This is a genomic window from Brevundimonas sp. (assembly GCF_041911375.1).
In the GTDB taxonomy this organism is placed as follows: Bacteria; Pseudomonadota; Alphaproteobacteria; order Caulobacterales; family Caulobacteraceae; genus Brevundimonas.
The window spans coordinates 1-55,619 of record NZ_JAYRPA010000065.1 but is presented as its reverse complement, the minus strand read 5'-3'; the positions used below and the strand labels follow the sequence as shown (position 1 = coordinate 55,619).

50 protein-coding genes and 1 pseudogene (1 of these 51 running past the window's edge) are annotated in these 55,619 nt (G+C 69.6%); 25 read left to right on the top strand and 26 right to left on the bottom strand.

Going from position 1 to position 55,619, the window contains the following annotated elements; translation table 11 throughout:
- Both ACE3PU_RS11335 and ACE3PU_RS11330 read left to right on the top strand, forming a co-directional pair.
- Positions 1-611: the 3' portion of a lysophospholipid acyltransferase family protein gene (locus tag ACE3PU_RS11335; protein ID WP_374389790.1), read on the top strand. 127 nt of this gene lie to the left of the window's left edge; 611 of the gene's 738 nt are visible here — the last part of the coding sequence; its start codon lies beyond the left edge, outside the window; the stop codon is at positions 609-611.
- Positions 612-653: 42 nt separating this feature from the next.
- A complete protein-coding gene (locus ACE3PU_RS11330) occupies positions 654-1,436 on the top strand; it encodes a MipA/OmpV family protein (RefSeq protein WP_374389788.1) in 783 nt (260 codons plus the stop codon).
- Between the two features lie 57 nt (positions 1,437-1,493).
- Here ACE3PU_RS11330 and mdh read toward each other — a convergent pair whose 3' ends face one another.
- Entirely contained in the window at positions 1,494-2,456 is a 963-nt protein-coding gene (gene mdh / locus ACE3PU_RS11325) for a malate dehydrogenase (RefSeq protein WP_374389786.1), read from the bottom strand.
- Positions 2,457-2,591: 135 nt separating this feature from the next.
- Here mdh and ACE3PU_RS11320 point away from each other — a divergent pair, with 135 nt between their 5' ends.
- The 4 genes from ACE3PU_RS11320 to ACE3PU_RS11305 are packed head-to-tail and all read left to right on the top strand — an operon-like array spanning position 2,592 to position 5,569.
- Positions 2,592-3,491: an SIMPL domain-containing protein gene (locus tag ACE3PU_RS11320; RefSeq protein ID WP_374389784.1), complete on the top strand. Its 900-nt coding sequence runs from the start codon at positions 2,592-2,594 to the stop codon at positions 3,489-3,491.
- A complete protein-coding gene (locus tag ACE3PU_RS11315; RefSeq protein WP_374389782.1) occupies positions 3,488-3,907 on the top strand; it encodes an HIT domain-containing protein in 420 nt (139 codons plus the stop codon). Before ACE3PU_RS11320 ends, ACE3PU_RS11315 begins: the two co-directional genes overlap by 4 nt.
- Positions 3,908-3,946: 39 nt before the next feature.
- On the top strand, positions 3,947-4,603 hold the full coding sequence (locus tag ACE3PU_RS11310; protein ID WP_374389780.1) for a hypothetical protein: 657 nt from the start codon (positions 3,947-3,949) through the stop codon (positions 4,601-4,603).
- A gap of 9 nt (positions 4,604-4,612) precedes the next feature.
- Positions 4,613-5,569, top strand: coding sequence for a cation diffusion facilitator family transporter (locus ACE3PU_RS11305; RefSeq protein ID WP_374389778.1), 957 nt, complete (start codon positions 4,613-4,615; stop codon positions 5,567-5,569).
- Here the strand turns inward: ACE3PU_RS11305 and ACE3PU_RS11300 are convergent.
- The gene (locus ACE3PU_RS11300; RefSeq protein WP_374389776.1) at positions 5,566-6,423 is read right to left on the bottom strand and encodes a glutamate racemase; all 858 of its coding nucleotides are present in this window, start codon (positions 6,421-6,423) and stop codon (positions 5,566-5,568) included. The two genes, ACE3PU_RS11305 and ACE3PU_RS11300, sit on opposite strands and share 4 nt — an antisense overlap.
- Positions 6,424-6,575: 152 nt before the next feature.
- On the opposite strand from ACE3PU_RS11300, the gene ACE3PU_RS11295 reads away from it, so the two are divergent.
- Both ACE3PU_RS11295 and ACE3PU_RS11290 read left to right on the top strand, forming a co-directional pair.
- Complete coding sequence (locus ACE3PU_RS11295) at positions 6,576-8,744, top strand: M3 family metallopeptidase (protein WP_374389774.1); 2,169 nt, start codon at positions 6,576-6,578, stop codon at positions 8,742-8,744.
- Between the two features lie 132 nt (positions 8,745-8,876).
- Positions 8,877-9,842, top strand: a complete 966-nt coding sequence (locus ACE3PU_RS11290) for a magnesium and cobalt transport protein CorA (RefSeq protein WP_374389772.1) — start codon at positions 8,877-8,879, stop codon at positions 9,840-9,842.
- Here ACE3PU_RS11290 and ppc read toward each other — a convergent pair whose 3' ends face one another.
- Positions 9,843-12,539 carry a phosphoenolpyruvate carboxylase gene (gene ppc, locus ACE3PU_RS11285; RefSeq protein WP_374389770.1) on the bottom strand — a complete coding sequence of 899 codons (2,697 nt, stop codon included), beginning with the start codon at positions 12,537-12,539 and terminating at the stop codon, positions 9,843-9,845.
- Positions 12,540-12,725: 186 nt separating this feature from the next.
- On the opposite strand from ppc, the gene ACE3PU_RS11280 reads away from it, so the two are divergent.
- Together ACE3PU_RS11280 and ACE3PU_RS11275 are read left to right on the top strand one after the other, a co-directional pair.
- Positions 12,726-13,922 (top strand): divergent polysaccharide deacetylase family protein, encoded by a 1,197-nt coding sequence (locus tag ACE3PU_RS11280; protein ID WP_374389768.1) that lies wholly within the window; start codon positions 12,726-12,728, stop codon positions 13,920-13,922.
- Complete coding sequence (locus ACE3PU_RS11275; protein WP_374389766.1) at positions 13,922-14,398, top strand: RNA pyrophosphohydrolase; 477 nt, start codon at positions 13,922-13,924, stop codon at positions 14,396-14,398. Before ACE3PU_RS11280 ends, ACE3PU_RS11275 begins: the two co-directional genes overlap by 1 nt.
- 4 nt (positions 14,399-14,402) lie before the next feature.
- Here ACE3PU_RS11275 and hisC read toward each other — a convergent pair whose 3' ends face one another.
- From hisC to ACE3PU_RS11255, 4 genes are all read right to left on the bottom strand, one after another.
- Positions 14,403-15,503 carry a histidinol-phosphate transaminase gene (gene hisC / locus ACE3PU_RS11270; RefSeq protein ID WP_374389764.1) on the bottom strand — a complete coding sequence of 367 codons (1,101 nt, stop codon included), beginning with the start codon at positions 15,501-15,503 and terminating at the stop codon, positions 14,403-14,405.
- Positions 15,504-15,519: 16 nt separating this feature from the next.
- A complete protein-coding gene (locus tag ACE3PU_RS11265) occupies positions 15,520-16,197 on the bottom strand; it encodes a hypothetical protein (RefSeq protein WP_374389762.1) in 678 nt (225 codons plus the stop codon).
- Entirely contained in the window at positions 16,197-17,252 is a 1,056-nt protein-coding gene (locus ACE3PU_RS11260) for a DUF2125 domain-containing protein (RefSeq protein WP_374389760.1), read from the bottom strand. The genes ACE3PU_RS11265 and ACE3PU_RS11260 overlap by 1 nt, the downstream gene beginning before the upstream one ends.
- Before the next feature lie 126 nt (positions 17,253-17,378).
- Positions 17,379-20,219 (bottom strand): ATP-dependent DNA helicase, encoded by a 2,841-nt coding sequence (locus ACE3PU_RS11255; RefSeq protein ID WP_374389758.1) that lies wholly within the window; start codon positions 20,217-20,219, stop codon positions 17,379-17,381.
- Between the two features lie 58 nt (positions 20,220-20,277).
- On the opposite strand from ACE3PU_RS11255, the gene ACE3PU_RS11250 reads away from it, so the two are divergent.
- Entirely contained in the window at positions 20,278-22,812 is a 2,535-nt protein-coding gene (locus tag ACE3PU_RS11250) for a ligase-associated DNA damage response DEXH box helicase (RefSeq protein WP_374389756.1), read from the top strand.
- Complete coding sequence (gene pdeM / locus ACE3PU_RS11245) at positions 22,809-23,555, top strand: ligase-associated DNA damage response endonuclease PdeM (RefSeq protein WP_374389754.1); 747 nt, start codon at positions 22,809-22,811, stop codon at positions 23,553-23,555. The genes ACE3PU_RS11250 and pdeM overlap by 4 nt, the downstream gene beginning before the upstream one ends.
- A gap of 191 nt (positions 23,556-23,746) precedes the next feature.
- Here the strand turns inward: pdeM and ACE3PU_RS11240 are convergent, their stop codons facing one another.
- From ACE3PU_RS11240 to ACE3PU_RS11225, 4 genes are all read right to left on the bottom strand, one after another.
- On the bottom strand, positions 23,747-24,205 hold the full coding sequence (locus tag ACE3PU_RS11240) for a hypothetical protein (protein WP_374389752.1): 459 nt from the start codon (positions 24,203-24,205) through the stop codon (positions 23,747-23,749).
- Positions 24,206-24,244: 39 nt separating this feature from the next.
- Positions 24,245-24,598: a hypothetical protein gene (locus tag ACE3PU_RS11235; RefSeq protein ID WP_374389750.1), complete on the bottom strand. Its 354-nt coding sequence runs from the start codon at positions 24,596-24,598 to the stop codon at positions 24,245-24,247.
- A gap of 47 nt (positions 24,599-24,645) precedes the next feature.
- Complete coding sequence (locus tag ACE3PU_RS11230; protein ID WP_374389748.1) at positions 24,646-25,350, bottom strand: response regulator transcription factor; 705 nt, start codon at positions 25,348-25,350, stop codon at positions 24,646-24,648.
- Between the two features lie 121 nt (positions 25,351-25,471).
- Positions 25,472-26,815 carry an Hsp70 family protein gene (locus ACE3PU_RS11225; protein ID WP_374389746.1) on the bottom strand — a complete coding sequence of 448 codons (1,344 nt, stop codon included), beginning with the start codon at positions 26,813-26,815 and terminating at the stop codon, positions 25,472-25,474.
- Between the two features lie 87 nt (positions 26,816-26,902).
- On the opposite strand from ACE3PU_RS11225, the pseudogene ACE3PU_RS11220 reads away from it, so the two are divergent.
- Positions 26,903-27,804 (top strand): annotated as a pseudogene (locus tag ACE3PU_RS11220) (glycoside hydrolase family 97 N-terminal domain-containing protein); the annotation flags it as partial.
- Between the two features lie 120 nt (positions 27,805-27,924).
- Entirely contained in the window at positions 27,925-29,082 is a 1,158-nt protein-coding gene (locus tag ACE3PU_RS11215; protein ID WP_374389798.1) for a glycoside hydrolase family 97 catalytic domain-containing protein, read from the top strand.
- Here ACE3PU_RS11215 and ACE3PU_RS11210 read toward each other — a convergent pair.
- Both ACE3PU_RS11210 and ACE3PU_RS11205 read right to left on the bottom strand, forming a co-directional pair.
- Complete coding sequence (locus tag ACE3PU_RS11210; protein ID WP_374389744.1) at positions 29,079-30,818, bottom strand: glycosyl hydrolase family 28-related protein; 1,740 nt, start codon at positions 30,816-30,818, stop codon at positions 29,079-29,081. The two genes, ACE3PU_RS11215 and ACE3PU_RS11210, sit on opposite strands and share 4 nt — an antisense overlap.
- Entirely contained in the window at positions 30,815-31,801 is a 987-nt protein-coding gene (locus ACE3PU_RS11205) for a cupin-like domain-containing protein (RefSeq protein WP_374389742.1), read from the bottom strand. Before ACE3PU_RS11205 ends, ACE3PU_RS11210 begins: the two co-directional genes overlap by 4 nt.
- 445 nt (positions 31,802-32,246) lie before the next feature.
- Here ACE3PU_RS11205 and ACE3PU_RS11200 point away from each other — a divergent pair, with 445 nt between their 5' ends.
- The 4 genes from ACE3PU_RS11200 (at position 32,247) to ACE3PU_RS11185 (ending at position 40,063) form a co-directional block, all read left to right on the top strand.
- Positions 32,247-35,498, top strand: a complete 3,252-nt coding sequence (locus ACE3PU_RS11200) for a TonB-dependent receptor (RefSeq protein WP_374389740.1) — start codon at positions 32,247-32,249, stop codon at positions 35,496-35,498.
- 70 nt (positions 35,499-35,568) lie between these two features.
- Positions 35,569-37,095: a tryptophan halogenase family protein gene (locus ACE3PU_RS11195; RefSeq protein ID WP_374389738.1), complete on the top strand. Its 1,527-nt coding sequence runs from the start codon at positions 35,569-35,571 to the stop codon at positions 37,093-37,095.
- Positions 37,092-38,564 carry a tryptophan 7-halogenase gene (locus ACE3PU_RS11190; RefSeq protein ID WP_374389736.1) on the top strand — a complete coding sequence of 491 codons (1,473 nt, stop codon included), beginning with the start codon at positions 37,092-37,094 and terminating at the stop codon, positions 38,562-38,564. Before ACE3PU_RS11195 ends, ACE3PU_RS11190 begins: the two co-directional genes overlap by 4 nt.
- Positions 38,561-40,063 carry a tryptophan halogenase family protein gene (locus ACE3PU_RS11185; protein WP_374389734.1) on the top strand — a complete coding sequence of 501 codons (1,503 nt, stop codon included), beginning with the start codon at positions 38,561-38,563 and terminating at the stop codon, positions 40,061-40,063. Before ACE3PU_RS11190 ends, ACE3PU_RS11185 begins: the two co-directional genes overlap by 4 nt.
- A gap of 101 nt (positions 40,064-40,164) precedes the next feature.
- Here the strand turns inward: ACE3PU_RS11185 and ACE3PU_RS11180 are convergent, their stop codons facing one another.
- Positions 40,165-42,561: an alpha-amylase family glycosyl hydrolase gene (locus tag ACE3PU_RS11180; RefSeq protein ID WP_374389732.1), complete on the bottom strand. Its 2,397-nt coding sequence runs from the start codon at positions 42,559-42,561 to the stop codon at positions 40,165-40,167.
- A gap of 386 nt (positions 42,562-42,947) precedes the next feature.
- Here ACE3PU_RS11180 and ACE3PU_RS11175 point away from each other — a divergent pair, with 386 nt between their 5' ends.
- The 3 genes from ACE3PU_RS11175 to ACE3PU_RS11165 all read left to right on the top strand — a co-directional run bounded on the left by ACE3PU_RS11175 (position 42,948) and on the right by ACE3PU_RS11165 (position 44,787).
- Entirely contained in the window at positions 42,948-43,514 is a 567-nt protein-coding gene (locus tag ACE3PU_RS11175; RefSeq protein ID WP_374389730.1) for a DNA-3-methyladenine glycosylase, read from the top strand.
- Positions 43,511-44,491, top strand: coding sequence for an ATP-dependent DNA ligase (locus ACE3PU_RS11170; RefSeq protein ID WP_374389728.1), 981 nt, complete (start codon positions 43,511-43,513; stop codon positions 44,489-44,491). The genes ACE3PU_RS11175 and ACE3PU_RS11170 overlap by 4 nt, the downstream gene beginning before the upstream one ends.
- 101 nt (positions 44,492-44,592) lie before the next feature.
- Entirely contained in the window at positions 44,593-44,787 is a 195-nt protein-coding gene (locus ACE3PU_RS11165) for a hypothetical protein (RefSeq protein ID WP_374389726.1), read from the top strand.
- A gap of 21 nt (positions 44,788-44,808) precedes the next feature.
- On the opposite strand, the gene ACE3PU_RS11160 is transcribed toward ACE3PU_RS11165, so the two are convergent.
- The gene (locus ACE3PU_RS11160; RefSeq protein ID WP_374389724.1) at positions 44,809-46,086 is read right to left on the bottom strand and encodes a glycosyltransferase; all 1,278 of its coding nucleotides are present in this window, start codon (positions 46,084-46,086) and stop codon (positions 44,809-44,811) included.
- 248 nt (positions 46,087-46,334) lie between these two features.
- Here ACE3PU_RS11160 and ACE3PU_RS11155 point away from each other — a divergent pair, with 248 nt between their 5' ends.
- Positions 46,335-46,472: a hypothetical protein gene (locus tag ACE3PU_RS11155; RefSeq protein WP_374389722.1), complete on the top strand. Its 138-nt coding sequence runs from the start codon at positions 46,335-46,337 to the stop codon at positions 46,470-46,472.
- Positions 46,473-46,562: 90 nt separating this feature from the next.
- Here ACE3PU_RS11155 and ACE3PU_RS11150 read toward each other — a convergent pair whose 3' ends face one another.
- From ACE3PU_RS11150 to ACE3PU_RS11130, 5 genes are all read right to left on the bottom strand, one after another.
- The gene (locus tag ACE3PU_RS11150) at positions 46,563-46,766 is read right to left on the bottom strand and encodes a hypothetical protein (RefSeq protein ID WP_374389720.1); all 204 of its coding nucleotides are present in this window, start codon (positions 46,764-46,766) and stop codon (positions 46,563-46,565) included.
- Between the two features lie 3 nt (positions 46,767-46,769).
- Positions 46,770-46,943: a hypothetical protein gene (locus ACE3PU_RS11145; protein ID WP_374389718.1), complete on the bottom strand. Its 174-nt coding sequence runs from the start codon at positions 46,941-46,943 to the stop codon at positions 46,770-46,772.
- 157 nt (positions 46,944-47,100) lie between these two features.
- Positions 47,101-47,247 carry a hypothetical protein gene (locus ACE3PU_RS11140; protein WP_374389716.1) on the bottom strand — a complete coding sequence of 49 codons (147 nt, stop codon included), beginning with the start codon at positions 47,245-47,247 and terminating at the stop codon, positions 47,101-47,103.
- An 11-nt stretch (positions 47,248-47,258) separates the two neighbouring features.
- Positions 47,259-47,543 carry a hypothetical protein gene (locus tag ACE3PU_RS11135; protein ID WP_374389714.1) on the bottom strand — a complete coding sequence of 95 codons (285 nt, stop codon included), beginning with the start codon at positions 47,541-47,543 and terminating at the stop codon, positions 47,259-47,261.
- 340 nt (positions 47,544-47,883) lie between these two features.
- The gene (locus ACE3PU_RS11130; RefSeq protein ID WP_374389712.1) at positions 47,884-49,161 is read right to left on the bottom strand and encodes a cation:proton antiporter; all 1,278 of its coding nucleotides are present in this window, start codon (positions 49,159-49,161) and stop codon (positions 47,884-47,886) included.
- 219 nt (positions 49,162-49,380) lie between these two features.
- Here ACE3PU_RS11130 and ACE3PU_RS11125 point away from each other — a divergent pair, with 219 nt between their 5' ends.
- Positions 49,381-49,626, top strand: a complete 246-nt coding sequence (locus ACE3PU_RS11125; protein WP_374389710.1) for a hypothetical protein — start codon at positions 49,381-49,383, stop codon at positions 49,624-49,626.
- A gap of 89 nt (positions 49,627-49,715) precedes the next feature.
- On the opposite strand, the gene ACE3PU_RS11120 is transcribed toward ACE3PU_RS11125, so the two are convergent.
- The 3 genes from ACE3PU_RS11120 to ACE3PU_RS11110 all read right to left on the bottom strand — a co-directional run bounded on the left by ACE3PU_RS11120 (position 49,716) and on the right by ACE3PU_RS11110 (position 51,711).
- Positions 49,716-50,276, bottom strand: coding sequence for an HNH endonuclease (locus ACE3PU_RS11120; RefSeq protein ID WP_374389708.1), 561 nt, complete (start codon positions 50,274-50,276; stop codon positions 49,716-49,718).
- Between the two features lie 131 nt (positions 50,277-50,407).
- Positions 50,408-51,007: a trimeric intracellular cation channel family protein gene (locus ACE3PU_RS11115; protein WP_374389796.1), complete on the bottom strand. Its 600-nt coding sequence runs from the start codon at positions 51,005-51,007 to the stop codon at positions 50,408-50,410.
- Between the two features lie 47 nt (positions 51,008-51,054).
- Entirely contained in the window at positions 51,055-51,711 is a 657-nt protein-coding gene (locus ACE3PU_RS11110) for a DNA-3-methyladenine glycosylase (RefSeq protein ID WP_374389706.1), read from the bottom strand.
- 77 nt (positions 51,712-51,788) lie between these two features.
- On the opposite strand from ACE3PU_RS11110, the gene gluQRS reads away from it, so the two are divergent.
- Both gluQRS and ACE3PU_RS11100 read left to right on the top strand, forming a co-directional pair.
- Entirely contained in the window at positions 51,789-52,643 is an 855-nt protein-coding gene (gene gluQRS / locus ACE3PU_RS11105) for a tRNA glutamyl-Q(34) synthetase GluQRS (protein WP_374389704.1), read from the top strand.
- A 66-nt stretch (positions 52,644-52,709) separates the two neighbouring features.
- Positions 52,710-52,886, top strand: a complete 177-nt coding sequence (locus tag ACE3PU_RS11100; protein WP_374389702.1) for a hypothetical protein — start codon at positions 52,710-52,712, stop codon at positions 52,884-52,886.
- Positions 52,887-52,919: 33 nt separating this feature from the next.
- Here ACE3PU_RS11100 and ACE3PU_RS11095 read toward each other — a convergent pair whose 3' ends face one another.
- The 3 genes from ACE3PU_RS11095 to ACE3PU_RS11085 all read right to left on the bottom strand — a co-directional run.
- Entirely contained in the window at positions 52,920-53,744 is an 825-nt protein-coding gene (locus ACE3PU_RS11095; protein WP_374389700.1) for a TIGR02186 family protein, read from the bottom strand.
- Positions 53,744-54,667, bottom strand: a complete 924-nt coding sequence (locus ACE3PU_RS11090) for a sulfite exporter TauE/SafE family protein (protein ID WP_374389698.1) — start codon at positions 54,665-54,667, stop codon at positions 53,744-53,746. The genes ACE3PU_RS11095 and ACE3PU_RS11090 overlap by 1 nt, the downstream gene beginning before the upstream one ends.
- A gap of 101 nt (positions 54,668-54,768) precedes the next feature.
- A partial coding sequence (locus ACE3PU_RS11085; RefSeq protein WP_374389696.1) for a tetratricopeptide repeat protein occupies positions 54,769-55,619 on the bottom strand: 851 nt, incomplete at its 5' end.

Genomic DNA, 55,619 nt, shown 5'->3' with positions numbered 1-55,619 from the left:
CCAGGACGGTGCTGTTCGGCCTGCGCTGGATCGCCGGCGTGAAGGTGGAGTTCCGCGGCCTGGAGCACGCCCCCTCCGGCGCCGCCCTGGTCGCCTCCAAACACCAGGGCATGCTCGACATCGTCGCCCTGCTGGCTGTGCTGCCCGACGCCTGTTTCGTTATGAAGAAGGAGCTGATGCCGCTGCCCTTCTTCGGGTGGTTCGCCTGGAAGACGAAGATGATCGCGGTGGACCGGGCTGGCCACGCCAAGGCTTTGAAGGACATGACGCGCCAGGCGCGCGCCCGGCTGGACGAAGGCCGCCAGATCGTCATCTTCCCGGAAGGCACCCGTAACGCGCCGGGCGTCCCCGGCGACTACAAGCCGGGCGTCGCCGCCATCTACCGCGATCTGGCGGGGCCCTGCTGGCCCGTCGCCACCAACTCCGGCGTCTGCTGGCCCGCCCACGGTTTCCGCCGATATCCGGGCGTGGTCGTGTTCGAATTCCTGGAGCCCATCCCGGCCCAGTTGAAGCGCGGCCCCATGATGGCGTTGCTGGAAGATCGCGTCGAGAGCGCCTCGGCCGATCTGTTGGAGCCAAAGGCGGCGCTTGCGCATTCTGGTCCGGCCTGAGCCTCCCCGGCCGGGCGCACCCTGATCGCCCAAGGCCGTTTCATGTCGCTTCGCACGCTTCTCCTGTCCGCCGCCTTCGCCGCCTTCGCCGGTTCCGCCCTGGCGCAATCGCAGCCCTACGAACAGGTCGAGGCGCCCAGGGCCTGGCGGGTCGACGTCGGCGGGGGCGTCACGCACGGCTTCAGCGCCACGGGGAACACCGGCGACGACGTCAACTTCACCGCCTGGGGCTCGGCCAACTATCGCGACATCGTCTACGCCAACGGCCTGGACGGCCTGGGCTGGAACGCGCTCAAGACGGATGACTTCCGCGCCGGGGTCCAGTTGCGCCCGCGCTTCGCCGCCGGCGACATCGAGGGCTCCAGCCTGGAGCGGCCCGAGTTCGGCGCCGACGCGGCGCTCTACGCCTACAAGCGGCTGGGCGGCGTCGTCATCGGCGGCCGCATCGCCCAGGACGTGTCCGGCGATGACGCGGGCATGCAGTATTTCGCCTCGGTCGGCCATCAACGCATCACGCCCGTGGGCCTGCTGCGGGTGTCGGGCTATGTCACCGGCGGCGACGACGACCGTATCCAGCGCTACTTCGGGGTCACGCCAGAGCAGGCGCCCGGCAGCGGCTACGCGCCTTACGAAGCTTCGGGCGGGCTGTCCGGCGCCGGTGCCGTGGCCTTCCTGGCCGTCCCGATCGGCGATCGGTTCGGCGTCGGCGGCTTCCTCAACTACGAGCAGCGCCTGGGCGACACGAAGGACAGCCCGCTGGTCGACGACGAAGGCGTCTGGCGCGCGGGTCTGATCGGCGTGATGCGCTTTTCAAGCGGGAGCTGACAGACGAAGGGCCGCGGATCGCTCCGCGGCCCTTGTTCTTCTCGTATCGGGCCGACGTCAGGCCAGCGAGGAGTCGATGTCCTTGCAGGCCTGCAGCAGGCCCTGGACCGAGGCGACGGACTTTTCGAACATCGCCTTCTCTTCGTCGTTGGTCGCGAACTCGACCACCTTCTCGACGCCGCCGGCGCCGATCAGGGCCGGCACGCCGACGTAGAGGTCCGACAGGCCGTATTCGCCCGACAGCCAGACGGCGCAGGGCAGGACGCGCTTCTGGTCCAGCAGATAGGACTTGGCCATGGCGATGGCCGATTCCGCCGGGGCGTAGAAGGCCGAGCCGGTCTTCAGCAGGGCCACGATCTCGCCGCCGCCCTTGCGGGTGCGGTCGACGATGGCGTCCAGCTCGTCCTGCGACAGGAAGCCGGCCTTGACCGCGTCCGGCAGGGGCAGGCCGCCGACCGTCGAGTGGCGCACCATCGGCACCATGTCGTCGCCGTGGCCGCCCAGGGTCCAGGCGTGGATGTCCTGCACCGACACGCCGGTCTTTTCGGCCAGGAAGTAGGCGAAGCGCGCCGAGTCGAGCACGCCGGCCATGCCGACGACCTTCTCCTTGGGCAGGCCCGAGAACTTCTGCAGCGCCCACACCATGGCGTCGAGCGGGTTGGTGATGCAGATGACAAAGGCGTTCGGAGCGTGGGCCTTGATGCCCTCGCCGACGGCCTTCATGACCTTCAGGTTGATGCCGATCAGGTCGTCGCGGCTCATGCCCGGCTTGCGCGGCACGCCGGCGGTGACGATGCAGACGTCGGCGCCGGCGATGTCGGCGTAGTCGTTCGCGCCCTTCAGGGCCACGTCCTGGCCGAAGACGGCTGAGGCCTCGGCGATGTCCAGCGCCTTGCCCTGGGGGGTGCCTTCGGCGATGTCGAACAGGATGACGTCGCCCAGCGCTTCCCGCGCGGCCACGTGGGCCAGGGTGCCGCCGATCATGCCGGCGCCGATGAGGGCGATCTTCGCGCGAGCCATGGATGTCTCCGGTTGTTGCGTGTGCGAAAGGATGAATCGTGGCGGCGGTCTAGACCCCTGCGGCGACTGTCGCAAGAACCTCGCTTTACGGGCCGCGCGCGGACTGCGAAGGTCGGTCCAAACGGAGGAATGCTCATGCGTCGCGCGCTGCTGCTGGCCCTGATCCCCATCTTCGCGGTTCCCGCCGCGCCGGTCCTGGCCCAGACGCCGCCGGCGACGATCGGCGACCGCTATGTGCCGGCGCCCTGGTGGATGCGCGAACCGGTGATCGCCTCCATCGGTCAGGTCCGCGTCGAGCTGCAGGCCAACCGCGCCTCGGTGTCCGCCAACTTCCAGGCCGTCGACCGCAGCGTGGCCGACGCCTCGCGCGCCGCCGCCGATCAGGTGCGGGCGCTCAGCCGGGCTCTCGCGGGCTATGGCCCCGACAAGGTGCGGGTCGAGACCTCGGTCACGACGCGACCGCTCTACGACCAGTACCGCGACGAGAACGGCGTGTTGCGCGACAACACGCGCGCCGACCGCATCGCCCGCTACCAGGCCGACGCCTCGGTCAATGTGACGATCCGCGACGTGGCGCTGGTCGAACGTGTCTACGCCACCCTGGTCGCCTCCAGGCCCAGCTCCATCAGCCGGGTCGGCTTCGGCCTGGAGCCGGAGAACAGCTGGAAGGCCAATCTGGCCGCCGAGGCGATGAAGGACGCCCGCCGCCGCGCCCAGGCGGCGGCCGAGAACGCCGGCGCGACCCTGGGTCGGGTGCGGGTGATCGATCCGACCGGTCGCGTGTGCCAGACCGACGTCCTGGCCGGCTGGCCGTCGTACGCCTCGGGCGGCGGGCAGGAGACGACCGTCGATGAAGTGGTGGTGACCGGCTCGCGCGTTCAGCGCTCGGCGTTTGCGCCCCCGCCCCCGCCGCCTCCCCCGCCGCCCGGCGCCCCTGCGCCGACCGAAGCTGAGATCGAGGCCGCGCGCCTTGCGCTTCAGCCGCCGCTGCAGACCCTGACCGACAGCGCCTGCGTCATCTACGGCCTGGAATGACGGACCGGGCCTTCGCCGTCGATCCCGCCTTCGCGGCCGGATCCGTCCCGGCCGCCGAATGGCCGCTGTGCCATGTGCGGCTTCAGGACGACGCCCGCTTTCCCTGGCTGATCCTTATCCCACGGCTGCCCGGCGCGACCGAGCTTGACCATCTGCCCCCCGACCAGCGGGCGGCGCTGATGGAGGAGTCCGTGCGCGCCGGGGCGCTGGCGCGGCGTCTGGGCGAGCTCGCAGGTCGTCCCCTCGACAAGCTGAACGTCGCCGCCATCGGCAATGTGACCGCCCAGTTGCACGTCCATGTCGTCGGCCGGCGGCGCGACGACGCGCTGTGGCCGGACCCGGTCTGGGGGCGCGGCGCCGCCGTCCGGCACGCGCCCGAGGCTCTGGCGGCGGCGCTGAAGATCGTCGGCGAGTGACCCCTCGACTGTTATAAAATAACAAGCTATAGGCGGCCCATGGTTCCCCCCGCCGAACAGTCCGTCATGCTGTCCCTGCTGGGCGGCGGCTTCGTGGCGGCCTTCCTGCATGCAGCCCTGCCGACGCATTGGCTGCCGTTCGTCCTTGTCGGGCGCGCCCAGCGCTGGGCGGCGCCGCGCACTCTTCTGGCCGTGATCGCCGCCGGCCTGGCGCACATCACGACCACGGCGGTGGTCGGCGGCCTGATCGTGGCGGCGGGTCTGGCGCTGGATCAATGGGTCGAAGGCCTGCTGCCGCACCTGTCCGCCGTGCTGCTGTTCCTGTTCGGCGCCTTCTACCTGACCCGCGCCACCCTGAGGCGCCCCGCGCCGGCCGGAGGCCCGGCCCTGACAGAGGCCGAACCGGCCGTTTCGGATCGGGCGGCCTTCCTAGGCCTGGTGGCGATGATGGCCGTGTCGCCGGGCGAGGTGCTGCTGCCGATCTATCTTTCGGCGTCGTCCGAGGGCGTGGCCGCCCTGGCGCTTCTGACTCTGACCTTCGCGGTCGGGACCGTTCTGGGCATGGCGGTCTTCACCGCCCTAGCCAGCGCCGGCGCGTCGATCCTGAGGCTGGAACGCTGGGCGCGCTATGAAGGGGCGGTCCTGGGACTGGCGCTGATCGCACTGGGGCTTCTCGTGGCGACCCACCAGCACTAGGGTCCAGGCATGGTCCACTCCCACGCCCACCACGACCACAGTCACGCTCATGACCACGGCCACGGCCATCATCATCACGGGCATGGGCACGTCCACCGTCCTGTCGACACCGGCGACTGGCGCTACGCCGTCGGCTTGGTCGTCAATCTGGCCTTCGTCATCTGCGAGTTCACCGCCGGGGTGATCGCGGATTCCACCGCCTTGATGGCCGACGCGGGACACAATCTTTCCGATGTGCTGGGCCTGGCCATGGCCGGCGGGGCGGCCTGGCTGGCGCGGCGCGGCGCGCACGGGATCGCGGGCGGCAGGCGCACCTACGGCTATGGCAAGGCCACGGTGCTGGCGGCGCTGGGCAACGCCCTGCTGCTGATCTTCGCCTGCGGGGCGATCGCGTTCGAGGCCGTCCGCCGCTTCGCCGAGCCCGCGCCGGTCGGATCGACGACCATCATGGCGGTGGCCGGGATAGGCTTCGCCATCAACCTGGGCACGGCGCTGCTGTTCATGAAGTCCCAGCACGACCTGAACGCGCGCGGCGCCTATCTGCACATGATGGCCGACGCCGGCGTGTCGCTGGGCGTGGTTCTAGCGGGCGCGGCGATCCTGTGGACCGGCTGGGCCCTGATCGACCCGCTGGTCAGCCTGGACATCGTGGCGGTCATCCTGATCTCGACGTGGGGCCTGCTGAAGGATTCGGTCAACCTGGCCATGGACGGGGCGCCCAGCGGCGTCGATGTCCGGGGCCTGGAGCAGGCCCTGGCCGGCCTGCCCGGCGTCGGGGCCGTTCACGACCTGCACGTCTGGGGCCTGTCCACCACCGAGGCGGCGCTGACCGTGCATCTGGTGCACGAGCGCGTGGACGCCGACGCCCTGCTGATCGAGGCCCAGGCGGTGGCGCGCCGGTTCTCGATCGGTCACACGACCGTTCAGCTGGAGACCGCGCCCCTGCCGGACTGTCCCGGCTGCTAGGCCTGCGCGAACGTCAGCGGCGCGCCCCAGAACTGGGCGACCAGATCGGACTGCGGCCCCGCCTGACCGGTGGTCAGGAAGTCGCGCCGGGCGTCCTGGCCCAGGTCGTATTCGGGATGGCGCGCGAAATAGCGGTCCAGGGCGTCCGCGACGGCGGTCGGCTGATGGATCAGTCCCGTGCCCGGCGGCAGGGCGGCGGCGAACAGGGGCGCCACGATCTCGTAGTGGGTGCAGCCGAGGATGGCCTTGTCGGGATAACGCCCGATCCGGCGACGCAGGGCGTCGACATGGCCGTCGACCACCAGCTTCAACTCGTCCTCCGGCGCCCCCAGTTCGATCAGCCCCGCCAGGCCTGGACAGGCCTCGGAGAAGACCGCCAGATCCTCGCGCCGCTTGTCGATCTCGATCTCGTAGACGCGGCTCATCGCCGTGGCGGCGGTGCAGAAGACGCCGGTGATGTCGATGGCGGCGACCTTCTCGCCCTCCTGCGGCCGCTCGGCCTCGAACGACCAGGGCAGGCCGGTGGCCGCTTCGATGGTCGGGACGATGATGCCCAGAATATTGACGGGCCGTCCGAGCCGCTGCGTCAGCGACGGGACCCAGGTCTGCTGGAGGCGGCGCAGGGCGATGGCGCTGGCCGTGTTGCAGGCCAGGACGATCACCGAGGCGCCCGCCTCGAACAGGCGTTCGCAGCCGGCGCGGGTCAGGTCCACGATCTCCTCGCCGCCTCGGCCGCCGTAGGGCGCGTTGGCCTGATCGGCCAGATAGACGAAATCCCGCGTCGGGAAACGTCGCGTCAGTTCGCGATGAACGGTCAGCCCGCCCACGCCGGAGTCGAATACGCCGATGGCCATCAGGCGGCTTTAGACCGGGCGGCGGGCGCCCTCAATGGCCGTCGGCCGGAAAGCGCGACGAAAGCGCGACGATTAATTACAGGCCTGTCATGTGACGGACCGTCCCCAGGGGTCTAGGGTCCGCGCAACATGATCCCAGCAAGGAACATTCGATGCTTAGACGACACCTTCTCCTTGGCGGCGCAGGCCTGATGATGGTCGCGGGCTGCGCCAGCGCGGGCATGGGCGGCATGGGCGGAACGAGCCCCGCCGGCCTGGCCGAGGAAGCGGCGGCCGCCCGTGCGGTCCTGCCTGCGCAGACCCCGCGCGCCGAGCTGCTGCAGGCGTGGACCGGCCCCTATGGCGGCGTTCCGCCCTGGGACAAGGTCACCCCCGCCAAGCTTCGCGAGGCCATCCTGGAAGGCATCGAACTGCAGCGCGCCGAGATCGCCGCCATCGCCGACAACCCGGACGCGCCGACCTTCGCCAACACCTCTGTGGCGATGATGATGGCGGGCGAGCCGCTGGACCGCGCCCTGACCCTGTTCGGCGTCATGACGTCCAACATCGGCGGCGACGAATGGGATGCGCTGGAGACCGAAGTCTCGCCCGTCCTGTCGGCCGCAGGCGACGAAATCACCTTCAACGACAAGCTGTTCCAGCGCATCAAGGCCGTCGCTGACGGCGCGCGCGCTGCCGGGCTGAACGCCCAGCAGACGCGCATCGCGACGCGCGCCCGCGACGCCTACGTTCGCAACGGCGCCGCGCTGGACGCCGCCGGCAAGGCTGAACTGGGCCGCATCAACACCGCCCTGACCAACGCCTTCACGGGCTTCGGCCAGAAGGTGGTCGCCGACGAGAACAGCTGGACCCTGATCCCCAACGAGGCGGGCGTCGCGGGCCTGCCGGCGTCGAACAAGACGGCGGCCGCGGCCGCCGCGCGCAGCCGCAACCTGCAGGGCTGGGCGATCCTGAACACCCGATCCAGCGTCGATCCCTTCCTGACCTTCGGCGACGACCGGGCCCTGCGCGAGCAGGTGTGGAAAAAGTTCGTCAACCGCGGCGACAATGGCGACGCCAACGACACCAACGCCACCATCGCCGAGATCGTGCGCTTGCGCGACCAGCGCGCCAAGCTGCTGGGCTTCAGGAACCACGCCGAATGGCGGATGCAGGACACCATGGCCAAGACCCCGGCCGCGGCGAACGACCTGATGATGCGCGTCTGGGCGCCGGCCAAGGCCCGCGTCGCGGAAGAGGTGGCCGACATGCGCGCCATCGCCGGCCACGACATCGAGCCGTGGGACTATCTGTACTTCGCCGAAAAGGTGCGGAAGCAAAAGTACGACCTGGATCAGAACCAGCTGAAGCCGTACTTCGAGCTGCACAATGTGCGCGCCGGCTCCTTCTACATGGCCGAGCGCTTGTACGGCTTCACCTTCGAGCGCCTGGCGCCCGGAACCGTGCCGGTCTTCCACGAGGACGTCGTGGTCTATGCGGTCAAGGACCACGGAGAGCCGGTCGGCCTGTTCTACGCCGACGACTACGCCCGGCCGGGCAAGCGTTCCGGCGCCTGGATGAACACCTATCGCGCCCATTCGACCTATGACGGCGCCGAGAACGTGCTGGGCTCCAACAACAACAACTTCGTCAAGGCGCCCGACGGCGATCCGGTGCTGATCTCGCTGGACGACGCCGAGACCCTGTTCCACGAGTTCGGCCACGCCCTGCACTATTTCGCGTCGCAGGTCGTCTATCCGTCGCTGGGCAACACCCCGCGCGACTTCGTCGAGTATCCGTCGCAGGTGCACGAGCACTGGGTGCTGAGCCGCCCGGTCCTGGACGGCTATCTGAAGCACGTCGAGACCGGCCAGCCGATGCCGCAGGAACTGGTCGCCAAGATCGAGGCGTCCAACACCTTCAACCAGGGCTATGCGACCGTCAGCTACCTGTCTTCGGCCATCGTCGACATGGACCTGCACACCCAGGCCACGCCGCCGACCGACATCGACGCCTTCGAGAAGGCCAGCCTGGCGCGCATCGGCATGCCCAAGGAGATCGTGATGCGGCACCGCCTGCCGCAGTTCAATCACCTGTTCACGTCCGACGCCTACTCGGCCGGCTACTACAGCTATCTGTGGTCGGAAGTGATGGACGCCGACACCTGGGCCTATTTCGAGGAGTCGGGCGACGTGTTCAATCCGGACATCGCCGGCCGCTTCAAGTCGATCATGCTGGCGCCGGGCAACACCACAGACCGCGCCGAGGCCTATCGTCAGTTCCGCGGTCGCGACCCGGACGTTGCGGCCCTGCTGCGCGTGCGCGGCTTCCCGACTTCCTAGGGCCTGACGTCCATCGGGCGACTTAGGCCTGGTTGAACGGGTCAGCATTTCGGCCGGCGGAGCGATCCGCCGGCCGTTTTGTTTTAACCTTGGCGCGCCTAAGTCGGAGGATCGATCCCGCGAGGCCCCGCCATGACCGTCATCGCCTCCTACGTCTATAAGGACGGCCGTCGCGTTCGCGAGGCGCCGCTGACGCCGGAAGGCCTGGCCCTGGGGCCCGACGAGTTCGTTTGGGCCGGCCTCTACGATCCGACCGACCAGGAACTGGCGGTTCTGGTGGAGCGGTTCCAGCTCCACCCCCTGGCGGTCGAGGACGCCCTTTCGGCCCACCAGATGCCCAAGGTCGAGGTCTATGGCCACGAACTCTTCGTGGTCGCCCGAACCGCCGAGAAGGTCGAAGACCATATCGAATACGGCGAGACGCACATCTTCGTCGGCGACGACCACGTCATCACCATCCGCCACGGCTCGGCGCGGACCCACACGGCGCTGCGCAGCCTGCTGGAGGCCTCGCCGAGGCAGCTTCGCGCCGGGCCAGACTATGTGCTGCACGGGGTGCTGGATTTCGTCGTGGACGCCTATGTCCCGATCGTCGACGCTTCCGAGGACAGCGTCCTGGCCCTGGAGCAGAAGACGCTGGACGCCTTCCTCAGCCGGCACGAGATCCGACGGCTGTTCACCCTGCGCCGCGAACTGCTGAAGTTTCGACGCATCCTGGGCCCGATGGAGGAGGTGGCCGGCAAGCTGCAGTCGCTGGATCTGCCCTGCATCGACCCGGACGTCCGACCCTACTTCCGCGACGTCTCCGACCACGTGCGGCGAGTGAACAGCCGGCTCAACGGGCTGAACGACATCCTGTCCTCGGTGTTCGAGGTCGCCAACCTGCTCGAGCAGCAGAGGCAGGGCCTGATCACGCGCAAACTGGCCGCCTGGGCCGCCATACTGGCCGTGCCGACGGCGATCGCCGGCATCTACGGCATGAACTTCGACTTCATGCCCGAACTGCACTGGCGCTACGGCTACGCCTACGTCATGGGACTGATCGCCGTGGTCTGCGCCGCGCTCTACGTCACCTTCAAGCGGACACGATGGCTGTGATCAGCCGCTGTTCCTGAGCCCGGCCGCCACGCCGTTGATGGCCAGCAGTATGCCTTCGCGCACTCGGGGGTCCTCGTCGCCCGCGCGACGGCGCCGGATCAGCTCGATCTGCACGTGGTTCAACGGCTCGACATAGGGCATGCGCAGCCGGATCAGTCGGTCCAGCTCCGGTTGGCCGCCCAGCAGCTTGTCCTGGCCGGTGATGGCCAGGACCGCCGCATGGGTGCGATCCCATTCAGCGCGAATCTCGCCGTAGATGCGGGCGGCCAGGGAGGCGTCCGGGACCAGGGTCGAATAGCGCCGGGCCACGGTCATGTCGGCCTTGGCCATGACCATCTCCATGTTCTGGACCAGGGTCTTGAAGAAGGGCCAGGCCTCGGCCATCGCCCTCAGTTCGCCCATGTCGCGGCCCTCGACGGCCGAGCCGAAGCCGTACCAGCCGGGCAGCATGACCCGGCTCTGCGACCAGCTGAACACCCAGGGAATGGCGCGCAGATCCTCGATGCGGGTGGAGGCGGTCCGTGACGACGGACGCGAACCGATCTTCAGGTCGGCGATCTCGGCGATCGGCGTGGCGGCCCGGTAATAGTCCACGAAGCCGTCGGTCTCGTAGACCAGCTTGCGATAGGCGGCCATCGAGGCCGAAGACAGGTCGGACAGCAGAGCGCCGTGCGCGGCGGTGTATTCCTGGTCCCGACCCTGCCCCAGCGAGGCCAGCACGGCGCCGCAGGTCAGGGCGTCCAGGTTCCTGAGCGCGATCTCGGGCTCGCCATATTTGTTGGCGATGACCTCGCCCTGCTCGGTGGTGCGGATGCGGCCCTGCACCGTGCCTTCCGGCTGGGCCAGAACGCCGGCGAACGCCGAGCCGCCGCCGCGCCCCACCGTGCCCCCGCGACCGTGGAACAGCTGGAGCTTCAGCCCCTGCGCGCGCGTGACTTCGACCAGCGCGCGCGACGCCTCGTGCAACTCCCACCCCGACGTCAGATAGGAGCCGTCCTTGTTGGAGTCGGAATAGCCGATCATGACTTCCTGGACGCCCCGCGCCTTCGCCACGGCCAGGGCGGACGGCTCCTTCAGCAGCCGTTCCAGCGTGGGGCGTGACGCCCGAAGATCCTCAATGGTCTCGAAGAGCGGCGCCGCCTGGACGGGGCATTCGCCCGGCGCCTCGGGGCGGAACAGACCAACCTCCTTCAGCAGCAGATAGACCTCCAGCAGGTCCGAGGCGGCGTCGGTCTTGGAGACGATGTGGGTGCGGATCGCCTGCGGCCCGAACGACGCAAGAGCTGCGGCCGCCGCCAGGAGAATGGCGCGCTCCTTCAGCGTCTCGGCCGCATATTCCGTGTACGGACTGAACAACAGGCGCGGCGAGCCCAGTTCGGCCGCCAGGACCGCCAGCCGCCCCTCCTCGTCCAGCGCGCAGTAGTCCGCGCAGACGCCGGCGCCGCGAAGCAAGTCGGCCACGACCCGCTCGTGCACGTCGGAGTTCTGGCGCAGATCCAGCGTCGCCATATGGAAGCCGAACACCTCCACCGCCGCGATCAGATCGCTGAGCCGGTCATCGGCGAAGACGCCGCCGTGGTGCGCGACCAGGCTGTCGTGCAGCACCTTGAGGTCGGCGGCGAAGGCGTCCGGTCCCGTATAGGGCTCGGCCTGAACCGACGCCCGGCGCGGGGGCGGCGAGCCGCCCAGCGCCTCGTGCGTCGCGGCCAGCCGGGCGTAGACGCCGGTCAGGGCGCGGCGATAGGGCTCGTCGGCCCGATGCGGCGACAGGTCGTGCGCCGCGTCGGCAAGGGCTGCGAGCGCGGGAGACACCTGTGCCAGCTCGGCCGCCAGGCTGAGTTCCGCGCCAAGGGCGTGGACCTCGTCCAGATAGAAGGCCAGCACCGCGCGCGCCTGGCTGCGAAAGGCGGCGGCGAGCACCCCGGCGTCGACATTGGGATTGCCGTCCCGGTCGCCGCCGACCCAGGTCCCCACCCGCAGGAAGGGCTGCAGCGACGGCGCATCCAGCAGGCGTCTCCAGGCCGCGAGCTGCTTGGGCGCGACCCGCAGAAAGATGCGATCCAGGAAGGAGACCACGGTGTCGATCTCGTCCTGGACCACCAGGCCTTGCGACCGCACCAGCCGGGTGGCCCACAGGATGACGATCTGGCGGCGCAGGGGTTCCTGCAGCGTCGCGGCCGAACAGGCGTCGCCTGCGCGGTCGCAGGCGTCCAGCATGTCGCTGATGGCGGCGATCCGGTCGATGACGCTCTTGCGCCGGACCTCCGACGGGTGCGCCGTCAGGACCGGCGAGACCAGCGCCTCCTCCAGCAGGTCACGCACCGCGTCGCGGTCGACCCCCTGTTCAGCCAGCCGCTTCAGCATGCCTTCGGGCGTATCGGCCCGCGCGCCGGCCTCGGCCTGCGCCTGGGCGCGGCGGCGCGTCGCCCGGTCCTCGGCGATGTTGGCCAGCAGCGAAAACAGGGCGAAGCCGTGGGCCAGCCCCGCCGCCTGATCCGCCGACATCGCCGTCAGCAGCTTTTCCAGCCGCTTGGCGGGATGCGAAGCCGGGTCGCGGTGATAGGCGATCGACGCCTGGCGCACCGCCTCGACGTGATCGAACAGGGCTTCGCCGCCCTCGTCGCGAATGACGTCGCCCAGAATGCCGCCCAGAAGGCGGACTTCGTCTCGCAGGGCGTCGTCGGCGGCAGGGCTCATCATGGGCGCATATCCGAAAGGCGTCAGGCGGAGCGCCATGTGAACGGGTCGCGACCGTTCGCGTCAACGCACGATCCGTGACAACGGCCTTTAGCGGCGATCATGGTGAACCCGCCGTTAGGGTTTCTTAACCGGCTGGGTCCAAGGATGCGGTCGAAGGATTCCGTTCGGTCCCCGCCCTTGCCCATGTTCGCCAAACGCCAGTCCGCCCTAGCCGCCGCCGCCGGCGCCCCGCCGAGCGCGCGGGCTCGCCTGTCGATGAAGCCCGTCGCCGCCGCGCTGAAGAAACCGCCCGTCGTCGCGGGCCTGGCGGGTCTGCTGCTGCTGTCGACCAGCGCCCTGTTTCTGACGGTGCTGGGCGACCCCCGCGCCGGAACCCCCTCGGCGCGCGTGGCCCTGAAGCGCGAAGCCGGGCCCCAAGCCCCCGCGCCCACCGGCTATGACGCCTTCAGCGCCGGAGCCATGGGCCTTTATCAGGATCTGACCGCCGCCGGCGGCGAGGGTTTCGGCGGCGCGGCGGGCGGCGAGGCGCTGATCACCCTGCCCGACGGCGCCAGCGTGGCCGGCGGCGCGGGCTACACCGTGCCGACCCATCCGCCTTCGCCCCTGCCCAAGGCGCCGATCGCGGGCCTGTTCCAGCAGGGGCCTTCCGGAACCCTGCCGATGATCGCGCCGGACGGCCGCGTGCCGGCCCAGGCCTACGCCCGCCCGTTCCGCCCGAACGGCAAGCCGCGCGTGGCCCTGATCGTCGGCGGGCTGGGCCTTAACGCTGTCACCACCCGCGCCGCCATCGAGCGCCTGCCGCCGGAGGTGACCCTGAGCTTCGTGCCCTACGCCGAAAACCTGCAGGGGTGGATCGACCAGGCCCGCGCCCAGGGGCACGAGGTGATGCTGGAAATGCCGATGGAGCCCAGCGGCTATCCGAACAACGATCCCGGCCCCTACACCCTGCTGGCCAACGGCAATCCCGACGACATCAACGCCAAGCTGGACTGGCTGCTGGGCCGGGCCACGGGGTATTTCGGCGTGACCAACTATCTGGGCGACCGCTTCGCCGCGTCGGACCAGGGCATGGGCGCCTTCCTGACCTATCTGCGCCAGCGCGGCGTGGCCTTCCTGGACGACGGCTCGTTCCAGCGTCGCCCCGGCGCCTGGGCCCGCGCCAGCGCCGACAAAGTCATCGACCAGACCCAGTCGCCCGCCGCCGTCATCGCCGCCCTCAACAGCCTGGAAGCCCAGGCCAAGATCCGGGGCTCGGCGCTGGGGACCGGTTTCAGCTATCCGGTGACGGTCGAGACCGCCGCCCGCTGGACCGCCGGGCTGGAGCAACGCGGCCTGCAGCTGGCGCCCGCCTCGGCGATGACGATGCGGCCCGGCCGCTGATGGGCGACCTTGCGCGTTACCGCCCCAACGTCGGGGTGGTGCTGTTCAACCGCGACGGCCTGGTTTGGTATGGCCAGCGGCACGCCACGCCCGGACCCTACAACTGGCAATTCCCCCAAGGCGGCGTCGACGAAGGCGAAGACTTGGAAGCCGCCGCCCTGAGGGAGTTGAGGGAAGAGACCGGCGTGCGCTCGGTCGAGCTCCTGGGCCGCACCCACGACTGGATCCTCTACGACTTCCCGCCCGAGGCGATGAACAACGCCAAGGCCTGGCGCGGCTTCGCGGGCCAGAAGCAGCAGTGGTTCGCGTTCCGCTTCACCGGCGACGACAGCGAGATCGACCTGGGCCAGGACGCCGACATCGAATTCGACGCCTGGCGCTGGGGGCCCTTGTCGGAGGCCTGCGACCTGATCGTGCCGTTCAAACGCCCGGCCTATGAACAGGTCGTGCAGGCCTTCGCCCGCTTCGCCGGCTGAGGCGTCAACCGGCGGCGAACTCGCTCAGCGCGTCGATGACCGCGCGGTTCTGGTCTTCGGTGCCGATGGTGATGCGCAGGGCCTGAGGCAGGCCGTATCCGCCGACCGGCCGCACGATGATCCCCTTGGAGTTCAGATAGTCGTTCGCCGCCGTCGCCCGCTCGGCGTTCTCGAACACCACCAGCACGAAGTTGCCGGCGCTGGGCAGGACCTCCAGACCGAAGCCGCGGAGGGCCTGGGTCAGACGCGGTTTCCAGCTGGCGATCAGCTCACGCGACGCCGTCTGGTGCGCCTCGTCCGACAGGGCCGCCGTCGCCGCCTCCAAGCCGGGAACGGAGACGTTGAACGGCAGGCGGATGCGGTCGATCGCCTCGGCCACCTTCAGCGGCGCATAGCCGAAACCGATGCGCAGGCCGCCCAGGCCGTGGATCTTGGAGAAGGTGCGGGTGACGACGATGTTCTCGGCGTCGCGCGCCAGCGGGAAGGCCGTCTCCCAGTCCGGCTCGGTGACGTATTCCGCATAGGCCTCGTCCACCACCAGGATCACGTGGGACGGCAGGGCGGCGTGCAGGCGGCGGATCTCCTCGCCGGAGTTCCAGCTGCCGGTCGGGTTCGACGGGTTGGAGACGTAGACGATCTTGGTGCGCGCATCGACCTGGGCCAGCAGGGCGTCGACTTCGGCCTTGTAGTTCGGTTCGGGCGCCAGCTTGACCTCGGCCTCGCAGGCCATGGCGCTGATGCGATAGGCCAGGAAGCCGTACTGGCCGGTGACGATGTTGTCGCCCGCCGTCAGATAGGTCTGGTTCAGCAGGGCGAAGACCTCGTCCGAGCCGTTGCCGAAGATCAGCCGCTCGGGCTCGAGGCCGTGGGTCTCGGCCACGGCGGCGCGCAGCTTGGTGGCGCGGCCGTCGGGATAGATGTGGATGTTCCTGACCGCCGCCTCATAGGCCGCACGGGCCTTCTCGCCGGCGCCCAGCATGTTCTCGTTGGAAGACAGCTTCATCGGCTCGGCGACGCCGGCGATAGCCGACTTGCCGCCGACATAGGGCGCGATATCCAGGATGCCGGGCTTGGGCGTGGGGCCGCCAGCGGTCGCGTCGGTCATGAAAGGCCTCGAGAAATCAGAACAGGGGCGCGGCGCCGATCACGCCGCTGAGCGAGCCGGGCGCGTCGTGCAGCCGCCCGTCCTCCGCCTGCACATAGCCCGCCAGCATGAACAGCTTCAACCCGCCCGACGCCGCCAGCGGTTCGGCCGCCAGTCCCGCGCCGGACAGCGCCTGGACGATGCGCGCGTCGGTCCAGCCGCTGTCGGTGACCCAGAAGCTGCGGTCGTCCCCGGTCGGCCCGGTCGTTTCGCGAGCGACCACGAAGGCCTGGGGTCGTGACAGCCGGTCATCGGGCAGGGCCGCGACAATCCTGAGGTCCGGTCGGGCCAGAAGCCGCCCCCACCAGGGCCGACCGCCCAGATCCAGAACCGCGCGCGCGCCGTTGTCGACGGCCTTCAGCGCCGCCTCCACATCCGCGACCGGACGCACGGCCAGACCGAAACGATCCGCCGCCAGCCCCTGGGCCAGGCCCCCGCTTGCGACCAGGGGGGCTCGCGCCGCCTCCAGCCGTCCCATGACCGCCTTGACGGCCGCCGCCTCGGACGGGGCGCATCCCGACAGAAAGGGGCGAAGCGCGATGGCCGCCGCGTCGCCCGACGGCCAGCCGCCCGCCGCCAGCCGCGCCCGCACGGCCTCGACCACGGCGCGATCCAGCGCCGTCAGCGCTTCGTCGATCTCGGGCTCGCGCAGCATCAAAACAGCTTCGGCGCCGGGGCGATCGGGAAAGGCCCCAGCCAGGCGCGACCGTCGCGGAACACCACCGTCAGCGTCATCGACTCGCGCCCCGCCGCCTGGGCGACGCCGGCCGTGGCTGCTGCGCCGGCGGCCCCGACCCGATTGGCCACGCCCGTCTGGGCGCCGGCCAAGCCCGCGATGGCCGGCCCGGGCTCCCGCGCCTGGAAGGCGACCGATCCGACCAGTCGGCCATTCCCGTCCGCGCGCAGCAGATCGCTGCTCAACGTAGCCTCGCTGTCGCCGGCCTTCAGTTCGCCGCGCACATTGCGGAACGCGCCGCCCGCTGTGGTCCAGGCTGAGAAAACGCCTGCCGGGTCCATGCCGCTGAGCGTCGAAGCCTTGCCGATCACCGCCTCGATCTGGGTGGTCAGCTGTCCCTCCTGCGCGAAGCCCTCGACTGCGCCATCGGGCCGGCCCCGCGCGTCGATCAGCCGGATCATCACGTCCACGTCGTCCGACGTCGCCTGGTCCGCGACGACATGCGGGCGCGCGTAAAACTCGAACCGGGCGGCGCGCGCGAAGGGAAAGGGTTCGCTGTCGGGATGCGCGGTGAAGGTCGGATTGACCAGTTCGAGCGCCAGGTTCGGCCAGCGCTGACCCAGCCCGCTGGCGCTCATCCGGACGGCGTCGCCGTCGATGGCCACCTTGCCCTTGCCCGCGCGGTCCAGCACCAGGCCCTGGGGCGCGACGACCACCCACTTGGTCGGCTGATAGGCGTTGGCCTCGGCCACCAGTTCCGGTGCGGAGACCGCATGGCCCGACGGCGCGGCCAGGGTGATGTGACGGGCCGCGACCCGCGCCCGGAACGGCCAGCCCGAAACATGGGTGTCCGCATAGCGCACGTCCCAGCCCCCATGGCGCAGGCGCTCGGCCTGATCCTCCAGGCGCGTCTCCACCTGCCGAGCCAGCACGAACCACCAGGCGGTCCAGGCCGCGAGCAGGACCAAAAGGATGATGAACGGCGCGTAGAGGCCCCAACGGCTATGGCGTACGGTAGACGGGGTGTCGGTCATGAAAGGCCCATAGCAGATCGGCGATCCAAGGCGAGCGGCGGGAAGCGCCGCCCGGCATCGAAACGCCGTCCCGCCGGTCATGTTCAGCCGGCGGCCGGGCGGGCCATCGCCTTCGGGCGGCGACCCTTAGCCCAGGAAATCCCGCACCAGTTCGACCGCGTCGGCCAGGCCCATGCGTTGGACCTCGGTTCCGGGGGGCAGGCTGGCAAACAGGCGCGTGGGCGTGGCGGCGTCCAACATCAGGAACACCCCCTTGTCGTCGCCGCGCCGGATAAGGCGGCCGAAGGCCTGGGCGATGCGGGCGCGCGCCAGGGCGTCGTCATAGCCTTTTCCGCCCAGCCGTTCACGCCGCGCCTTGTGCAGCAGGTCCGGTCGCGGCCACGGCACACGATCGAAGGCCAGGACGCGCAGGGACCGGCCAGGCACGTCGACCCCGTCCCGAACAGCGTCGGTGCCCAGCAGACAGGCGTTCTCCTCGACACGGAACATGTCGACCAGGGCGCCGACCTCCAGCGGATCGACGTGCTGGGCGTAGAGGGGAATCCCCGACTTCGCCAGGTCCGGCCCCAGCCGCTCATAGACCGCCTTCAGCCGACGAATGGCGGTGAACAGGCCCAGCCCCCCGCCCCCGGCCGCCAGGAACAGTTCGCGCATCGCCGCCGCCGTCTGGCGCGGATCATCCTTGACCAGGTCGTTGACGACGATGACCCGGCTGTTGGCGGCGTAGTCGAACGGGCTTTCGACCTTCAGCGTGCGGGGCGGTTCGATCAGCCGGGCCGAGCCGGTGCGTAGACGCGCCAGGTCGAACGGGTCTTGCTGAAGCGGATCGGACAGGGTGGCCGAGGTGACCAGCACCCCGTGCGCCGGCACGATCACGGCCGCCTCCAGGGGCACGGTCGGATCGATCCAGTGGCGACGCAGAGCCACGTCGTGAATTCGTCCGAAGGCGGTCTCCGCCGACAGCCAATCGACGAAGTCCGGATCGGGCTGATCGCCGCCGTCCTCCAGCGCCGCCAGCATGGAGCGCCAGCCCGGCAGCGTCATGCGCGCACGGCGGTCCAGGCCGCGCAGGGCGCCCTCGATGCGCGACCGCTGCGATCCATCCAGCTCCGCCGCCTCATCGTCCAGGATGTCCTCCAGGTGCCGCGCCAGGGCCAGCAACGGCGCCTCGATGGCGGCCAGGGCCTGGGCCGCCGCCCGCGCCGATTCGGCGACCGGATCGGTGACGGGCTTCAGCGCACATTCCATGCCGAACTCGGCGCCGCCATAGGGCGCCTCGGCCGTGCGGGCGCGAAGCTGTTCCAGCGCCGCGGCCAGGAAGGCCTCGATCGGGCCGATGGGATTGATCTCGCCCGACGCCGGGGCGACGCGGCCCGACACGCCCTCGCCCGGCAGCGCCGCGGAGGCGCGGATGGCGTCCTGCAACGCCTTCAGCGCCGCCTCGTTGTCGCCGACCAGGTCGCCCAGCCGCTGTTCCAGCCCTCGGCCGCGCCGGCCCTTGCCTTCGGGGCCTCGGATCCAACGGCGCAGCTCCGCGGCCTCCTGACCCGAAAGGCAGGCGGAAAAGGCGCTGTCGGCCGCGTCGAAGAGATGGTGCCCTTCGTCGAAGACGATGCGCTTCAGCGCCGCCGTCTCTCCGTCCTGCTGCTGCCCACGCGCCGACCGCGCGCCGTCGAAGGCGGCCTGGGTGAGGACCAGGGCGTGATTGGCCACAACGATGTCGGCCCTGCGGCTGGCGCGAATGGTCTTTTCGACGAAGCAGGCGCGATAGTGCGGGCAGGCGGCGTGGACGCATTCGCCGCGCCGGTCGACCAGATTGCCCGCCCCCGCCGCATGGGCCGCGGGCATGGCGAACAGGCCAGGCAGCCATCCCGGAAAGTCGCCGCCCGTCATGTCGCCGTCGCGCGTATGCAAAGCCCAGCGCCCGGCCAGGGCCAGACCGATCAGGTCGCCGTTCCCCAGCTGCGCCGCCTGCACCATGTCCTGCAGGTTCAGGACGCAGAGATAGTTCTCGCGTCCCTTGCGGATCACCGCCTTCTTCCTGCGCTCGGCCGGATCGGGCCACAGCGAATGGCTCTCGCGGTCGATCTGGCGCTGAAGCGCGCGGGTGTAGGTCGAGATCCAGGCCGCGCCCTGGTTCCGCTCGGCCCAGAGGGAGGCCGGCGCCAGATAGCCCAGGGTCTTGCCCGTGCCCGTCCCCGCCTCGGCCAGCAGCACGCGCGGCCGCCCCTCCTCATTCCTCGGCGAGAAGGCGAAGGCGGCTTCGGCGGCGTAGTCGGACTGGGTCGGGCGCGTCTCGTCCAGGCCCGAGGCCTGAAGCAGCTTCTCCAGCCGGATGCGCGCGCTCTCGCTGTCGACCGGGGCCGAGCCCGCCTCGCCGCGCGGCGCCTCGTCCTCCCACTCCGTCAGGCGCGACCAGACGTCCAGGCCCGACCCGCGATGCTGGCGTGCGCGCACGCCGCCCGCCTCCAGCGCCTGCACCACGCGCGCGCCCCAGGCCCAGCCGGCGCGCTGCATCGTCAGGGCCAGGACATAGGCCGCCTCGCGCTCGGGATAAGCCGGCGACGCCAGCTCGCGCAGCAGCAGGCCCGCCGAGTCGCGCAGCGATGCCGCCTGTTCTTCGGGCGACTTCGGCTCGGCCAGACCCAGCGACAGGGCCAGGCCCGTCGGCGAGGGGGCGCAAAACCGTGCCGGCCGAACGAAGGCGTAAAGCTCCAGCACGTCCATCAGGTCCGGCGACCGGGGCGGCGGCGTCAGGCCCAGCCGCCGCGCGGTCAGCGAGGCGTGGGCGACCAGGACCGCGCCGCCGGAGAAGAACCCCTCCGCCGCGCCGCGCCCGATCTTGCGCGCACCCGCGTCGTCGCAAACCGCGCCCGCGCCCGGCGGTGTCGCAAGCGCCGGCGGCAGGCCGAGCCACGGTTCGGCGCCGGTCGTCCGGGCTTCTGCGATGACGGATTCGTCGGACACGCGCGATAGATAGCGACCTCGGGGCTGAAACGGAACGGGAACATGCTATATCCGCCTCGTGACGACCGCCGCCGCTCCCGCAACGCTTCCTCCGCTGTTCGCCGACTGGTTCGCCGGACGGGGCTGGTCCCCCCGGCGCCACCAGTTGGAGATGATCGCGGCGGGACAGGACGGCGCTCACGCCCTGCTGGTCGCCCCGACCGGCGGCGGCAAGACGCTGGCGGGATTTCTGCCCAGCCTGATCGATCTGGCGGAGCGTGGGCCGAAGCCCCAGAGCGGGCCGGGATCGGGGGTCCACACCCTTTATCTGTCGCCGCTGAAGGCTCTGACCACCGACGTCGAACGCAATCTGATGACGCCCATCCGCGAGATCGGGCTGAACATCCACGTCGAGACGCGCACCGGCGACACCAAACAGTCCAAGCGCCAGCGTCAGCGCGACTTCCCGCCCGACATCCTGCTGACGACGCCTGAACAGCTGGCCCTGTTCTGCGCCTGGGAGGGCGCGCGCGCCTACTTCGCCGACCTGAAATGCGTGGTGCTGGATGAGGTCCACGCGATCTGGAGCGGCAAGCGGGGCGACCTGCTGTCCTTGGGGCTGGGACGACTGCAGAGCTTCTCGCCAGGCATGCGGCGGGTGGGCCTGAGCGCGACCATCGAGGACCCCGATCTGATCCGGGAGTGGCTGGCGCCGCGCTCCGGTTCTCTTCCGGGCGGCGAGGATCCGGTGCGCCTGGTCAAGGGCGATCCGGGCGCGCCGGCCCTCATCGACGTGCTGATCTCCGAGGGCAAGGTGCCGTGGGCGGGCCACACCGGCCAGCACGCCATCCCCGAGGTCTACGCCGCCATCCAGCAGGCCCGGCTGGCGCTGATCTTCGTCAACACGCGCTGGCAGTCGGAGTTCGTCTTCCAGCAGTTGTGGGCGGTCAACGACGACAACCTGCCGATCGGCCTGCATCACGGCTCGCTGGCGGCGGAGCAAAGGCGCAAGGTCGAGGCGGCGATGGCGCGCGGCGACCTCAGGGCCGTCGTCTGCACATCGACCCTGGACCTGGGCATCGACTGGGGCGACGTGGACCTGGTTATCCAGATGGCGGCGCCCAAGGGATCCAGCCGCCTGGTCCAGCGGATCGGCCGGGCCAACCACCGGCTGGATGAACCTTCGCGCGCCCTGCTGGTCCCGGCCAGCCGGTTCGAGATGCTGGAATGCCAGGCGGCGCGAGAAGCAGTCGCCGACAACGCCTTCGACTGGGAGCCCGTCCACATCGGCACCCTGGACACCCTGGCCCAGCACGTCATGGGGGTGGCCTGTTCCGAACCCTTCACGATGGAGGCGCTGCATGCCGAGGTGATCGGCTGCGGCCCCTATCGCGAGCTGAGCTACGAACAGTTCGAGGAGGTCGTCGATTTCGTCGCCACCGGCGGATACGCCCTTCGCACCTATGACCGGTTCGCGCGTATCGTCCGTACACAGAACGGCAAGTGGAAGGTGCGCAACCAACACGTCGCGCAACGGCACCGGATGAACGTCGGCGCCATCGTCTCGGCCGGTACGCTGAACGTCCGCGTGGCGGGCCGTCGGGGCGGCGGAGGGACGCGCGCCTGGGTCGCCGGTCGAAAGGTGGGCGAGGCCGAGGAGTGGTATTTCGAACAGCTGACGCCCGGCGACACCTTCCTGTTCGCCGGCCAAGTCTGGGCCTTCCAGGGCATCACCGGGACCGACGCCTTGGTCACCCACGCCAATGACAGCGAGCCGAAGATCCCATCCTGGGGCGGGTCCAAGTTTCCGCTGTCGACATCGCTGGCCGACCGGGTGCGCGACATGGTGCAGGACCGGGATCACTGGCGCGTCCTGCCGCCCGACGTGCAGGAGTGGCTGGAGCTTCAGGAGACGCGGTCGGTCATTCCCGACGCGGAGTCGATGCTGGTCGAGACCTTCCCACGCGGCAGCCGGCATTTCATGGTCGCCTATCCCTTCGAGGGGCGACTGGCGCACACCACTCTGTGCATGCTGCTGACCCGGCGGCTGGACCGGCTGGGCGTGGGACCGCTGGGTTTCGTCGTCACCGACTATTCGCTGGCGATCTGGTCGATCAAGCCCATGGAGGGGATCGACCTGGACGCCCTGTTCCAGCCCGACATGCTGGGCGACGACCTGGAGGCGTGGCTGGAGGAAAGCTTCATGATGAAGCGGTCGTTCCGCAATTGCGCCCTGATCTCCGGCTTGATCGAGCGCCGCCAGCCCGGCGCCGAGAAGACCGGCCGGCAGGTGACCTTCTCCACCGACCTGATCTACGACGTGCTCCGCCGCCACCAGCCCGACCACCTGCTGCTGAAGACCGCCCGCGCCGACGCCGCCTCGGGTCTGCTGGACGTGGCGCGGCTGGGCCAGATGCTCGCGCGGATCGAGGGCCGCATCCGCCATCAGCCCCTGACCCGCCCCTCGCCCTTCTGCGTGCCCGTCCTGGTCCAGATCGGCCGCGAGCGGGTCGGCGGCGACGCCGCCGAGATGATCCTGGACGAAAGCGCCGAAGCCCTGATCGCCGAGGTGATGGACGAGGCGGCCCCCCCGATCACGGCGGGGGCCGCATGAACGCCGCGCTTCGACAGAGCCTCGGACGCAAGCCCTGCGGATCGCTGCGCGTCGCGGTCGCGGGCGAAACCTGCGTGCTGCGTTGCTCGGGCGCCCTTTGGCTGCCCGCGCACGGCGCGCTGGTGGCTGCCGACCTGCACCTGGAGAAGGGCTCGGCCTTCGCCATGCGGGGCCAGATGCTGCCGCCGTATGACAGCCGCGCGACGCTGGATCGGCTGGAGGCCGAGATCCAGGCGCTGGATCCCGCGACGGTCGTCCTGCTGGGCGACAGCTTCCACGACACCAAGGCCATCCCGCGCATGGCGACCGAGGACCGGGCCCGGCTGAACGACCTGTCGGCCGGCCGCGACTGGTTGTGGCTGGAAGGCAATCACGACCGGCAGGCCCTGGCCCTGGACGCCGAGACGGTCGCCCGCCTGCCCGGGCGGATCGTCGGCGATCTGGCGCTGGGACGCCTGCGGATGACGCACGAGCCCGCGGCGAGGTCGGCCGAGGACGATCGTCACGGAGAGGTCGCAGGCCATCTGCACCCCTGCGCCCGGGTGGCGGCCTATGGGCGGGGCGTGCGACGCGCCTGCTTCGTCACCGACGGATCTCGCATGATCCTGCCGGCGTTCGGCGCCTTCACCGGCGGACTGAACGTGCGCGACCCCGCGATCGCAGGCCTATTCGCCGCGCCGCCCATGGCCGCCGCACTCGGCCGGGATCGGGTCCATCCGCTGGACTGGACGCGACTGAATTAGCGACCGGCAGGCGATCTCGTGGCTCGTCCATCAGGCCCGCATGTCGAGGAGATTGCCGTGGCCGACACCAAGCCGGACGTGCAGATGAGCGCCGCCCTCGCCGAGGTCGAACTGGAGTTTCGAGTTCGGGGGCAAGCCGGTCAGCCGCATGGCTCTGTTCCGGGCGCGCTGATCGAAGGCCCGAAGACGGCTCAGCAGGCGTCCGCTTGCCGCCGGCGGGCGTCGTGCCGTCGGATCGCCTTGCCGATCGCGGCGGACGCCAGCAGGATCATCATCAGCCAGCCTATGCTGTTGCGCAGCAGGGCGTTGGAGCGCACCAGCAGAGTGGCGTCGAGCCAGCTGGACAGGTGCAGCAGCAGCGCGCAGCCCTGCAGCGCCAACATCAGGATCAGCCATCGGTCGGGCCAGCGCCATACCGCCGCGGCGTAGGCCGCCAGCACGAGGCCGGCCTTGATCTGAACGACCCACCAGCGGACCGACGGATCGATCTGGCTCAACACCGCGATATCGACAAAGGTCTCGCCCACGACGATCAGGGCGCAGGTCCGTTCAGGACCGCGCCCCAACGCCAGGGCCAGGACAACAGCCAGCGCCGTCGCCATATAACCCAGGATCTGGTGGAGATCGTCGAGCGCGCTCAGCATCGCCACAGGCGATACACCATCGCGACGATCCCCGCCGCCTCAAACTCAGGCGCGCAACCGCACGACCGTGTCGGCGAGATCCGCTGAGGGTCGGATCGGCTCATCAGGCTTGTCGTTCGACGTGCCCTCGGCCACCGTCACACCCAGCTTGCGCTGCACGACCGACAGGCTCTTGTGAGCCGAGATCAGCGAGGCGCGGGCGCCCGTCATGTCGTTCAGCGCGGCGCACACCGACGCCACCGCCGGCTGTGCCCAAGCGCCGTTCAGCCCGGCCTGGCCCTGCAAGGCCGGCAGCTCGGTCAGGAGTTGCGACGCCCGCGACATCGCCGCGTCCATGGCGCGTTCGGCTTCGTTGATGATGTCGGCCACGCGTGCGGCCGCGATGTCCCTGTCGGACATAGTGGTGCTCCCCCGCCCCCGGCGGTTCTGTTTCGGTGTGTGTCGGTTCAGGGACGCGTCTGAAGCGTCTCGACCATCTTCTGAAGGGCCACCGCCCCGCCGAGCGCGGCGGGAACGGCGACGGCCAGCGCCAGACTGATGCCGAAGGCGATCAGCAGGCGACCTGCCGGAGACCCCGTGAGCCCTAGCTGTGAAGCGGCTTCCTGGGCAGGTCGGCGAGACACGCCGCCGAGCACAGGATTTCGAACATCAGCATCGGCCCGTTCAGGAACGGCGCCTGCTGCTGCAAGGCCGAAACCAGAAACGGAACCATGCGCTTGTGTTCGCGCCCCGACGCCACCAGCTCCAGAGCCTCCTGGAAATCCCGGAAACTCATCGGCGGCAGCGCCTCGTCCAGCGAGGCTTCGCGTCTGATCTGTATCGAGTCGCTCATGCGCTTCCCCTGAATGACCAGGCAAAGGTGGGGCATGATCGGCGGCCAGGGCCATTGGCGACGGCGCCCTATGGGAATTTTCCCCCATGGGCGCCAGCAGACCTTCATCCAGCAGCAGCCGCACCGCCTCGACCCGAGAACTCACGCCCAGCTTGCGGCAGGCGCTGGCCACCTGGGCGTCGACGGTCTTCGGCGTTTTGCCCGTCAGACGCGCGATGGTCTTGCTGCGATGATGCGCGGCGACGTAGGCCATCACCTCGCGCTCCCGTTCGGTCAGGAGGCGAGACAGCGGACGGTCCTGAGGAGTCTGCAGCGGCATGGCGCAACGTTAGCGGGAGGCTCCCACCGCGTCCATGCCGCTCACGGCGCCAGCGCTCCTCCGCTGTGCGCCTGGAAGTTCAGACGGCTGCGACCGCCCGAGCGCGCCTGCGTCGCCGTCCTCAGTCAGGCTTGGCCGCGCGGCCAGACGGCCGGCGCTCGCTCCACAAGTCGAGATCCGCCTCACGTCCGATCAGGGCCAGGCCTGAGGCGATGGACTCGAACTCGCCGCCGGTTTCGATACGGTCCGGACCGAAACGACGATGGAATATCTCACGCACTGCAGGGACGAAGGAGGTCCCGCCGGTCAGGAAGACGCGGTCGATCTGGTCCGGTCCCAAGCCCGACTGGCGGATCGCCTCATCCACGGCGGCTTCGATGGCGGCGAGCTCCGGCGCGATCCAGGCCTCGAACTCGGACCGCAGGACCTGCCGCTCGATGTGGATTGAACCGGCCGCGAAGGCGAAGGTCGCAGCCTCGCTATGCGACAGGTCGAACTTCAGCCGGGAGACGGCCTGGTAGAGGGCGTGGCCGTGGTTGTCGTCCAGAACCTCGATCAATCGGTCGATCTTCGCCGGCTCCAGCGCGGTCTTCGCCAGCGCCCGGATGTCGCGCATGTCGCGCGAGGTTCGCAGCAGGGCCAGTTGATCCCAGCGGGCGAAGGCGGCGTAGTAGCGCTGGGGTATGGGCAGGACCTTGTCGAACGTCCGATAGTCGCCGCCCTTGCCCAGCTGCGGCGACACCACCTGGTCGATGATGCGGTAGTCGAAGGCGTCCCCCGCCACGCCCACGCCGGACCGGGCCAACGCGCTCGACCTCAGGCCCTCGGGCGAAGGCTCGAAGCGAACGATGGAAAAGTCGCTCGTGCCCCCGCCGAAGTCCGCGACCAGCACCGTCGCGGACGACTTCAGCGTCCGGGCGAAGAAGAACGCCGCGCCCACCGGCTCATAGGCGTAGCGGATGTCGCTGAAGCCCAGTCGGGCGAAGGCGGCTTCATAGCGATCAAGCGCAAGAGCGGCGTCGGGCGAACCCCCGGCGAACGTCACCGGACGGCCGACGATGACGCGCGGCGGCAGGGTCTCCATCGCGGGCCCGGCGTGATGGCGGAGCCTGAGGAGGAAGGCCGACAGAAGATCCTCAAACTTGTAGCGGCGATTGTCGATCACCGTCTCGGTGAAGGCGGCGCTGGCGGCGAAAGTCTTGAAGGACTGGATGAAGCGCGTCTCCAGCGGATCCTCGGCATAGGCCTCGATGGCCCATGGACCGGCCTGCACGACCCGCTCGGGCGTCCGTCCGTCCGCGCCTGCATGAAGCTGGAAACTGAGCGCCGAGCGAAAGGCGGCCACGTCCCCGTCCGGCGCGCCGACACGCAGGACCGCGACCTCGCCGTCCGGGCCTGTCACGGCGACGACGGTGTTGGTCGTGCCGAAGTCGATGCCGATCGTGGTCGCGGGAGAGGAGGTCATGACGGATATCCGCGTCGCATGGGGCGCGGCTTCTAGCCCAGAATTCTGCTGCGGGCTTCTTCAATATGCAGGGCTCCGGGACGTCGCATGGCTCGCCCGGCCCGGCGTTCTGAATGGACACGAGTTGTAACGGCGAAGGATCGCGCCTTGACACTGGAGCGCTTGGAAAATCCGATGGCGCCAAGCTGGCGATCCCGAACTCCGGGCTCAAAGACCGCTGGAGGAGCGCATTTCATGAAAACCTGGTCCGCCGTCATGGCCTCGGCCTTCGTCCTGACCCTGGCGGCGCCCGCATGGGCGAGTGATCGCGAATGCGTCTCCTCGCCGTCCGGCGCCCTGACCTTCTGCGTCCAGGCCACGCCGGACGGCGCCGGCTACGAGGTGTCCCGCTCGGGACGCGCCCTGATCGGCCGTTCGTCCTTGGGCCTGACCTTGCAGGGCGTCGCCCTGGCTGCGGGCGACCGCATCGCGGAGGTCGAGCGCAGCGCCGCGGACCAGACCTGGGAGCAGCCGTGGGGCGAGCAGCGGCTGATCCGTGATCACCACAACGAGATGCGGGTGTCCCTGGCCGGCGGCGACGGTGCTGCTCCCTACGACGTCGTGGTGCGGGTCTTCGATGACGGTTTCGGCTTCCGCTACGACCTTAACGCCCTGGCGCCGGGCCAGGCCGTCGCCATCACCGACGAGGCGACGCAGTCAACTTCGTCGGCGACTTCGACGCCTGGTGGTATCAGGCGCGCGAGCGGGAGCGGGACGAATATCTGTATCACCGCAGCGCCCTGAACGCCGTCACCCTGGCCGAGACGCCGTTCACGCTGGAAGGCGACGGCCTGTATCTGTCGGTCCACGAGGCGGCCCTGACGGGCTATTCCAGCATGAACCTGCGCCGCACGGGCGAGAACGCCTTCAAGGCCGACCTCATGCCCTGGTCGGACGGCGTGCTGGTGCGTCGGACCGGACCGTTCGCGACGCCCTGGCGCACCGTCCTGGTCGGAGACACGCCGGCGGCGCTGGCCGACTCGCGCCTGGAGCTGAACCTGAACGAACCGAACAAGCTGGGCGACGTGTCCTGGTTCCAGCCCGGAAAATACGTGGGCGTCTGGTGGGAGATGCACCTGAACAAGTCAACCTGGGGATCGGGGCCGACCCATGGGGCGGAAAACGCCAATGTCCGCCGCTACATCGACTTCGCCGCCGAGCATGGCTTCAACGGCGTGCTGGTGGAGGGGTGGAACCGGGGCTGGGACGGCGACTGGGTGGCCAACGGCGACCAGTTCAGCTTCACCGAAGCCTATCCCGACTTCGACCTGCCGGCGCTGGCCGCCTACGCCCAGTCGAAGGGCACCAACATCATCGGTCACCACGAGACCGGCGGCGCGGTCGAGAACTACGCAGCCCAGATGGACGCCGGCTTCGCCCTGTACGAGAGCGTGGGCGTCCACGTCGTCAAGACCGGCTATGTGAAGCCCAGCGGCACCATCGTTCGCGGAACCAATCCCGACGGTTCGCCGCAGCTGGAGTGGTTCGCCGGGCAGTACCGCGTCGATCACGAGCTGAAGGCGGCTCTGGACGCCGCGGCCCACCGGGTCGCCATCAACGCCCATGAACCGGTGAAGGACACCGGCCTGCGCCGCACCTATCCCAACATGATCTCGCGCGAGGGCGCCCGCGGGCAGGAGTTCAACGCCTGGGGCCGCCCGACCAATCCGCCCGAGCACGTCACCATCCTGCCCTTCACGCGCATGCTGGCCGGTCCGATGGACTACACCCCGGGCGTCTTCGACCTGACGTTCGGCAAGACCGAGGTCAACGAGCGGGTGCAATCGACCCTGGCGACCCAGCTGGCGCTCTACGTCGTGCTGTACAGCCCGGTGCAGATGGCGGCAGACCTGCCCGAAAACTACGCCAAGCATCCTGACGCCTTCCAGTTCATCCTGGACGTGCCGACGGACTGGGAGACGTCCCGGACGCTGGAGTCGCGCATCGGCGACTATGCCGTCGTGGCGCGTCAGCAGCGCGGCGGGGCCGACTGGTTCCTGGGCGCGGTGGGCGACGAAGAGGCCCGCAAGGTTTCGGTGAAGCTGGACTTCCTGGATCCCGCCAAACGCTACGAGGCCCAGATCTATCGCGACGGCCCCGGCGCCGACTACCGCACCAACCCCTACGCCTTCGAGACGACGCGGCGTGCGGTCACGGCCGCCGACGTGCTGGATCTGAACCTCGCGCCCGGCGGCGGCCAGGCGATCCGCTTCAAGGCGCTGGACTAGGGCTTGTGCCCGGGGCGCGCCTGCGGCCGCCAGCCGCGCGCGCCCCCGCCGTCGATCAGGGTGAAGGCGGGCGCGTGATCGTCGATCGCGGGCCCGCTCAGATCCTCGGCCGTCACGTTACGAAGCACGGCCTCGCCGGGCGCCCGAATCTGGATCACCGAAGCGGCGCCCCGCACCGTCAGCCCTTCGACGGAGACGCCCGCGATCGACTGCGGGCCCAGCACCTGAAGGGCGGCGTCCGTGCTGTCGATCACGGTCGTGTCCGACAGGCGGATGACGGCTTGGTCGATGGGGCGGTCCAGGGCGTAGAGCCACACCGCCCCGACCCCGAACTTCCAGACCGGATCGATCGATCCGCCGCGCAGCAGGGTGTTGCCCCTCAGGGTGATCTCGCCCTCGAAGGGCGTGGCGTCGAAGCGCGCGCCCAGATGGACGCCGCCGCCGCGCGTGAGGGTGTCGGCCACCACATTGTCGAACACGCCGATGTCCCGGCCGCCGTACACCGCAATGCCGTTGGCGAGCACGGGCGCGATCACCGTGTTGCGGCGGAAGATCACGCCGGCGTTCGGCGTGGGATGGGACCACATGGCCAGGCCGTCGTCGCCGACGTTGCGGACGAAAACGTCCTCGACCAGGGCGTTGGTGACGCCGCCATGCAGGTTCAGCCCGTCCGCCGCCTGGTCCAGGATCACCAGCCGCCGCAACGTGATCCGGTCCATCGGACCGTCCAGCCACACGCCCACCTTGGTGTGCTGGATGAACAGGTTCTCGACCAGGGAGTCGCTCAGCGCACCGCCGACGCCATTGGTCTGAACGTGATCCTCGCGACGGGTCACCTCGCCGATGACGGCGAAGTCCCTCAGCGTCACCGAACGACTCCCGCCGTCGCGCGCATGTCGGCCGTAGACGCCGACGCCGTCGCCCCGCAGCACCGAACGCCACGGTCCCGCGCCGACCAATTCGACCCGGTCCACGATCAGATGGCCGTCCACGCGATATTCGCCGGGGGCCAGCCATACCGGCCGGCGGCTGCGTCGGCCCGCGTCGATCGCCGCCTGGATCGCGTCCAGCGAAGGCTGGGCGCCGGTCGGGTCGGCGCCGAAATCGAGGACGGACAGGGCGTCCGGCGGCGGTGCGGGCTCGGCGCCCATGCGTTCGAAGTCGGCGACATCGATGACGGCCCAGGGGGCGCCGCCCTCCTCCAGCGTCAGCTCCACCCGGGCCCCGGCGGGCGCGATCCGTTCAAGGCGCTGACGCGCATGGTCAAAGGCGTGATGGGCGCCCGGCCCGTCCACCTCGTGGGTGAAGGGATACTCCCCGTAGTACCAGCTGAAGCAGGGCGTCAGCGCCAGCGTCCCGGCGGGTCGGCCGTCGACGCGGACCGCCAGACGGGCGTCGCCCGCGCGGCAATCGGCGGCGTCGGGCACGGCGTAGCGCACCGTGAACGCGTCGGCCGGCGCGTCGAGCACGAACCCTGCTGATCGACCTGGCGTCAGCCGCACCGCGCGGCGGCCTGAGGCCTCGGCCGGCAGGCTGCCGAAACGCCGGTCGGGGCCGATGATCTCGCCGTCCGTCAGACCGTCTTCGGCCTCATGCTCGACGAAGGGGACAGACGCGCCGCGCCCCGCCGTCAGTTCGGGCGGCGCGCCCGCCACCGAGCGGGCGGTGGGCGCCTGGGCCGTCGCGGTCGGCGCCGCCAGCAGACCCACAGTCGCCGCAAGGGCCCACAGCCTCATGGCCTGGACAGCGACCGCGACAGGGCGGATCGAATGGCGCGGATGATGCGGGCGTCCAGCCGCCCCGCCACGCCCCGTCTTTCCGGCGGCAGGTGCTCGGCGACGGGACCGTCGTTCTCGAAGACATAGTGGTCGAACATCACGCGCCAGGCGGCCCGGTGCGCGGGCGGCAGGTCGCGCACGGAGACCATGGCGTGCATCAGGGCGTCGATCGGGCGGCCCCTGCCCTCGTCCGGCGGCGTCCACCAGTAGTTCACCAGCATGCTGACGGGGTCCATCGCCCGCACGTGGTGCCACCAAAGATAGGGGATGTAGAGGGCGTCGCCCGGCTCCAGTTCGGCGCAAAGCGCAGCTTTCATCGCCTCGGCGAACCGCGGGAAGCGCGCCAGGTCCGGCGCGTCGACGTCCACCATGCTGATGGCGGGGCCGGCGGGCGTGCTTTCCAGCGGGCCCATGTAGAGATTGGGCAGTTGCTCGGGCGGAAATAGGGTGAATCGACGCCGCCCCGCCACGCAGCAGGCGATATTCTCGGACGGGTCATGGTGGGCGAGCGTGACGGCGGCGTTGCCGACCCAGATGCGCGGCTCGACCGCATTATCCAGCAGCGGCATCCGGTTCTCGCGCTCGAAGCCTGAAAGATGGGCGCGCACCGGCACGGACTGCACGGCCAGCGAGGGAGCCTGCTCCCGGCTCGCATAGTCCAAAAGCAGATCCAGCGCGTCCGACAGCCGCAGCGACACCCGCCGGAAGTTGAAGCCGCTGAGATCGCCGTTGTAGGCGAAGGCGCCGCCGATGTTGGCCGGCCCGGTCATGGCGCTGACCGGCGCGCCCGCGTCCATCTGCTTCAGGTAGGCCGCGAGCGCCGTCGGCGACGCGAGCCCCGCCTTCGTCAGGGGCCAGTCGCGGACCAGGCCGCGGAAGACGACAGGCCGCGCGGCCGCCAGGATGGTGTCGGCGAACTGTCGGGACGTGGCGACAGACACTTCGGGAATCGGGGCTGGGGAGTGCGACGCTTCGGCAGGGGATGACATCAATTTCCGCGCGTTCTCATTCTCGAAACAGCCGGCCCGCTGGCCGAAGCCACCGTTGCGTGATGGGAAACCATACCCGAGTTCGGTCCGACCGTTTTTGTAACACAATGCTACTGGCGGATTTTCCCCCGTTGGCCGTAAAGCCCGGGCAAGTTCGGAATAACACGAACGTCACTTAGCTTGGGGGGATGCCAGCGTTCGTTTCGGACGGACGACGTGATTTGCGTATTCGGCGCGCTCGCGCCGGATCGATCGTCATTCTCTTGAAAATCAAAAGATCCAGCCGCCGCTCCCGACGAGCTGGGCCGTAACCGCTCAGACCTGCTCAACAGACGGGTCTCTAACCGTAGTAGACACGCCGCCGCGCGCGGCCGGACCCGTCGTTGGAGGCGATGGCATGAAGACATTCAAACACAAGACGCTCGGCTGGAAGGCCGGCGTGTCCTTGATCGCCCTGGGCGCGCTGGCCGCGTTCGCCGCGCCCTCGATCGCCCTGGCGCAGGACGCCGCCGTTCCGCCCGCCGACGACGAGACGGCCGAGGTGTCCGACGTCATCGTGACGGGCACGCGCCGCGCCCTTCAGACCTCGCAGAACATCCGCCGCAACGCCGAAACGGTTGTCGACTCGATCACCGCGACCGACATCGGCGCCTTCCCCGACAAGTCGGTGGCCGAGGCGCTGCAACGCGTGCCCGGGATCACCGTCAACCGCTTCGCCGCCAGCGACGACACCTCGCACTACGGCGCCGAACCGTCCGGCGTTCTGGTGCGCGGCCTTCAGCAGGTCCGCTCCGAGTACAACGGCCGCGACACCTTCAGCGCCAACTCGTCGCGCGGCCTGAGCTGGGGCGACATCTCGCCCGAGCTGATGCAGGGCGTCGACGTCTACAAGAACCAGACCGCCGAGATGATCGAGGGCGGGATCGCGGGCACCATCAACCTGCGCACCCGCGTGCCGTTCGACGCGCCGGGCGAACTGATCCAGATGTCCGCGACGGTCAACTACGGCGACCTGTCGAAGAACTACACGCCCGAAGCGTCGCTGATCTACAGCAACCGCTGGGACACCTCCGTGGGCGAGTTCGGCTTCCTGGCCAACTTCGCCTACTCCAACGTCACGACCCAGTCGGAGACCATCCAGTACGGCCGCATGGGCGTGTTCGAGGAGGTCTTCGGCCCCGGCACCCAATACATTCCGTCCAGCGTCGCCAACCGCGACACGGAATATGATCGCGAGCGCAACGGCGTGGCCCTGGCGGGCCAGTGGCGCAGCAACGACGGCCGGTTCGAGGTCACGGGCCAGTACAACCGGTCCGACTTCACCAATGAATGGCGCGAGCGTGGGATCATTTCCTACAACGCCGACATGTTCGCCCTGCCGGTGGACTTCACCTATACGCCGGGCGGCGCGCGCTCGACGTGGATTCCGTCGCCCGGCGCCGGCGGCGCGGACTTCGTGTTCGACTCGGACGGCAACTTCCAGAACGGCACCCTGCTGGTCCAGCAGACCGACACCTTCTGGTGGGGCGCCAGCGACGCCGAGTCGGCCCAGATCGCCGTCAACGACCAAGGGCAGGCGATGATGCATCCCTGCTACAACTGGCAGCCCGAGTGCACCAACCCCGTCCGGGGCGGCGACCTGAACGCGGTGACGCGGTTCAACCAGCTCGAGAACATGACGCAGGACGCGGCCATCCACTTCAAGTGGGAGGTCAGCGACCGTCTGCGCGCGGACTTCGACGTCCAGTATGTCGACTCCACCGTCAACGCCTATGACGTCGAGGTCGGCCAATACAGCTTCGCGGACCTGACGCTGGACGCCACCGGCGACCGGCCCCGCATGACCCTGGGCGCGCCGACGAACATCAATCAGTCGGCCGGCGGGCTCTCGAACCCCAACAACTATCGCTACAACCATGCGATGGACCACATCGAGGACAGCGACGGCAACGAGCTGGCCCTGCGTGCGGACGTCGAGTACGACCTCGGCTCTTCCTGGTTCGACTCCCTGCGCGTGGGCGTGCGCTACGCCGACCGCCAGCAGACGGTCCGCTACAGCGGCTTCAACTGGGGCAACATCGCCAACAACTGGAACCTGGGCAGCGGCCAGGCCGCCTACTGGAACATCGACCGGACCGCGCCCAACGGCGCCTTCACCGGCTATCCGGAAGGCCTCTATGACGTTCGCTCCTTCGGCAGCGACTTCTTCGGCACGCGCGGCGAGTACGTCTTCTTCGACATGGATCGGCTGGCCGATCACGCCATCGACCTGCTCAGCTACGACAACATCGGCGTCGGCCAGGACCAGTGGCGCCCGATCTGCTCGCGACCGGGCGAGACCGAAGGCTGCTTCCGCCCGAACGAGCTGAACGACGTCGAGGAAGAGACCCGCGCCGCCTATGTCATGCTGCGTTTCGGCGGCCCGGACGCGCTGATCGGGAACATGTCCGTCTCGGGCAACATCGGCGTTCGTTACGTGGAGACCGACAACACCAGCACCGGTTCGCTGTCCTATCCGATCCCCTTCTCGCCCAGCACGATCGAGTGCCAGCCCGTGGTTCCGATCCCGGGCGCGCCGATCGGCGTTCCGGGCTCGATCGGCTGCTATCTGTCGCCGGACGACATCGCCTTCAACTCTGGCGGCGGACTGCAAAGCACGGCGGAGGCCAAGCATCGGAACTGGCTGCCCAGCTTCAACCTTCGGGTCGATCTGGCGCCCGACTGGGTGCTGCGCTTCGCCGCGTCGCGCGCCATGGCGCGGCCGGACATTGGCCTGATGAAGAACTATGTCGAGCTCTCGACCTCGCTGCCGGGCAACGACCCGACCGATCCGCGCTATGTCCGCAACAGCGCCGGCGAAATCTCGGGCGTGAACCCGACCTACACGGCCAACGCCTACAACCCCTATCTGAAGCCGATGACGGCGGACCAGTTCGACATCGCGCTGGAACACTACTTCGCGCAGGTGGGCGCCTTCACGGTCACGGCCTTCTACAAGAAGTACAACGACTACATTCAGTACGGCGGCTATGAGCTGGACGTCACCAACAACGGCGTCACCCGCACCGTTCAGGTGCGCGGCCCGATGAACGGCGACGGCGCGGAGGTTCAGGGCGTCGAGTTCGGCTTCCAGCGCTTCTTCGACTTCCTGCCCGGACCGTGGGCGGGACTGGGCGTCCAGGCCAACTACACCTGGATCGACAACCAGGGCATCACCAACACCAATCTGAAGGTGGCCACCGGCTCCGGCGGCGGCGAAACCGCTCAGCCCGGCAGCAACGGCACCGTCCTTCAGGTCGACAAGCTGGAGGGCCTGTCCGAGCACACCTACAACCTGGTCGGCATGTACGAGCGGGGACCGTGGGCGGTTCGACTGGCCTACAACTGGCGCTCGGAGTTCCTGATCGCCGCCGTGGACTGCTGCGTCTTCCTGCCGATCTGGCAGGACTCCGCCGGCTTCCTGGACGGTTCGATCCGCTATCGTCTGAACGACCGCCTGGAGCTGAGCCTGCAAGGCAGCAATCTGCTGTCGACGGAGACGAAGCTGTACCAGCAGGTCACCGACGCGGATGACGGCGGCGTCCTGACGCCGAACGCCTGGGTGAAGGCCGACCGCAGGCTCGTCCTGGGGCTGCGCTTCCGCTACTGAGGTCTGCGAGGATCGAAGGGCGCGTCGCCGACCGGCGACGCGCCTTTTCCTTCAGTTCCTGGGAGTGGTCGTGAACAGGCCTCTTGAAGTCGTGATCGTCGGCGGCGGGACGGCCGGCTGGATGACCGGCGCGGCCCTTTCGGGCGTGCTGAAGCGGACGCAATGCACGGTGAGGCTGATCGAGTCCGACGCCATCGGCACGGTCGGCGTGGGCGAAGCCACCCTGCCGCAGATGCGCGAATTCAACGACTTGGTCGGCATCGTCGAGTCCGAGATGATGCGGCGAACCAACGCCACCTTCAAACTGGGCATCGAGTTCCGGGACTGGGGCTTCGTCGGCTCGTCCTACATCCACCCGTTCGGCGCGCACGGCCGCGCCATGGGCGGCGTGGCCTTCCACCACATGTGGACGCGCGCCAAGCTGGCGGGACACGCCTCGAACATCGAGGATTACTCCTACGCCATCGTGGCCAGTCGTCGGAACCGCTTCGACTTTCCAGTCGACGACGTGGAAGCGATCAACTCGACCTACAACTACGCGTATCATTTCGACGCCGGCCTTTATGCGCAGTATCTGCGGACGTTCGCCGAGGTGCGCGGGCTGGTGCGCACCGAGGGCCAGGTTCAGTCTGTCGCCTTGGATCCGTTGACAGAAAACATCGCCAACCTGCGGCTGGAGTCCGGTGAGACGGTCAAGGGCGACCTGTTCATCGACTGTTCCGGCTTCCGCGGCCTGCTGATCGATCAGGCCCTGAAAGGCCCATTCGAGGACTGGACCCGCTGGCTGCCGTGCGACCGGGCGCTGGCTGTGCCGACCGAGCGCGTCGGCGACCTGGCGCCCTACACCCGCTCGACGGCGCTGGAGGCGGGCTGGCAGTGGCGGATCCCGCTGCAGCACCGCACCGGCAACGGCTATGTCTATTCCAGCGCCTTCATCAGCGACGACGAGGCGGCCGCCCGGCTGATGGGCGCTCTGGACGCGCCGGCCCTGGCCGAGCCCAAACCGATCCGCTTCCGCTCCGGGCGGCGGACGGCGTCGTGGACGAAGAACTGCATCGCCATCGGCCTGGCCAGCGGCTTTCTGGAGCCGCTGGAGTCGACCAGCATCCATCTTACCCAGGTCGCGGTGATGACGCTGCTTCGGAACTTCCCCGAAGCCCGGATCGACCCGGCCCTGGCCGATGCCTTCAACCGCGCCGTCGACAATGAGTACGACCGGGTGCGGGACTTCCTGATCCTGCATTACCACGCCAACACCCGGACGGATTCCGCGCTGTGGCGGCATTGCCGGGAAATGGACGTTCCCGACAGTCTGAAGGAAAAGATGGCCCTGTTCCGGCATCGGGGTCACGTGCCCCAGTACCGCCACGGCCTGTTCTCGGCCCCCAGCTGGCTCAGCGTCTTCCTCGGCCAGGGCGTCCTGCCCCAGGCCTATCATCCGATGGCGGACAATCTGCCGCTTGAGGACGTGCTGGCGGAAATGGAGGCGGTGCGGGACTCCATTTCCCGGCGCGTTGACGCCATGCCGACGCACGCGCAGTTCGTGCGGGATTATTGCGAGGGCTCAGAGCCCCTGCGCGCCGGCGGCGCCGCATGAGCCGGTCCGTGGGCGAGGTGGCGATCGTGGGCCGGGACGCGGACGCCTGGCTGGCCGCGCTGGCCCTGAAGCGAGCCTTCGCCCGCACCGCCATGCGCATCCGGGTGGTCGAACTGACCAGCCGTCTCACGGCGGCCGACGTCTATGTCGCGACACCGTCGCTGGGCGGACTGCATGCTCTGCTTGGGCTGAACTCGGGCAAGCTGCTGGCGGCGACGGGCGGCGCCCCGGCGCTGGGCCAGCAGTTCGCGGACTGGAACCCTGGCCAGCCGGCCTTCACCCACGGCTATGACACCCAGCGCGTGGCCATCGAGGACATCGACTTCCTGCAGTTCTGGGTGAAGGCGCGCGGCGAAGGCCTGCGGGTGAACTGGGACGACTTCTCCCTGGCCGCCGCCGCCGCGCGGCAGGGCCGCTCCGCCCTTGCGCCCGACGGGATCGAGGAGACGATCCCGGTCGCCGCCGGCCTCCACCTGGACGCCCGCGCCTATGTGGACCTGATCCGGCGCCACGCCCTTCACCTGGGCGTGGAGGTGACGCCCGGCGGCGTCGAGACGATCCGGCGCGACGGCGAGCGGATCGTCGAACTGAGGCTGGGCGACGGCGCGTCGGTCGCGGCAGACCTTTTCATCGACGCCTCGGGGCCCGAGGCGATCCTGAGCGATCCAGGGGCGCCCTTCACGTCCTGGCGCGGCTGGTTCGGGGCGAACCGGACGCTGACCGCATCCGCGCCCGCCCTGCCCGCCCTGCCGGGCCACAGCCGCATCGTCGCCTTCGAGGGCGGATGGGCCGGGCTGTTCCCCCTGGCGAGGCGCACCGCCATCGTCGCCGCCTATGACTCCGCAAGCCTCGGCGACGACGCCGTCCTGGCGCGACTGCCGCAGATCACCGGCGCGCCCCAGATCGCGGACGTGGCCTTCGGCGCCGCTGAACCGGGCATGAGAACCGCATGGATCGGCAACTGCGTGGCGCTGGGGGGCGCCGCCGCGGTGCTGGAACGGCTGGACGCCACGGATCTGCACGCCCTTCACATCGGCCTGACGCACCTGATCGCCCTGTTCCCGGTCGATGCGGACCACATGCCCGAGGCCGAGGCCTTCAATGCCGGGATCACCGATCACCTCAATCACGTGCGCGATTTTCAGCTGGCTCACTACGCTCTGAACGGCCGAAGCGAGCCGTTCTGGGCGCAGGCGCGCGGCGTCGACCTGCCCCCTTCCCTGGCCGCACGCCTTCGCCTGTTCGGCGCGCGCGGCCTTTCCCTGCTGACCGAGAACGAGACCTTTCAGGAGCAGAACTGGTCCGCCGTGCTCCTGGGCCACGGCCTGACGCCCGCGACTCACGATCCGCTGGTGGATCGCGTGCCGGCCGATGAACAGAGGGGCAAGTTCCGGGCTCTTCTGGCGCGGATCGCCGAGGAGGTGCGGGCCCTGCCGCCCGCCGACGCCTTCAGGCGCGCCCCGCGATGACGCCGTCCGATCCCGTCCGCGACATTGTCATCGTCGGTGGCGGCACGGCCGGCTGGATGGCCGCCGCCGCCCTGGCCAAGGTCGCGGGGACCCGCGAGCGATCGATCACCGTGGTCGAATCTGAATCCATCGGGACCGTCGGCGTGGGCGAGGCGACCATCCCGCCGATCCAGCTGTTCAACAAGCTGCTGGGCATAGACGAGGCGGATTTCCTGCGCGAAACCCAGGGCTCCTACAAACTGGGCATCCAGTTCGTCGGCTGGGGCCGCCGGGACAAGGTCTACATGCACCCGTTCGGCCTGTTCGGACCGGACATGAACGGCGTCGCCTTCAGCCACTACTGGCTGCGCGCGCTGAAGGCGGGCGGCGATCCGGACAACCACCTGTTCATCGCCGAAGGGGAGGCCATGCGGCTGAACCGTTTCGGCCGGGTCCCGCCGTCACCGGGCCTGCCCCGCATCAACTACGCCTACCATTTCGACGCCTCGCTCTACGCCGCACAGCTGCGCGCCTATGCGGAGCGGCTGGGCGTGGTCCGGCGCGAGGGCCGGATCGTCGCCGTCGACCAGAATGGCGAAAGCGGCCTGATCCGATCGGTGCAGCTGCAGGACGGCCGCACGGTCGGGGGCGATTTCTTCATCGACTGCTCGGGCTTCACCGGCCTGCTGATCGAGGGCGCGCTGAAGGCCGGCTATGACGACTGGACGCACTGGCTTCCCGCCAATCGCGCCGTGGCCGTCCCGTCCGAGCGTGTCGACCCGCTGACGCCCTACACCCGTTCGACCGCGCGCGACGCCGGATGGCAGTGGCGGATTCCGCTGCAGCACCGCACCGGCAACGGCTATGTCTTTAGCGACGCCTTCATCAGCGAGGACCAGGCGACCCGCGACCTGATGGCGTCGCTGGACGGCCGAGCGCAGGGCGAGCCGCGCGTCCTGCGCTTCACCACCGGTCGGCGGCGCAAGAGCTGGGTCGGCAACTGCGTCGCCCTGGGTCTGGCCAGCGGTTTTCTGGAGCCGCTCGAATCCACCAGCATCCACCTGATCCAGGCCGCCATATCCAAGCTTCTGGCCCTGTTCCCCGCGACCGTGGCCGATACGCGCATGGCCGGCCTGTTCAACGCCTTCATGGACAGCCAGTACGAAAGCGTGCGCGACTTCATCATCGCCCACTACAAGGTCAGCCAGCGCGACGACACGGCGTTCTGGCGACACTGCCGGGACATGCCGACGCCGGACACGGTCCAGGCCCGCCTGGACAACTTTCGCGCCCGCGGCGAAGTCATGGTCGAGAACCACGAGCTGTTTCGCGAGAGCAACTGGTTTCCCGTCCTGTACGGCCAGGGCCTGACGCCCGAAGGCTATCACCCCCTCGCCGACGCCATGCCGGACGCGGAGCTGGCCGCCACGCTGGTCCGGATTCGTCAGGCGATCCGCTCAAGGGTCGACGAACTGCCGTCCCACGCCGACTTCCTCGCAAGGCTGTGCGGCGCGCGCTGAAAGGGCGAGCGTGATGCGAGCCCGACCATCGCAGCGGGCGACGGAGGCTAGCGCGGTCGGATCGGCGGCGACCTGCTAGGCCGCCGCCGCCGAACGCCGTCTCAGACGCCGCCCGACATCAGGACAAGGCCGAACAACGGCGGCAGGGTCAGGCGCATCGTCGCGCCGGCCTCAATCCGCGCGCCCGTCAGGGCGTCGACATAGGCGCGACCGCGCAGCGCCGGCGGCACATCGATCTGAACCGTTCGCTCCGTCTCGGAATTGTTCACCGCGACCAGGGCGACCTCGTCCTTCAGCGTCCGGGGCGCGACGACGACATGGGCGTCCGTGTAGAGTGGCGCCCCCACTTCGCCCATGGCCAGGATCGGATGCTGACGGCGCAGCGCGATCAGTTCGCGCATCTCGGCGTACATGGTCATGTCCGGATCGCCGCCGGTGTCCGCCCAGGGGAAGGGTCTGCGGTTGTCGGGATCCTCGCCCCCCGTCACCCCGACCTCGTCGCCATAGAAGACGGTCGGGGCGCCCGGCCAGGCGACCTGCATCAGCACCGCCAGGCGATAGCGGCGGCGCGCCAGCGCCGTCGCCGCCGGGTCGTCGCCCCGATCGCCCAGCAGCCATAGGCTGCGTGCGGTGTCGTGGGTGGACAGCAGGTTCATCGACGCGCGCCAGGCCTGGGCGGGATAGAGCTCGCGCATCAGCTCGATGTTGCGATAGGCGCCGGCGACATCGCTGCCGGAGGCGATGTTCAGCGCCGTGTCGCGGAAGATATAGTTCATCGTTCCGTCGAAGGCGTCGCCCAGGAAGTATTTGGACGAGTCGAACCAGGTTTCGGCGATGGTCACCGCCTCGGGGTCCTTGGCCTTCACCGCCTGGCGCCATCCCCGCCAGAAGTCATCGGGCACCCAGGGCGCCACATCCATCCGCCAGCCGGAGGCCCCGCGATCCAGCCACAGGGCGGTCACCGAATCCGGCGCGCCATAGGCGAACGATCGGAAGGACGACGACGCCTCGTTCAGTTCCGGCAGATCGCGCGCCCCGGTCCAGCCGGTGTAGCGGTCGTCGGGGTCGGCCTGCGAGGCGTCCAGGCGATACCAGTCGGCGTAGGGGCTGTCGGTGCGCACCTCGCCCCCCTCCAGCGCCCCGACGCCCGGATGCTTGGCGAAGCGATCGAAATACAGGCTGTCACGGCCGGTATGGTTGAACGAGACGTCCACCACCACGCGGATGCCGCGTTCGGCCGCCTCGCGCGTCAGCCGCTCGAACTCGGCGTTCGTGCCGAAGGCGGGATCGACGTTGCGATAGTCGCCGGTGTCGTACTTGTGGTTGCTGGCGGCCGTGAAGATCGGCGTCATGTACAGCGCCGTGGCGCCCAGGGCGGCGATATGATCCAGCTTCTCGGTGATCCCGGCCAGGTCGCCGCCGAAGAAGTCGTTGCCGCCGCGATTGTCCGAACCATCGCCCGAACCCGGTCGGTAGGGCCGCCCGTTCCAGTCGGCGTGGGTTTCCACCGATCCGTTCTGGAAGGTGTTCGGCCCCGCCTTCGGATCGTTGGAGGCGTCGCCGTTCCGGAACCGCTCGGGGAAGATGTAGTACCAGACCGCCTGTTGCGCCCAGGACGGCACGGCGTAGTCGCGCGACGTGACGGTCAGGCGAAACCGCCGCACCGTCCCCGTATCCTCTGGCGCGTCGGAGGCGACCCCCAGCCCGTTGCCGCCCCGCTCGCGCGTCCAGTAGATCGGCGTGGTGTTGTTCTGATAGACGAAGCGTCGTCCGCCGATCTCGACGTCGAACCAGTAGCCGTAGACGCCCGTCGTCGCGAAGACGTGCCGACCCGTCCAGCGGCCGTCCGCGCCACGCACCAGCGGGACGCGCTCCAGTTCGTCATAGGCCAGGACCTCCTGATTGCCCTCGAGACGGCGCCGGTCGATCACCAGGGTCGCCCGCTCCGCATCCGGCGCATCGAGGCCGAAGGTCACCGCGCCGCCGTCGACGACCGGACCGAAGGGAGCCTTGTAGGCGACGTCGCGGCTGTCGTGGCGCAGGGCTTCGGCGCGCGGGTCCGAAAGCGGCTCGACCTGGGGTTCGGCCTTCGCCACCGTCAGCACGGGGCGGCCGTCCTCGAACTGAAGGCGAAGCGTGCTCCAGCCGTCGAACCGATAGCGCAGATTGTCGGAGCCGCCCTGGTCCGGGCGCGCCGTGGGAATCAACGCCCCTTGCGGCTCCGATCCTCTTGGCCCGGCGAAGGTGGAGTCGCCGCTCCAGCCGGCGTCGGCGATCTTGAAGTCCTGAGCGCCCTGCAGTTCGGTGGTGACGACATAGGCGTCGCAGTCCCACCGCATCGCATATTCGTCGACGGCGGCCCAGCCGCTCATGGCCCCGCGCAGATAAAGGCGCGTATCGCCGAACGGGGGCGCGCTGCACTGCTCGACCGCCGCGTCCGCCACGCTGGCGCATCCGGAAAGCAGGCCGCCGGCGATCGCTACGGCGGCGCAGGCCATGACGTGTCGGTTTGCGAACATCGTCGACGGCCTTCCCCGATCAGTTGGCGCGCCGAAGCCACCCTCCGAAGCATTCTCGTTCGCCGCCGATGTCGCCTTGCCGGGTGTCATATGCCGATCCATCCCTCGTTCGATTTGTTGCAACTTTTCACAAGATGGGCCGGATAGCGACGCCGGCAGATCAGTTTTGCTGAGAATTCGGCCGCAGACGCGATGCAATTTTCTGCAAACGCACCTAGCTGCAAGTGGCCGGGACGACGGGGTGCGCTGGGTGACCGCGCCGACGCCTGCGACGGAGAGCGCGGGTTCGACGCTGGTTCCGAGGCCTTGGCTCAGGCGTCGTTGACGTCCGGGCAACGCCGCCCCGCCCCATTCGTTGAACGATCATGGACCCGGCGTTCTTCCATTCCCCGGCGCCCGCCGTGGCGCGCGATCTGATCGGCGCGCTCTTTCTGGTCGATGGCGTGGGCGGGCGGATCGTCGAGACCGAGGCGTACGACGCGGACGATCCGGCGTCGCACAGCTTCAACGGGCCGACCGCGCGCAACGCAGCCATGTTCGAAGCGCCCGGCCACGCCTACGTCTACCGCATCTACGGCCTGCACTGGTGTTTCAACATCGTGTGCGACGCCCAACGCGCGGGGGCGGCGGTGCTTATCCGCGCGCTGGCCCCGACCGCGGGCGTCGACCTCATGCATCGACGGCGCGACCTCGCCCCCCTCCGACAGCTATGCGCCGGTCCGGGCCGGCTTTGCCAGGCGTTGGCGATCGACGGTCGCCTCAACCGCGCGCCGGTGACGCAGGCGCCCTTCACCCTGGTCGCCGCGCCCCGGCCCGCGACGATCGCTCAAGGGCCTCGGATCGGCGTTCGGGCGGGAGCGGACACGCCGTGGCGATTCTGCGAAGCGGGATCGCCGTTCCTCAGCCGGCCGATGCGCGAGGCGTCCGCATGAGCCCGATCCTCTCCGCCGTGCCGATGGAGGCGAAGTCCAGTCGCAGCCTGCCCCAGGGCGCGGGCTGGTGGTTCGAACCGAAATGGGACGGGTTCCGCTGCCTGGCGTTCAAGGCCGGCGACCGGGTCTCTCTGCTGGCCAAGTCGGGCAAGTCGCTGGATCGCTTCTTTCCCGAGGTGGTCGAACGGCTTCGGGCGATTCCGGAAACGACCTTCGGCCTGGACGGCGAACTGCTGGCGCAGCAGGGCGACGCCTGGTCGTTCGAGACCCTGCAGGCGCGGTTGCATCCCGCCGCCTCGCGCATTCGCCGTCTGGCGCTGGAGACGCCGGCGACCTTCACCGTCTTCGACATGCTCGTCGACACCGACGGACGGGATCTGCGGAGCGAGCCGTTGCGTCATCGACGGGACAGGCTGATCGCCTTCACTGGCGCCCATGGCGATGCGCGTCTGACGCCCAGTCCGGGCACGGACGATCTTGAGCAGGCGCAGGCATGGCTTGACGAGGGCGTGCCGGAAGGGGTGGTGGCCAAGCGTCTCGACGGCGTCTATGCGCAGGGCGAGCGGGCCATGGTGAAGGTGAAACGCCTGCGGTCGGCGGACTGCGTCGTGGGCGGGTTTCGCTATGCGAGCCGCGGCCCGCACGTCGGCTCCCTCCTTCTGGGCCTGTACGACGAGGCGGATCGGCTCAACCATGTCGGCTTCACCTCGGGCTTCGCCGGTGTGGACAAGTTTGACCTGACGGCGCGGCTGGAGGCGCTGAAGGGCGGGGACGGATCCACCGGGCGCGCGCCGGGCGGGCCCAGCCGGTGGGCGACCGATCGCTCCACAGACTGGGTTCCCTTGCGGCCCGAACTCGTCGTGGAGGTGTCGTTCGACCACGTCTCGGACCAGCGGTTTCGACACGGAACGGGTCTGTTGCGCTTTCGCCCCGACAAGGCGCCGCATCAGTGCCGGATGGAGCAGTTGGACGGATGAGCTGCCGTCGGCGCGCCCTGCGGCGCCGCACGGCTCCAGCCGTCCGTCGGAACGGCCCCGGGCGTTCGGAACGGTGCGCGTCGCGGCGGGTTGACGGTCTCATGGAGAACCGATCGGATGAGCGCCCGCGCAACCAGGCCACGGTGAGGGCCCGTGCGGGCAAGGCGCGCTTCACGGCGAAGGTCGAGGCGACGCCGGCCGGCCTCCTCGCGATCGGCGGCCTGGTCTCGGGGATTCTGCTGTCGACGGCCGCCCTGGTCTGGGTTTCCGCGAGCGCTGCGCGGTCGCGCGCCTGAGGGCGAGGCGGGGACCGCCGCCTAGGCGGCGCGTCGCGCCGCCTGGCCGCCCATGGCCAAAAGACTGGCGGCCGCGCGGGCGGGGCTGAGACGGCGGTCTTCCAGCCGCTCGGCGAAGGCGGCCGCCTTGGCGCGGTACGAGGGATCGTCCAGGACGGTGCGCACCGCGCGCGCAATGGCGGCGACGGAGGCGTGCTCCGACAGCCGAACGCCGGCGCCGAGCCACGCCAGCCGGGCGGCGTTGTCGGGGTGGTCGCGCCCCATCGGCAGGGCGACCACGGGGACGCCGTGGGACAGGGGGCGAAGCAGCGTGCCGTGGCCGCCATGGCAGAGCACCGCCGCACATTGCGGAACGAGGACGTCGTGCGAGGCGTGGGAGAGAATCCGGATGTTGTCGGCGCTCGGCAGGCCGGTCCGGTCGACCGCCGGACCGAGCGTGACCACGCCGTTCACAGGCAGGCGCGCCAGCGCCTTCATCGCCCGCCTCATGACGGGTTTCTGGTCCTGGAAGGTGGTGCTGAAGGAGATCAGGACATTGGGTCGTCCATTGTCCGGCAGCACCGCCGCGCCCTGCGCCCACCCGGGCGTCTCGAACAGCGGACCACAGTATTCGAAGCCGTCCGGCGCGGCCGGACCGTCGAAGTCGAAGGCTTGGGACGCGCCCAGCAGGACGCGGTCCGCAACCTTCAGCTGGTCGAGCGCGTGGCTCAGCGGCGCGAGCGCGAGCGCCCGCCGCGCCGAGTTCAGATCGGCCAGGCCGGCGTCGAACAGGCGGTGGATCACCGCCCGCGTGATCTGATCGCGAGATCGGTCCGAAGCGCGGACCGCCAAGGGAAAGCCGGGCCCGAACGCCGGCACGTCCGTTCGCGTCGGATAACACCAGACGCTGGCGGTCAGCAGGGCCAGGGGCACGGCCATCTTCTCCGCAGCCATCATCACCCCGAACAGCAGCTCGTTCGACACGATCACATCGGGCCGGAAGGCGGCCGCGATCTCCATCACATCCAGGGCGTAGGCCAGGGCGGGCGCCGCGATGACGCCGTCGCACAGCCGCCGGATGACAGCGGGCGGCCAGCGCGTGCGCCAGTCGTCGAGGCCGCTGTCGGCCTGACCCAGCGCGCCGCGGTCCGGCGCCCGGTCCCAGGGACGGAAAGGCAGGCCCTTTTCGGCGGCGGCTGCGGCGTTGCAGCGGTCGCTCACGATAAGAACCTCGTGCCCCTGACGCCGAAGCGCCTGCGCGACGAGCATGGGCGCGGGCACATGGCCGCCGCCCTCGAAGGTGGCGAAGAGAAGGCGCATGGGGGCTCCGCGGGGACCGTCCCCGTAAAAGGCCAAGCGCCGCCGGGCCAGTCCGGTTCCGTGGCGCCCCCCCTGTCCATTCTTAACGCCGTGGAGGACGTGTGCGTCCGCGACGACGACACCCGTCCTTCTGTCGGAAAGCGGACCCCCGGCAACCCTGGGTGCGGCGGCGTATTACGATCGCGAGCCGGGGCGACGCCGCCGCGAAAGCGCGGATGTCTCGCCTTGTCAGCCGAGAGGGACCTGCCGTGCTGCCGACCGACCCAGGCGTTTTCGTGCGGAGCATCGAACGGGCGATGCGCTGGAGGCGGTTCGGCGTCGTCCTTCTGGGGCTTGCCGGCGTCCTGGCGCTGATCGGTTGGTTTGGTCCGGCCCTCCTCGGCTGAACGCGACAGGCGCCGCCTGCCCCCCGACCGCCGGTTCCAGGGCGTTCAGGCGTACGTGATCGACACCTTCGGCGGGTCTATGGCGCCCGCTCACGGTCGGGCCGCGGGCGTCTCGCCGGAAGAGGAGGGGGCGACGCGGCCCGGAGGTTCGCCCGCAGGAACGGCGACCCCGCGATGCGCCTGCCACGCGGCGCCGATGGCGATGGCGGCGGCCAGGGCGCCCAGCCAGACCAGACAGCCGAGCCAGCCCTTGGCCTCGGAAACGGGGCGGGCGTCCTGGGTTTCCTGCGCCATGGGTCAGAAGGAGCCGCCGGGCGGCGGCGTCTCCGCCGGCTGGACGACCGCATCCTCGCTGTCGCTGACCAGGTGCGTATTGCGCCAGAAGAACTCTCCGACAATCAGATAGCCCACCAACACAGCCATGAGGATGGCGAGGACGACCAGCCAGGTCGGGCGTCGGTTCCGTTGCATGACACGCTCCTTTGAACCCAGAACGGCGAGCGCGTCAGCGGGTGCCCGAGAGACGGATCGCAGACACACCGGCGGGGCGGTGGCGCTGGACGGACGCCTGGAGAAGAGGCTTTGGCGCCGGTCCACCGCGAACTCCCGCCTCTCCGCGCCGGCGGCTTCACATCCCCTTGGAAGGGTCGTCGCCGGGCGTGTTTGGATCGATCTGCTTGTCCCGCTTGGCCGAACGGAACTGGGCCCAGGCGAAGGCAAGACCCAGGAGGACCGGACCGCCGATGACGGCCACGGCCCAGGGGAAGGTTTCCATGGTCGTCTCTCCTATTCCGCGTCGTCCGCCTTCGGGCCCGCGGCGGCGCCGCCGGATCCATGCTCGCGGGTGGGGCTCTGGGTGAAGGGCGACGAACTGATCGGGCCTTCGTGGGTGGCGTCATTGACGGCGGGAGGCCGCTCCTGCAGCTTACGGGTTTCGGGTTGCGGGCCGACCTGGCCGCCAGGCCCCACGCCGCCCGAAGTCAGGCGGTCGTCGTCCGGCGTCTTGCCCGGCCCGGTCCCTCTGGCGACGCCCGGCGGCAGTGCGGCTTCGGCCTCTTCGTCGGTGATCATGATCGCTCTCGCTGCCAATCGGAGGACGGCCCGTCGCCTTCCGGCGCGGGCCCGGTTGCAGGAGGCCAACGAGGCGCCAGGCGGCCCGTTCCCGTTCCGCCACCGAACGTCGGATATCGCGCACAGGACCGTGCACGGTCCGATGCGCGGACCGATTACCGACGGCCGCCAGCGTGCGTTCGAAGCGGCTAAGGCAGTGGTGCCCGCCTCGGAGCTTGCGCCGGAGCGACAGCCCTCGCGCCGCGCCCCTTAAAGACCGAACGTCTTGGTGAATCGCACCCGAACTTGCGGGGCGGCAGGACGGGCGTAGACGTTTGCTTCCCACCCGCCCTTGCTACAGCTAGGCCGACGCGCCGCGGCCTGATGACTGGGCTTCATCCGGATCGCGGCCTTGGCTGCGGTCGAACCACCGCATGACCGGCGTGACCGTGATGCCGTGCAGCATGATCGACATCAGGCAGATCAGCCCCACGAAAGCCCACAGCCGGTCGCCCCCCTCGAACGGCGCGGCGTTCAACCCATAGGCCAGATAGTAGAACGACCCCACGCCGCGGATCCCGAAGAAGGCCATGATGAGCTTCTCGCGCAGCGGCCGCTTCAAGCCGATGAAGCCGATCATACCGGTCAGAGGCCGCACCACCAGGACAATCGCCACCGCCACCCCAACGTCCAGCGGCCTGAGCGGTGCGAGCAGACCCGACACCAGCGCCCCGCCGAAGAGCACCAGCACGACCATCATCGCCATCCGTTCGATCTGCTCGATGAAGTCGTGCATCTCGACGTGAAAATCGTGGTCCCGGTCGGCGTGCCGGAAGGCCAGGGCCGTGATGAACACCGCCAGAAACCCGTAGCAGTGCAGCATCTCCGTCACCGAATATGAGATGAAGGTCGCCGCCAGAACAATGAACCCGTCGCGGGTGTTGGCCAGTCGCGGGCTGAGGGGAATAGCGAAGGTCAGCCAGCCGAACAGCCAGCCGACCGCCCAGCCGATCCCCAGCCCCGCACCGATCTCCCACAGCACGCTGACGGTCAGCCACTGCGCGAACCAGTCCTCCTTCTCGCCAGCAGCCACCAGCGCCAGGGCGATGGCCATGTGCACGAATGGAAACGCCAGGCCGTCGTTCAGCCCCGCCTCGGACGTCAGGCCGAACCGCACCTCGTCCTCGCGCCCTTCGCGCGGGGCCCCCACCTGGATGTCCGAGGCGAGCACGGGATCCGTCGGCGCCAGCGTCCCGGCCAGCAGGACCGCGCCCGCCAGGCCCAACCCCAGCACGCTCCAGCCCAGCAGCGTGATCACCGCGACCGACAGCATCATGGTTACGCCCAGCAACCGCCAGGTCACGCCCCATCGCTTCAGGTGGAAAATCCGGTCGATCTTCAGCCCCGCTCCCATCAGGGCGATGATCACCACGAACTCGGTCAGACGCTCGGTGATCTCGGGATAGGTCTGCGGCAGCGGATCGAAGCCGACCTGCGGCAGGCTGAATAGCCCGGCGCCCAGGATGACGCAGACGATGGGCAGCGACAGCGGCGCGCGCCGGAACACCAGCGGCAGCCACGCCACCAATGCGACGAGCGCCCCAACGACGAACAACATCAGGATGTAGGGATCAGGCATGGCTCTCCGGGCGGCCGACGCGACGCGCTACTCCAATGCGCCAACCCCGATCCGGTTACCGATGATCTGCAATCGTCATTCCAGACCGGCCTTCGCGGCTGAACACAAACCGTGTTGAGATTCGCCCCTGCCGACGCCCGCCTCACCGGCCGACCTGAACCGTATGGAACATCTCCCCGTATCCGGGCTTGCAGAAGTGTGGATGAAGAGGAGACGACCATGGCGGACAAGCAGGCCGACACGGAGCGCTGGGGAGGCCCCGGCTCCAGCCACCAGGATCGAACAGAACCCCGTCCCGATCCGCTGGTGAAGGACGCGGATGCGCCGGATCACATTTCTCCGCGGAGTCAGGTTTCCGGCGGCGGCGGCGAGCGCGACCTTCACAGCGGACATTCCGACGAGGCGAAGGGAGCCGGACAGGCCACAAGCGAGGAAAAGCGCCACGAGCGCGACAACCGATCTTAGGCGCCCCAGAGCCCGCGTTTCAGACACTCGATCATTCGCCCCTGCCGACGGCATGCGAGGGCGGGAACGAGCGGACCCGGGAAAGAACCCTAGGGCTCCAGCTCGATGTCCCAGTAGAGGTAGTCGAGCCAGCTCTGGTGCAGATAATGAGGCGGGAAGCGGCGGCCGGCGTCCTGGAGTTGCCAGGCGTTGGGCCGATAGGGCGCGCGGCGGATCGGCATCATGGCCTGGCGCGGGGTGCGGCCGCCCTTGGTCAGGTTGCACGGTCCGCAGGCGGCCACGATGTTCTCCCAGGTCGTGCGGCCGCCCTGGGAGCGGGGAATGACGTGGTCGAAGGTCAGCTCGGTCGACTGCCCGCAGTATTGGCAGGCGAAGCCGTCGCGAAGGAAGACGTTGAAGCGGGTGAAGGCGGGGCTGCGATCCTGGTCGACATAGCTCTTCAGCGCGATCACGCTGGGCAGCTGCATCTCCATCGACGGCGAGCGGACGACCTTGTCGTACCGCGAGACGACATCGACGCGGTCCTGATAGACCGCCTTGACCGCCTCCTCCCACGGCCAGAGCGACAGGGGGTAGTAGGACAGCGGCCGGAAGTCGGCGTTCAGCACAAGGGCGGGCCAGCCCGAAGGCGGTCGATGGAGGACCTGCATCAGGCCCTCCCGTCCATGGCGGGGGGTATGGAGGCGACAGGACTGAAGACGCGTCTCCTTCCCTAGTCTTGAGCCTCGACTCTAGTCCCGATTCGACGACGCCGCCATGACGAAGACGCGAACTTTCCCGCTCAGCCTCGCGCCGGAAATCCAGGCAGGCTCCATCCCCACTGGAGCGCGCCGGCGCGCAGGGCGAAGCCGGCCACGGCCGCGACGGCGGCGGCCGGCCACAAGGCCACGTCCAGCATCCGAAGGGCCATATAGAGGGTGGCGGCCAGAATGGCGGCCGAGACCGTGATCTCGCGACGCAGCAGGATCGACGGCTGGCCGGCCAAAAGGTCGCGCACGACCCCGCCGAAGCAGGCGGTCAGGGCGCCCATGACGACGCACAACAGGGGCGCAGCGCCGATCGCCTCGGCCTTGGCCGCTCCCATGACGCCATAGGCGCCCAGCCCCGCCGCATCGAGCCACAGCAGGGCGCGGAAGCGCCAGTCCCGCTGCCCCGTCAGCCAGATGCCCAGCGCCGCGGCCAGACACACGGCGATATAGCGCCAGTCCTGGACCCAGAAGACCGGCAGGCCCAGCAGCAGGTCGCGCAGGGTGCCGCCGCCCACCCCGGTGATCGCGGCGAAGAAGGCCAGGGTGACCAGATCGTGCTTCTCGCGCGCGGCGGCCAGGGCGCCGGTGGCGGCGAACACCGCCACGCCGGCGAAGTCCAGCGCGGCCAGCATGGTCTGGGGATCGCGCAAGGGCTCGGTCAGGGCGGGGTCGATGGGGGTCACGGCGTCAAATCCTCCAGCGCGATCTCGCCGCGGCGGACTCCGCCATACCAGCCCCACAGCAGATGCGCCGCCACCCCGCGATATGGACGCCAGATTTCGGCGCGAACATAGGCCTGCTTCTCGTTGGGGCGCAGTTCGGCCCGGTCGGCCCAGCGCATCGCCTCCTGCAGGGCCACATCGCCGCCGGGAAAGACGTTCAGTCGCCCTTCGCAGAACATCAGATAGGTCTCGGCCGTCCATTTGCCGACGCCCTTGATGGCGGTCAGGGCGGCGATGGCGGCCTCGTCCGACAGGGTCTGCATATGCTCCAGATCGATCCGCCCTTCCGCCTGGGCCAGGGCGATCTCGCGCCCGTACTTCGCCTTCTGGCCGGACAGGCCGAAGCTCCGCAGGGTCTCGACGTCGCAGGCCAGGACCGCCTCGGCCGTGACCGCGCCGCCCAGGCCTTCGACGGTCCGGGCCCAGATGGAGGCGGCGGCGGCGACCGAGACCTGCTGTTCCACGATCATGCGGAACAGGCCTTCGTAGCCGCCGGGGCGCAGGCGCCATTCGAACGCCGGCGTCTGGCGGTGAGCCAGGGCCAGCGCCGGGTCGGCGAGGGCCAGCGCCTCGCGCGCGGCGGCGATTTCTGCAGGCGTGGGGGCGACGGCCATGCCCCAGCTTACGGCGCGGCGCGGCCCCCGCAAGGGGAGGCCTCCTGCCGACGGCCGCAAACCGCTAGGATGGCCGGATGTTCGCCACGCGCTTCGCTCCCTCTCCCACCGGCCGGCTGCACCGGGGCCACGCCTTTTCGGCGCTCACCGCCTGGACCGCGGCGAAGGCGGCCGGCGGACGCTTCCTGCTGAGGATCGAGGACATCGACCCGACCCGCTGCCGGCCCGCCTACGACGCCGCCATTCACGAGGATCTGGCCTGGCTCGGGCTGGACTGGGAAACCCCGGTGCGGCGCCAGTCGGCTCACCTTTCGAACTACGCCGCGGTCATCGACGAGCTGTCGTCTCGAGGCCTGCTGTACAGATGCTTCCGTACACGGAAGGAGATTCTCGACGCCATCGGCGATGCGCCTCATGGCGTCATGGAGGCGGCCCGGCCCGGTCCCCACGCCCCCGCCGAGGAGGCGCGGCTGCTGGAGGAGGGCCGACCCTTCGCCTGGCGGCTTTCGCTGGACCGCGCGCGCGAGACCCTGGGCGAAGCCGACTGGTCCGGCCTGACCTTCGTCGAGGAGGGCCAGGGCCCCGGCGGCGAACACGGGGTGGTGCCGGTCCGTCCCGAGGCGGCCGGCGACGTCGTTCTGGCCCGCAAGGACACTGGCGTCGCCTATCACCTGGCGGTCACCCATGACGACGCCCTCCAGGGGATCACCCACGTCATCCGGGGGCAGGACCTGTTCGAGGCGGCCCACGTCCAGCGCCTGATCCAGACGCTGATGGGCTGGCCCGCGACGACCTATCGCCATCATCGCCTGCTGGCGGGACCGGACGGCCGCCGCTACGCCAAGCGCGACCGGTCGGTGACCCTGGCCGAACTGCGCGCCGGGGGGATGACGGCGCGGGCCCTTCGCGAGGAGCTGGGCTTCGGCGGCTGAGGGCCGGGCGTCTTTCCGGAACGGTCGCCGACGGCGGTCGTTTGCTCCCGGCAAGGGAGAACCATCATGACCGACACCAACCAGAGACCGCCCGCCCCCGGCACGGACGAGGCCGACACCCGCGGCGCGCCCGACAGCCCGGTGCAGCCGAACGACGCCGGCAAGGGCCAGGGCGCGCCCGCCACGGGTGGAGAGGGCGCCGCCGGCGCCGGCGGGCCGGACGGCTTCGGAACCGGCGACTGACGCCGGTCTTTCCACGCGATCAGTCGCCGGGGCCTATCCCCGGCGGCTGAATATGCGCGAGGCGCCGTAGCCGGTCAGGGCCGCCAGCACCACGCAGAGCAGCCCGTAAAGCCAGGGGCTGCGGTGGGCGAACTCATAGATGTCGCGCTCCAGCCCGACCTTCTCCACCGTCAGGGTCAGGTTGGAGACCGAGCGCGGCTCTCCGTCCTGGAACAGCCAGACCTCGGCGTAGTATTTTCCGGTCGGCGCTACGGCCGGCAGCTTGACCTCGGCGCGGAACAGGCCGCGGTCGACGAACTGAACGCCCTCGGGCGCGGTGTCGTAGAGCTGAGCCGCCTCCTTCAGGCGGATCACCGCGCGTCGCCAGTCCAGATAGTCCTCGCCCAGGCGGCTGACGACGACGTCGCGCACGCCGTAGCGGGTGACCGTGCGGCTCTCTTCCGGCGCGTCGATGCGCAGGTGGTCGACGCCCACCCCCAGCCGGCGCAGCTGGCCGAAGTCGGCGATGTCGCTCAGCGGCCGGGTCGAAGCGGTCATGTAGAAGCCGGGCGCGCCCTCGAACAGGACCGGCCGGCTGTTCAGCCAGACGCCCATGTTGCGCGTCTTCTTAACCAGGCGCACCGGCGCCTCGGGCCCGCGGACCACCACCACCACATCGGCCGGATCGGGCGTGGGATTGAAGACGGCGCCGTAGAGGACGATCGACGCCCCCTGGAAGCCGGAATCGACGTGCACCTGGGCGTCGGTCAGGGCCGCGGCCACGCGCAGGTCGCCGGTCGTGGCCTCGGACCGGCCGGTCGCCAGGGCTTCGACCGCGGGAGCCTCGATCGCCGGCGGGGGTGGGGGAAGCGCCTGCATCATTCCGCGACGCCCGGTGCGATCATGAAGATGTCGTTGGGCCGCACGAACAGCTCGAGCCCCATCTGCATGCCGACCAGCAGCACGATCAGGCCCAGCGCGGCCCGCAGCTCCTCGGCGCGGAACCGGCCGGCGAAGCGCGCTCCGACCTGGGCCCCGATCACGCCGCCCAGCAGCAGGATGGTCGACAGGACGATGTCCACGGTCTGGTTGCGGCCCGCCTGAAGGATGGTGGTGATGGCGGTCGTGATGATGATCTGGAACAGGCTGGTGCCGACCACGACCCCGGCCTTCATCCGCAGGACATAGAGCATGGCCGGGACCAGGATGAAGCCGCCGCCCACCCCCATGATGGCCGACAGCACCCCGGCGAAGACCCCCAGGCCGAAGGGCGGGATGGCGCTGATGTAGAGGCCGGACTTGGGGAAGCGCATCCTGAGCGGCAGGCCGTACAGCCACATCGGCCGCCGACGGTCCTTGCGCGGCGCGGGCAGGCCCCGGCGGCGACGCAGGATCTCGCTGAGGCTCTCGTACAGCATCATCGAGCCGATGGCGCCCAGGAACACCAGATAGGACAGGGCCACCACCAGATCGGCCTGTCCCAGCAGTCGAAGGTAGCGGAACAGTTCGACCCCCAGCAGGGCCCCGGCCGCGCCCCCGCCGGCCATCACCGCGCCCATGCGGAAGTCCACCCCGCCCTGGCCGGAATAGCGGATGACGCCCGAGGTGGAGGAGGCGACGACGTGGCTGGCCTGGCTGGCCACGGCCACCGTCGGCGGAATGCCCAGAAAGACCAGGATCGGGGCCATCAGAAAACCGCCGCCGATGCCGAACAGGCCGGACACGAAACCGACCACCGCCCCCAGGATCACCAGGGTCGGCCAGTTCACCGAAACCTCGGCGATCGGCAGGTAGATATCCAAAGGACGCGCCTTCGGCTGGAACGAACGGAAAGGCGCCGGGCGGCGACGAGGAAGCTCTTAGCGGCCCAGGCGGCGTGTCGCCACCCGCGGACCGAGAAAGATCAGCCGTTCGCGCCCTGCGCGTCTCCCGCCTGGGCCATGAAGGCGTCGGCGGCGGCGCGGGCGGCGCGTTGGGCCGTGGCGCTGGCCGTCGGACGCAGACGCGTGACAGCCTCCTGCGCAGGCTGGTCCCCGCCGCGCGCGGCGATCATGTACCACTTCAGCGCCTCGGTCGGGTTCGGCGCAATCCCCTCGTCGCCGTTCTCGTAAAGGCGGGCCACATTGTACTGGCTGTCCACCAGGCCGCGTTCGGCGGCGCGCTGCAGCCAGGTCATCGCCTCCGCGCGATTCCGTTCGCCGCCGACGCCGTCGTACAGCTCCATCGCATAGATATGCATGCCGCGCGGATCGCCGCCCTCGGCCGCCCGTCGCGCCCAGCGGCGGCTTTCGGCCAGGTCGACGGGGGCGACGTCGCCGTTCTGGTACAGCGAGGCCAGGTGCGCCTGCGCCGGCGCATGACCCAGATTGGCCGCGCGTTTCAGCGTTTCCAGTCCGCCCGGCTCGCCCGCGTCGATCTGGGCCAGGGCCTGGTCATAGGCGGCCATCCCTTCGTCGGCCTGCATCTTCGGCATGGCGGGCGTCAGGGCCATGGCGATCGGCGCCGCTTCGCGGTCCGACGCACCGCCGTCCAGGCCCGGCAGGCCCAGGTCCAGGCCTCCGTCGTTCACCAGGGCCAGATAGCCGTAGCCGCCGCCGACCAGGGCCACCGCCGTCGCCGAGGCCAGGAAGGTCTTCTTGACGGTCGAGCCGTCGCGCGCGGCCTGCTTGTCCAGCCGCTCCTGCAGCTTCGACTTGCCGCCGCGGCGCGGCTTCAGGCCAAAGCCCTTGCGCGCCGCCGGTTCGGGCTCGGCCG

What these genes read in the sequence shown, in the direction of transcription:
- ACE3PU_RS11330 (WP_374389788.1), top strand. Translation starts at nt 654, where the DNA reads ATGTCGCTTCGCACGCTTCTCCTGTCCGCCGCCTTCGCCGCCTTCGCC.
- mdh (WP_374389786.1), bottom strand. Translation starts at nt 2,456, where the DNA reads ATGGCTCGCGCGAAGATCGCCCTCATCGGCGCCGGCATGATCGGCGGC.
- ACE3PU_RS11320 (WP_374389784.1), top strand. Translation starts at nt 2,592, where the DNA reads ATGCGTCGCGCGCTGCTGCTGGCCCTGATCCCCATCTTCGCGGTTCCC.
- ACE3PU_RS11315 (WP_374389782.1), top strand. Translation starts at nt 3,488, where the DNA reads ATGACGGACCGGGCCTTCGCCGTCGATCCCGCCTTCGCGGCCGGATCC.
- ACE3PU_RS11310 (WP_374389780.1), top strand. Translation starts at nt 3,947, where the DNA reads ATGGTTCCCCCCGCCGAACAGTCCGTCATGCTGTCCCTGCTGGGCGGC.
- ACE3PU_RS11305 (WP_374389778.1), top strand. Translation starts at nt 4,613, where the DNA reads ATGGTCCACTCCCACGCCCACCACGACCACAGTCACGCTCATGACCAC.
- ACE3PU_RS11300 (WP_374389776.1), bottom strand. Translation starts at nt 6,423, where the DNA reads ATGGCCATCGGCGTATTCGACTCCGGCGTGGGCGGGCTGACCGTTCAT.
- ACE3PU_RS11295 (WP_374389774.1), top strand. Translation starts at nt 6,576, where the DNA reads ATGCTTAGACGACACCTTCTCCTTGGCGGCGCAGGCCTGATGATGGTC.
- ACE3PU_RS11290 (WP_374389772.1), top strand. Translation starts at nt 8,877, where the DNA reads ATGACCGTCATCGCCTCCTACGTCTATAAGGACGGCCGTCGCGTTCGC.
- ppc (WP_374389770.1), bottom strand. Translation starts at nt 12,539, where the DNA reads ATGAGCCCTGCCGCCGACGACGCCCTGCGAGACGAAGTCCGCCTTCTG.
- ACE3PU_RS11280 (WP_374389768.1), top strand. Translation starts at nt 12,726, where the DNA reads ATGTTCGCCAAACGCCAGTCCGCCCTAGCCGCCGCCGCCGGCGCCCCG.
- ACE3PU_RS11275 (WP_374389766.1), top strand. Translation starts at nt 13,922, where the DNA reads ATGGGCGACCTTGCGCGTTACCGCCCCAACGTCGGGGTGGTGCTGTTC.
- hisC (WP_374389764.1), bottom strand. Translation starts at nt 15,503, where the DNA reads ATGACCGACGCGACCGCTGGCGGCCCCACGCCCAAGCCCGGCATCCTG.
- ACE3PU_RS11265 (WP_374389762.1), bottom strand. Translation starts at nt 16,197, where the DNA reads ATGCTGCGCGAGCCCGAGATCGACGAAGCGCTGACGGCGCTGGATCGC.
- ACE3PU_RS11260 (WP_374389760.1), bottom strand. Translation starts at nt 17,252, where the DNA reads ATGACCGACACCCCGTCTACCGTACGCCATAGCCGTTGGGGCCTCTAC.
- pdeM (WP_374389754.1), top strand. Translation starts at nt 22,809, where the DNA reads ATGAACGCCGCGCTTCGACAGAGCCTCGGACGCAAGCCCTGCGGATCG.
- ACE3PU_RS11235 (WP_374389750.1), bottom strand. Translation starts at nt 24,598, where the DNA reads ATGTCCGACAGGGACATCGCGGCCGCACGCGTGGCCGACATCATCAAC.
- ACE3PU_RS11230 (WP_374389748.1), bottom strand. Translation starts at nt 25,350, where the DNA reads ATGCCGCTGCAGACTCCTCAGGACCGTCCGCTGTCTCGCCTCCTGACC.
- ACE3PU_RS11225 (WP_374389746.1), bottom strand. Translation starts at nt 26,815, where the DNA reads ATGACCTCCTCTCCCGCGACCACGATCGGCATCGACTTCGGCACGACC.
- ACE3PU_RS11215 (WP_374389798.1), top strand. Translation starts at nt 27,925, where the DNA reads ATGCACCTGAACAAGTCAACCTGGGGATCGGGGCCGACCCATGGGGCG.
- ACE3PU_RS11210 (WP_374389744.1), bottom strand. Translation starts at nt 30,818, where the DNA reads ATGAGGCTGTGGGCCCTTGCGGCGACTGTGGGTCTGCTGGCGGCGCCG.
- ACE3PU_RS11200 (WP_374389740.1), top strand. Translation starts at nt 32,247, where the DNA reads ATGAAGACATTCAAACACAAGACGCTCGGCTGGAAGGCCGGCGTGTCC.
- ACE3PU_RS11190 (WP_374389736.1), top strand. Translation starts at nt 37,092, where the DNA reads ATGAGCCGGTCCGTGGGCGAGGTGGCGATCGTGGGCCGGGACGCGGAC.
- ACE3PU_RS11185 (WP_374389734.1), top strand. Translation starts at nt 38,561, where the DNA reads ATGACGCCGTCCGATCCCGTCCGCGACATTGTCATCGTCGGTGGCGGC.
- ACE3PU_RS11180 (WP_374389732.1), bottom strand. Translation starts at nt 42,561, where the DNA reads ATGGCCTGCGCCGCCGTAGCGATCGCCGGCGGCCTGCTTTCCGGATGC.
- ACE3PU_RS11175 (WP_374389730.1), top strand. Translation starts at nt 42,948, where the DNA reads ATGGACCCGGCGTTCTTCCATTCCCCGGCGCCCGCCGTGGCGCGCGAT.
- ACE3PU_RS11170 (WP_374389728.1), top strand. Translation starts at nt 43,511, where the DNA reads ATGAGCCCGATCCTCTCCGCCGTGCCGATGGAGGCGAAGTCCAGTCGC.
- ACE3PU_RS11165 (WP_374389726.1), top strand. Translation starts at nt 44,593, where the DNA reads ATGGAGAACCGATCGGATGAGCGCCCGCGCAACCAGGCCACGGTGAGG.
- ACE3PU_RS11160 (WP_374389724.1), bottom strand. Translation starts at nt 46,086, where the DNA reads ATGCGCCTTCTCTTCGCCACCTTCGAGGGCGGCGGCCATGTGCCCGCG.
- ACE3PU_RS11150 (WP_374389720.1), bottom strand. Translation starts at nt 46,766, where the DNA reads ATGGCGCAGGAAACCCAGGACGCCCGCCCCGTTTCCGAGGCCAAGGGC.
- ACE3PU_RS11145 (WP_374389718.1), bottom strand. Translation starts at nt 46,943, where the DNA reads ATGCAACGGAACCGACGCCCGACCTGGCTGGTCGTCCTCGCCATCCTC.
- ACE3PU_RS11140 (WP_374389716.1), bottom strand. Translation starts at nt 47,247, where the DNA reads ATGGAAACCTTCCCCTGGGCCGTGGCCGTCATCGGCGGTCCGGTCCTC.
- ACE3PU_RS11135 (WP_374389714.1), bottom strand. Translation starts at nt 47,543, where the DNA reads ATGATCACCGACGAAGAGGCCGAAGCCGCACTGCCGCCGGGCGTCGCC.
- ACE3PU_RS11130 (WP_374389712.1), bottom strand. Translation starts at nt 49,161, where the DNA reads ATGCCTGATCCCTACATCCTGATGTTGTTCGTCGTTGGGGCGCTCGTC.
- ACE3PU_RS11125 (WP_374389710.1), top strand. Translation starts at nt 49,381, where the DNA reads ATGGCGGACAAGCAGGCCGACACGGAGCGCTGGGGAGGCCCCGGCTCC.
- ACE3PU_RS11120 (WP_374389708.1), bottom strand. Translation starts at nt 50,276, where the DNA reads ATGCAGGTCCTCCATCGACCGCCTTCGGGCTGGCCCGCCCTTGTGCTG.
- ACE3PU_RS11115 (WP_374389796.1), bottom strand. Translation starts at nt 51,007, where the DNA reads ATGCTGGCCGCGCTGGACTTCGCCGGCGTGGCGGTGTTCGCCGCCACC.
- ACE3PU_RS11110 (WP_374389706.1), bottom strand. Translation starts at nt 51,711, where the DNA reads ATGGCCGTCGCCCCCACGCCTGCAGAAATCGCCGCCGCGCGCGAGGCG.
- gluQRS (WP_374389704.1), top strand. Translation starts at nt 51,789, where the DNA reads ATGTTCGCCACGCGCTTCGCTCCCTCTCCCACCGGCCGGCTGCACCGG.
- ACE3PU_RS11100 (WP_374389702.1), top strand. Translation starts at nt 52,710, where the DNA reads ATGACCGACACCAACCAGAGACCGCCCGCCCCCGGCACGGACGAGGCC.
- ACE3PU_RS11095 (WP_374389700.1), bottom strand. Translation starts at nt 53,744, where the DNA reads ATGCAGGCGCTTCCCCCACCCCCGCCGGCGATCGAGGCTCCCGCGGTC.